The following is a 52400-nucleotide window of genomic DNA, read 5'->3' as shown; positions in this document are numbered from 1 at the left end:
TAAAATCTAATACTTTAAAACACCCTACAGCTGTATAATGAAAAAGGCTGTATCGTGGCAGTAAGGGCCTGGCTTATCGCTAATGCGAGTTCACCTCACCCTCTGACGGTACAGCTTTTTGATTGCCGGATAATCCTCTGGCTTATTTGTCATGGCTATATGTTAAATACCTGTTTCGGTTTGTCAAAAATACAAGCTGTCTACTGAAAGTTTATAACTGTCTTATGGAATTCCATATCTGTCATAATTGGTATATCAATTGTCTAATTTGATTCCACCAATTCCATAAATCTGTCTACAAAAAGTCCTTGATTTTTGAACCGGTTTAGAAGTAAGAAATAAACAACCAACAGATAGAAATGAAAACAAATAAATTTGGTGTTTCCATAACCCGGGAAGTAATATTATAAGCTCAGAAAGAGAAAAGAAACAGCCAAACGGCTAACAAATATCACAACAAAGAAAGAGGTAAATATTATGAGATTTAATGATGTTCAGGATACACGCAAAACAGAAGTTAAGAGAGTACAGAGAAACGAAGCAGTTCGCAAAATGTATGATGAATGCCTTGAGAAGCTTTCAGCTTTTTATAACAAAGAGAAGATGGCAGTAGCTTTTGGAGCAACATTCACACTTTGATCTTTAAAAGAAATGGATGCAATGAATCCCCGGAGTGTTGATTTTGGTCAGTACTCCGGGGAGTTTTAAGTTATAATATTGGTAACAATTTAATCGAACTAAGAAGTAATCTGATTTTGAAATATAAATACATTATTTGCTGAAAATGGGTATGAATATTGCGGAGAGAATAATAGAACCAAGTACATATTTGTCGGATGACCGAAAACGGTTCAGCAATGCTGCATTAAAAGCGATGATTGTGCCGCTTCTTATTGAGCAGCTTCTTCAGATGGTGGTAGGACTTGCAGATACAATGATGGTTAGTTACGCCGGAGAAGCCGTAGTTGCAGGTGTAGGACTTGATACTATGGTCTACACCATATTCATATATTTGTTTACTGCTATTTCCGCAGGAGGATCGGTAGTTGTATCTCAATACATTGGGAGCAAAGAGAAGGATAATGCTGATCTTTCAGCTTCGCAGATATTTTTTATAGGCGGGGTGCTTTCGATTGTATGCATGGTGATGATGCTTGTTTTCGGATCAGCACTTCTGCAGGCTATGTATCCCAAGGCAGAGGCGGATACGATGGCGGCCTGCAAGACATACATGTGGATAGTGGCCTGGTCTTTTCCGGCAAATGCTATCTATAATTCGGGGACAGCTGTTTTTCGTGCCATGGGGCAGACCAGAGTACCCATGTGGGTCTCATTTATTGCAAACTTGGTTAATGTGGTCGGGAATGCAATAGGAATATTTGTACTGAAGGCAGGCGCTGCCGGAGTAGCATGGCCGACAACAATCTCATGGTATGTGGCTGCGGTTATTATGACCGTGCTGTGCCTTGAGACAAGGACATCTGATGATATTCTTAAAAGACTTAATGTGCTCGGTGCCAAAAGAATCAGTATTAATATAAAGGATTCTCTTCGCCTAAATGCAGCTATGGCAAGGCGCATATTAGGTGTGGCAATTCCGAATTCCATTGAAAATACACTTTTTCAGGCGGCAAAGGTTGTTCTGGGTATGCTTACCGCAACTTTTGGGACATCGCAGATAGCTGCAAATACCACAGGACAGACATTCTGGTCACTGGCTGCATGCATGGGCATGTCAATGGGAACAGTTTTCATCACAGTTGTCGGACAGTGTGTGGGCGCCGGCGACTATGAGGCGGCTGAGTGGAATATAAGAAAGCTTACGAGATTATCGCTTGTGTTGGCAATCATTTGGAATGTGATGGTAATGGCACTGACGCCGGTTTTGCGTACTTTGTATAATCTTTCGGATGAGACAAAGCGGCTGATTTTGATAATAGTTGCGATACACAATCTGTTTTCTGCGCTGGTTCAGCCTTTTTCAGGCCCACTTTCATCGGGGCTTCGAGCTGCGGGTGATGTAAAATTCACGATGTGGGCATCGATATTTGCCACAGTTATCTGCAGGACAGTCCTGTCATTTATCCTTGCTCTGTGGATGGGCATGGGTGTAATAGGAATAGCTCTGGCAATGGTGCTTGACTGGTGCATTAAGGCAGCTCTTGATATCTGGCGATTCAAGACCGGAAAATGGATGAATAAAAAGATAATATAGTTGAAGTTGGAAAATAATATGGATGCAAAGAGGATAGAAAAACTAAAAGAAACTTATGTCCTGAAAGCACATTCTGAGGGAAGCTTATGAAAAAATGGTGGGTTACTTTTTGTGTGATGTTCCTTTTGCTGTTTACAGCCTGCAGCGAAAGAAGCCAGGTCATGGATGGCGATGGGATGATACAAACATTTCAGTATACTCAGATATCGCAGGACGTGGCGAAAGAGATGATGGAAAAAGATGATGGCCATGTTATCGTCGATGTCCGCAGGGAGGATGAGTATGCAGAGGGGCATATTCCGGGCGCGATTTTAATTCCGAATGAAAGCATTGATGTGGATCCGCCTGAGGAACTTCCTGACCCCAATCAGATAATACTCGTCTATTGCAGGAGCGGAAGGCGCAGTAAGGAAGCGTCGCAGAAGCTTGCGGATATGGGATATTCAAATGTTTATGAATTCGGAGGGATCATCGACTGGACCGGGGATATTGAAATAAATAACAATAACGAAACAGAAAACGGAGGAGAGGAAATGGGAGCAGCAAAACTTTTGTACCAGGGACATGCGAGCATGAGGATCACCACAACTGAGGGAAAGGTGATTTATGTGGATCCATTTGCAGGGGAGGGCTATGATGTGCCTGCAGATCTGATACTCATGACACATGGACATTATGATCACACGCAAACGGATACGATAACCACAAAGAATCCTGATTGTGAGACTATCTCGTGGGAGGAAGCATTAAGCGGAGGGCAGCATCAGAGTTTTGACCTCGGATATGTAAAGGTTGAAGCTGTGGAGGCAGGCTACAACAAGAATCATGATGCAAAGCAATGTGTGGGATTTATCCTTACTTTTTCCAATGGTGTGACGCTGTATCTTTCAGGAGATACCTCTACGACGCCGCAGATGCAGAAACTTGCACAGAGAAATCTCGATTACGCATTTTTCTGCTGCGACGGAGTTTACAACATGGATGTGCAGGAAGCGATAGAGTGTGCCAAAACTGTAGGCGCAAAGCACAACATACCCTATCACATGATTCCTGCGGATAAAACGAACTGCTTTGATCAGGCGGTGGCTGAAAGTTTCGACGTACCGGGGAGGATAATACTCAAGCCGGGCGAAGAACTGGTTCTGGAATGACATAATGGGGAGGTTTTCATGGTTGGAGGATATAAGGTAATAACGCTTTGCGGAAGTACACGTTTCAAGAATGAATTCATGGAAGCTCAGAAGAGGCTCACTCTGCAGGGATGTATTGTTATAAGCGTTGGGCTGTTCGGGCATTCCGGAGACCAGGAAGTCTGGGAAAATATGGATGAAGGAACGCTCACCAAGACTAAGGAAATGCTCGATGATATGCATAAACGCAAGATCGACATGGCGGACGGAATATATGTGATCAATGTGGGTAATTACATCGGGGACAGCACAAGGTCTGAGATTGAGTATGCATTGGCGCATGGGAAAACGGTGGAATACCTGGAAGGATAAATTGATGGATAAATGGCAGCAGTTGGACAGAGAATATGTTGTGAGGAACAGATGGGTTACATTGGCAAAAGATAAGGTTCTTCTGCCAAATGGATCGACCATGGATGATTTCTATGTATTTGAGAAGAAAAATGTATCACTTATAGTTGCACTTGATGAAGAAAATAATGTTTTGATCAAGAAAGAATACAGATATCCTGTAGACGAGTTCTTATATGAATTACCGGGTGGAGTAATAGAGGAAGGCAATAATGCGTTAGAAACTGCAAAAAGAGAACTACTTGAAGAAACAGGATATACTTCGGATGAATGGATTAAACTAATTTCCGGGTATGACTATCCTACCAAAGATACAAATGTTGTTAATATCTTTTTGGCGAAGAATGTAAGGAAGTGTTCCGGACAGAAGCTCGAAATATCCGAGGATATCGAGTTTGAATTCATTCCACTGAAAAAGGCAATCGATATGTGTGTTTCAAATGAAATAAAGGTAAACGGGACAATTTCCGGTCTGATGCTTACAGAAAAATTGTTGCAAGTGACGGATATAAAGTGATTTTATCGGTAAAAAGGGGGACATAATGAAAAAAGCTTTTCATGTTGCATATGGTGCATGTATTGCAGCTGCATGCATGCTTTTTAGTGGAGTCAGCGTTAAAGCTGTCGGGGGTGTTGCAATTGATTCCGGCAATTTTCCTGATGACGGATTTAGGAAAATTGTTAGCGAAAAATGCGACAAGGACAAGGATGGCGAGTTATCAGCTTTAGAGATAAGTGAGACGAAAAGCCTTATCGTTGGCGACAATCACGATGACGGTTTTGCTGACATTCAAGCCTATCACTGAAGAGGGCATGGGAGCTGAGATGGTCGATATTAATGGATCAGTTAAAATCGGAGGCTACAACTATCCTGTCACAACTATCGGAAAAGCAGCATTTAAGGGTTATAGTAATCTTAAAGAAATTTATATAGCAGCAGATCTCAAGAAAGTAGATAAAAATGCTTTTACGGGTCTCAATAAGAAAAATAAGGTTACAATTTTCATCAGAACAAAAAATAAAAAGTTCTACAATAGAGTCAGAAAAGTACTTAAGAAGGCTGTGCCCAAGAATGTGGTAATTAAGATGTATAAATATTGATTGCTTAGTATGCACTGGTAAATAATCTGGCAAAGATATAATCGGGGAGAGGTATGAAAAATGAAACATGAAATACAAACAAGATTTACAATTAATTGGCTATATGTCATCGCGCTGATTTTATTAGTGCAGTTTGCGCCATTTTCAGCGGTGAAGGCTTCTGCTTATTCAAAAACTGCTGATGGATTTGAATACAAAACATATCCTGAGGGCTATGTACAAATTTGCGGCTATGAAGGTAACGAGCAAACGGTAGTCATTCCCGAAACAATAAACGGGCTTCCTGTTACAGGAATCGAAGGCAGTGCATTTCAATCATGCAGAAATATAAAAAGCGTGACCGGAAACAGCATAACAAACATATCCGAGAGAGCTTTTATGTTTTGCAGAGATCTTGAATCTGTAAGTTTTCCTAAAACCACAATTATCGGAGAATGGATTTTCTACGCCTGCACTTCACTGAAAAATGTAAACATTCCTATGATTACCTATCTTCCGTTCAATGCTTTTAAAGAATGCAGTGCACTTGAAGAAGTGAGTTTCCCCAAAGTTACCGGTACAGGAAAATGTGTTTTTCAGGATTGTCCGATGCTGAAAAGTGTATCTCTTCCGGCGGCTACCAAGATAAGCTGCTATGTTTTTTCCGGGTGTACCAGCCTTACCGCGGTTTCTTTTCCTAAGGTAACTGAATTTGGAGTTAATGTATGCGAGGATTGTACTGCGTTGGAGTCAGCTGATTTTCCGAGTGCCAAGGAAGTAGGCAGCGATTTGTTTTTAAACTGTGTAAGCCTGAAATCTGTCAATTTTCCTAACGCTGAATATGCATGGGGAGAGTGCTTCAAGGGCTGTGGAAGTCTTGAGAAAGTGAGTCTCCCTAAAGCGAGAACGATTGGAAAAAACGGCTTTTCAGAATGCACGTCGCTGACATTGGTTAGCGCTCCGAAAGCAGAGAGTATAGAGGACGAGGCATTTTCAAATTGCACAAGTTTAAAGACCATAAGCCTTCCCGGCGCAACTACTCTCTGGGGCAACACATTTACCGGCTGTACTTCCTTAACTTCTGCATATTTCCCGAAGGTTATGTATTTGGGAGGAAAAGATTTTTTAAATTGTACTTCATTATCAAAACTGGTTATCGGAGGAATGGTATCAACTTGTGGTGATTACGCCTTTGGTTTCAAACAAAATGCCTCCGGAAAATATGAACTGATAAAGGGATTAACTTTATATACAATTATTGATAACAGAAATCTGGCATACGGATTTGCGGTCAGAAATGGAATAAATGTAGCATCCGTCAATACTACAATAGGCAGGGTTGAGGTTTCGGAAAAATCGTATACCTACACGGGAAAGCTTATAAAGCCTGAAGTTGTTGTAACAGATAAAAGCGGGAAACTCCTGGATAGTTCTGAATATAAAGTGAATTACCAGAGTAATAAGGCGGTCGGAACTGCTTTAGTTACAGTAACAGGTCAAGGCTTTTGCAGCGGATCGGCTTCAACAACTTTCAAAATCCTTCCCGGCAAGACGGATATTACTTTGGCAAAGAGTAAACATAAAAAGCAACTCACATTGAAATGGAATAAGAATACTGCCGGGAACAGCTATGAGATTCAGCTTTCCACTAATAAGAAATTCAAAAAGAAAAAGACGAAAAAGGTCATAATAAGCAAGAAGAATGTCACTAAAGCCAATATAAAAGGTCTGAAGGCCGGTAAAAATTACTATGTCAGAATCAGAAGCTTCAAGAAGATTTCGGGAAAAGAGTATTCAGGCGCCTGGTCGGATGTTAAAGTAGTTAATGTCATGCGGTAAGTGATTGATAATAGATTTAGGATTTTTTTAGATAGCTAAGGAGAGAAAATGCGTAAGGCACGTACTGAAAAAGAAAATGCAATCAGGGAGAAAATGCTCGCTGAGCTTTATGACAACGAATACAACAAGTTTATAGGATTTGAGGTGATGGAGCTTAGCCCCACATATAGCAAGTCTAGGGTCAAATGTGATACAAGACTTCACAACACATACGGCAGTATCCATGGCGGAGCACTTCTTTCTTTTGTTGATGTAATGGCCGGTGCGACGGCAAGCATGAGCGGATATTATGTTACGACAGTATCTGCAAATTTAAATTTCCTGTTGCCTGCGGTCAACACGGAATACATCTACTGTGAGTGCATGAAACTTAAAACCGGTAAACATATCCTGGTATTTGACATCAGGGTTACTGATGATGCGGGGAATCTTTTGGACAGCGGAGAGTTTTCCTTCTTCGCAAGTAAGGTCCCGGTACTCGGAGATAATTTGAAGTTCTAGAAGGGGCTACATAAAATAAAAAGGAGAATCCTGTTTAGGGATTCTCCGGTAGTGACTATATATTTATATTACCAAACGAAAGTAACTGCGTTAGCTACGTCTTCAGTAATTGTATTATCTTTTACAAGCTTTCCAAGCCATTTCTCAAGATTGTCAACCTTGTGATTTGTCTGGATAAAGTGGATCTTCTTGCCTTCTACATCTGTTGAAAGAAATAATTCGTACATATACATAAGAGAAACCTCCGTTTATTCTTCTTATTTTTTCTTTCATTCTCATTGGCCATTTGAATGTTCTTTCTCGCTTACACATGATATATCGATTGGCCTTTCGAATTTCTTTAGAGCAATTTACAATGTTTATTTTTATTTTTTTTGAGGGGGAATTGTGAAAAAAAGTTACATTTTGGCTGATTAGATTTACCTCATTTTGGAATAGAATGATGAGATTAAAGAGGAAATCACGGAGATACATCAATATAAGAAGGTGTCTTATGTCTAAATGTGCGAAATGTGGAAGAGAATTGAGTGGCAATGAGAGGTTTTGCCCTGACTGCGGAAACTCGCCGAGGTTGGCAAGATGATTGCAGGCATAGCAAAGTACAATATAGCGAGCACGCTGTTCAAGTAATGGATTGCATAAATTAAGTTGACAGATACCCCACCAGGGTATATATTGGAGAAAAACCAGTATACCCTAGTGGGGTATTTGTGCATCATGAAAAACCATCATTTATGGAGGAAATATATGTCAGAGAACGAAAACAAGATGGAAGAAATAGAAGAAATGGAAGGCAGTTGTCCGCACTGCTCAGGCAAGCATAAGGACAGAGACGATAAGGAAAAGAGAGATCTTATGAACAGGCTCAAAAGGATAGAAGGGCAGGTTCGCGGCGTTGAAGGGATGCTGGAGAACGACGCATATTGCACGGATATCCTGGTGCAGGTGTCTGCGATTACAAGTGCGCTCAACAGTTTTAATAAGGTTCTTTTAGCAAATCATATGAAGACCTGCGTGACTGAAAACATTCGTGAAGGTAACGATGAGATTATTGACGAGCTGGTGGTTACACTGCAAAAGCTCATGAAGTAAGTAGGTGAAAAATGGAACAATATAATGTAACCGGAATGAGCTGCGCCGCATGCCAGGCGAGAGTTGAGAAGGCTGTAAATGCCCTGGACGGGGTTGAGAGCTGTGCTGTAAGTCTTCTTACAAACTCGATGGGCGTTGAAGGCAGCGCATCTCCGGAAGAAATAATTAAGGCAGTAGAGGCAGCAGGCTATGGTGCAAGTGTTAAAAGTGCTGCAAAATCCGGTGCTACCGCCAATAACTACGAGGATTCCTTGAAGGATACAGAGACGCCTGTACTTAAGAAGAGACTTATCGCTTCGCTGATTTTACTGGTACCGCTCATGTATGTTTCGATGGGACATATGCTGTGGAACTGGCCGCTTCCGCCGTTTCTTGACGGCAACCATGTGGCGATGGGATTGTATGAGCTGCTGATAGCGGGCTTTATCATGGTGATTAATCAGAAGTTTTTCATCAGCGGTTTTAAGGGGCTTATTCACAGGTCGCCGAACATGGATACCCTGGTGGCCCTTGGAGCGACAGCTTCTTTTGCATACAGTGTCTACGCACTTTTCGCCATGACGGGTGCGGTGAAGGCCGGGAACACGGAGCTGGTAATGCACTACATGGATCAGTTCTATTTTGAATCAGCGGCTACGATCCTGACACTAATCACGGTAGGAAAAACTCTTGAGGCGAGGTCAAAGGGTAAGACCACAGACGCGTTGAAAGCCCTTATGAAGCTTGCGCCCAAGACGGCAGTTATCCTTGATGGCGACCAAGAGAGAACCGTTTCGATCGATGAGGTGAAGGTCGGAGACAGGTTCGTCGTAAGGCCAGGAGACAGCATACCCGTGGACGGTATTGTGAAAGAGGGCGAGAGCGCTGTTAACGAGTCCGCACTCACGGGAGAAAGCGTTCCCGTGGAGAAGCAGGCAGGAGATACTGTTTCAGCTGCAACCATCAATACTTCGGGGTATATGGTGTGCGAGGCCACAAAGGTCGGCGAGGATACCACGCTTGCGGGAATAATACGAATGGTCAGTGACGCTGCCGCAACCAAGGCGCCGATTGCCAAGATTGCCGACAGAGTTTCAGGCGTATTTGTACCCGTGGTTATCGGTATTGCGTTTATAACATTTATCTTGTGGCTGCTCGTCGGGCAGACCTTCGGCTATGCGATTGCGAGAGCCGTATCGGTGCTGGTAATCAGCTGTCCGTGCGCTTTGGGACTTGCAACTCCCGTGGCGATAATGGTCGGAAACGGTGTTGGTGCCAGAAACGGAATTTTGTTCAAGACGGCAGCAGTGCAGGAACTTACCGGAAAAACACAGATAGTAGCGCTTGATAAGACAGGTACGATTACTACAGGAATTATGCGGGTTACCGATGTAATTCCGGCAGACGGTTTTGATGAAAAAGAGTTGATGACAGTCGCTTATGCGCTGGAATCCAAGAGTGAGCATCCTATTTCAAAGGCAATCATTGATTACGCAAAAGAGAAGGCGGTGGAGCTCAGGGAGACAACGGAGTTTGAGGCGCTCTCAGGAAATGGACTGAAGGCGAAGCTTGACGGAGTGGCAGTTGCGGGAGGAAATGCAAGATTTATCACAGATATCCCGGAAAGCGCCGCTGCACACATGAATGAACTTGCCGGCCAGGGTAAAACGCCGGTTCTTTTCACAAAGGATAACAAGCTCGCCGGAATAATTGCTGTAGCTGACACTATAAAGGAAGATACACCGCAGGCCGTCAGCGAGCTCAAGAAAATGGGCATACATGTGGTGATGCTGACGGGTGACAACGAGATCACGGCAAGAGCAATTGCGGATCAGGCAGGTGTGGATGAGGTTGTTGCCGGAGTTTTGCCGGACGGGAAAGAGTCTGTTATCAAAAAGCTCATGGAGCACGGTAAGGTTGCTATGGTGGGTGATGGAATAAACGACGCACCGGCCCTAACCCGCGCTGACGTTGGAATTGCCATCGGGGCAGGAACGGACATCGCCATAGATGCAGCTGATGTTGTACTTATGAAAAGCAGTATCCGCGACGTTGCAGCAGCCATCAGAATTTCGAGAGCAACTATCAGGAATATCCACGAGAACTTGTTCTGGGCATTTTTCTATAATGTGATCGGAATCCCTCTTGCTGCGGGATGCTATGTGGCAGCCTTCGGATGGACGCTCAATCCGATGTTCGGGGCAGCAGCAATGGGACTTTCAAGCTTCTGCGTGGTATCGAATGCGCTTAGACTTAACTGGATAAAGGTTCATGACGGCTCGAGGGACAAGTCCGTGAAAAATGCTGTTGATTATAGAATTATTCAATCAGAAGAAGTTCGGGTTGATAATGATACAAAGGAAAATGATACAAAAGAAAAGGAGAATAAAGAGATGAAGATTAAGGTTAACGGAATGATGTGTCAGCACTGTGAGGCTCACGTAAAGAAGGCGCTTGAGGCAATTGACGGAATAGAATCAGCGGTAGCTTCCCACGAGGAGAATCTGGTAACCATTACAAATTCCAAGGACGTGGATGAGGCTGCTATTAAGGCTGCTGTTACGGAAGCCGGATATGAGTATGTTGGAATCATGTAATTGAGCGTAGATAGAGGCTTAGTGACATTTACTCATATAAAACGTGTAAATAGTTGTAATTATATTTCAAAGGTGTAAACACTTGTATAGAGGTAAAAGCTGCATTTCTGCAGCTGAATTTTAGAGGGGTAGCTGCCGGATTGTTTTAAATCCGGCAGCTTGTGTTATGAAGAAAAGTTTCTAAAAGGGGTTTGCCAAGAGGTTTTGTGTTCCTCTTGATGTTCTTTATGATAATAGAGAATACTAAAATGAAACTAAAATTTTGTGGGCAAAGTGTGAAGATTCGGTGAATTCTGAGCCTGCGATAAACCATGCTCTTGAAGCGGTTTTTGCTCCTGCATCTGGGCGATGTACTCGATGGTGTAGTCGATTTCTTTTGCCAGGAACATAAGCCCTGCGAGGCCCACCACATCGTAGTTTTCGTAGGCGAGCTTCACCTTCTCCTCGATTTTCATAGTCACTGCCTGTCTGGGATATCCCTGGAGAGCCGCTACAGCAGGCCTGAAATAGGCCTCATCCACATCTCCTAGGCAGTCGAAAAGGAAATCTATTCCCGCAGCATTTGCGGGATATTCAATTTTTTCAAGAAGTTCTACGCAGTTGCACGCGCTGAATTCGTTTAGATAGTTCTGAAAATTCAGGAATCGCGAAAGCGAAGTTCTGCCGCCGCGCACATTCTCAGCAAGTTTCAAGATATCATTGTCAGAGAGAACCCGTTCGAAAATCGCGAAAGTTATGTCTCGCTCGTCAGACGCTCTGCAATTGTTCCCATTTTTATCAGATGTAAAATACTCATTATCCTCGTTGGCGAGGTCCTTCTCCCACAGATAGCGGACCCTTCCGAAGTCCTCTCTGTCGATGTAGAGACCAAAGGTATGGCGCGCCTTGTAGTAGCTGTCCTCTGCGTTTTTCGGAAGTGACTTATAGTATATGCCCCTGTCTTTGAAAAATGCATCAAGATCCCTTCGAATCTGAGGCATCTTCGCCTTAAAAGGGAGTTTGATTGCCGCGCCGTCTATCGCCAGAAGCTCATTTTTCTTCGCGTTATAGCCGCAGATCAGGTCCGCCGGCAGATATCCCCCAAGGATGCATATCCACTTGTTATCGTCGCTGACGCATACGTTTTTCAGCGTCTCACCATCTTTGGTCACATAGTCTGAAAAAGTGGATTTTTCAATGATCATCGAGACCTTCTCGTTGTCCAGTTCCTTTCCGAAGTGAGGAAATTTGTCATACTTTTCCTTTTGCTGTCCGGCTCTTTCCCCGGATAGAAGTGAGGGGAACATGTTTTTTAAAGATGAATATATGATGTAAAATGCTACTATCGAAAACACTGCCAGTGAAACAATGCCCTCAAAGATTTTATGGTTTGAGACCAGATTAACTCCGTCAACCATAGCTGAGGCAAGCGATATGCCCATGAATATAATCCAGATGATGAGTATTGTTGCATTCCAGTCATCGGATGAATTGTTTCTCATTTTATAACTACTCCCAAATTCTTTCCCTGATATTACTTAATTACAAGCGTGTTAATAAAATAGCTTGTCAAAAATGCCTGCTAATAAAATTAGCTTTTCTTTAAATGCCTGCTGGAAATCAATGATTTCCCGGGAAGATATTATAACACTAAATTGGTGATAGGATTAGGTGATTTTTAGCTCTAGATGATAAATGTACTATAAATTGGACAGTAAAAATGATAGAATGGATTTGTACCTTCCCTAGAATGCATTTGTTACCTAGGATGGTTTTAAAATATCATGTATTTAGAACACAGGAGGTGCTTTATGGATCCAATTTTTGCTCTGGCCGAATTCTTTAAAATACCGTTAACAATACTTGGGTGTAGTTGGTGGGCGGTATATCTGGCGCTTAAGAAAGTTTTGTTGGGGTTTATTGCCCTGCATCTATGGATGTTCAGCCTTGAACTTCGTAAGCCGTATCCAAGGATTCCGTATGCTCAGGAAGAACTTCAGGAGATATTATTTGGCGAGGATTATTAGGGGATATAATTTCACGAAAATTTCATACTTGTTCGGGACAGAATGAGATATCTTGTATATAGAGGGATCTTGTATGTTGAGGCACTTAGTATATAGAGGTTAGGCCGTTTCCGCAGAATTCGGGAGGACGGGAAATGAAGAGCTTTTTCCAGAAAAACAGAATATGGCTGTTTGCTGTGGTGGTACTGGTTATTTTCATGTGTTCAGTATCAGTTATTGGCATGTGCAAAAATGCGAATAGCGAGGCTGCGACAGATGAAGCTATTGTTATTCCTGCGTACAGCGGGACCGAGACCATCATACTAAATAATAATGTTCCTTCATTCGCTTCGTCGGAGATTACAAGCATATCTTATGAGAGATACGGCGAATTGGATGAGCTGGGAAGGTGTACTCCCGCCATGGCGTGTATTGGTGAGGACCTTATGCCGACCAAGGAGAGGGAGTCCATTGCCGAAGTCAAACCCACAGGCTGGAAGCAGAATAAATACCCCGGACTTGTGGATACTGATCCTCCGTTTCTGTATAACAGATGCCATATGATCGCATATCAGCTGACCGGAGAAAATGCCAATGTGCAGAATCTGATAACCGGCACCAGGTGCATGAACGAGGCCATGATTCCCTATGAAAATGAGGTTGGGGATTATGTTCGCAGCACCGGGTATCATGTGATGTACAGGGTTACTCCGATATTTTCGGGAGACAATCTCCTGTGTGACGGTGTCCGGATAGAGGCGCTTTCTGTAGAGGATAAGGGGAGAGGCGTAAGCTTTAACGTGTACTGCTACAATGTACAGCCCGGAGTGGTCATTGATTACAAGGATGGCAGCAATAAAATTGAAGAAGACGACAACTTCACAAGCCTGGAGGATTTCACAAAAGGAGTGCCAGATGGTGGTACGAAGGGTATCGGTGATGATACTACAAAGGGAATTCCTGATTATGGCGAAAAAGAAGTTACAGATAATACTTCAAAAATGATACCTGATGATATTTCTTATTCTTATGTCGGCAACAGGAATTCTCACGTGTTTCACAGACCGGAATGTGACAGTGTAAACGATATGAAGGAGAAAAATAAGGTATATCTGGAAGGGACAAGAGATGATGCCATAGACCAGGGCTTTAGGCCTTGCCAGAGGTGTAATCCCTAAGAACATGCAAATGAAATCTCTGGTAATTACAGACTGGTCCCCGAGCAATAAATTATGATTGATAAATCAGTGTAAAACAGATTCAAATCCGTGTGGATGCGAATCTGTTTTTTTATGTCTGATACATTAAATACATAAATAATACCAATTATAAATGGGGACTATTCATAGGAGGGTGTGTCATGACAGATTTTATTGCTTTTTGCGGACTGGATTGTGAACAGTGTGAAGCTCGTATTGCTACAGTTAATGATGACAATTCACTAAGAGAAAAGGTAGCAAAGGAATGGACCGAGTTAAATGGAGTGGATATCACTCCCGAGATGATAAACTGCGTTGGCTGCAGACTTACAGGAGTTAAGACACCTTTTTGCCAGTCACTTTGTGAGATCAGACAATGCGCATTGGGCAGGAAGATGGAGACCTGTGGTTCTTGCTCAGATATGAAGGCTTGTTCCAAAGTTGGGATGATCATCAACAACAACCCTGAGGCTAAACAGAGACTAATGGAGGCGTAAAGAAGGAAAAAATAAAAACCTCCAAAATGTGAAGATATTTCTCACCATGTCTCGTTTTTATAAATGAAAACAGTGTGATATATGTGTGATATTGGTACTGGTAAGATAACAGCATAAGATGAAACGAGAGGTGATGGATATGAAAAATACAATGTTTAAAAGAATCGCAATGGTACTTGCAGTTGTAGCACTTGTATCAGGAAGCGCTTTTAATAGAGAGAATATCAAGGTTGAGGCAGAGGAAGCAAATGTGCAGATGATGGAGATCAGTTGCCCTCACTGCCACGAGACCATCACAGTTGATGTAATGAAGGATGATGCCCCGTGTGGTCACTGCCACGAGAATATTCACATTGACGGTTGATAAACCGATAAAGGGTATAGAGAATTCACGATTGGAGGGAGAAGGTTATGCGTAATATTTTTGAAAGTATAATGGAAGAATTCGGTATCATAAATACAGCATCTTATCACAGACCCTTCGGTAGCCTGAATGCGTCGGACTACAGCAGAATCGAGGCGGAGCTTATAAGATTTGCTGATAACGTAGCTATTACCACTTGATCCCTTATTTGGGAAAAGTGTGAAATGAATGTTAAAAAGGGGGCTGTTGCACTTGATTTAATCATCTAAAGCAACAGCTCCTTTTCTTTGAGGCAAAACCTGTCAATTATTTTGCTTTCAGTTTGTAGTGGAACTCAGTATTATTTCCAAAGCACTCCCAGAACTTAATATAGTAAGTGCCTTTTTTCACTTTAATTGTTGTGGATCTTTTGCCGTCACTTACAGACCAGTTGGCGAGAACCTTCTTGCCCTTGCTATTGTATACATATATACGAACATCGGAACTACTATCGCCCAGAGCATAAGCTGTAATTTTCAACCTTTTCTTCTTGCCGGATATTACGACCTTACGGCAATTCTCTGTAGACTTATGGTTATTTGTTGCGGTATTGTAGGTGCAATCCACTAAGTATTCTGTATTTTCCTTATTGAATGCAAGGCCTTTCTTTGTTGTGAAAATCTTGTTGGGAGTGAAGGTTACGCTGTACTTTATAGTACTATTGTGGTGAAAAACGTCCCAAAACTTCAGGTAATGTGCACCGGCTGTAACATTGGCAGCTATAGTGAATCTGCCCTTGTCTGTTGAGTGGTTCTGAATTTCTGATCCGCCGTAACTATCATAGAGAAAAATTCTAACATCTTCATTTGAACTACCGGTGATTGTAATACGTCCGGCAGATTCAGCATTGATGGTTCTGCAGTTTTCTTCATCCGGTAAATTGTTATATGCAGAGTTATAATTCCAAGTACCCGCGTTGTTAGTTTCCGTGTACTCTGTACCGAAAGATATTATAGTGTTTGCTGCTTTAACATCAATCGGCTGTGCGAGTGTGATGCTCATTATCCCCGCAAGCACCAAATCCATGACTTTTTTCATACATTTCATTATAAATACCCTCCTTTAAATGCAATCGTGTGAAATTCTAGCAGAAAATATCGATAAAAGCAAATCGCGTTTCCTAAAAATCTCGCCTAGACATTTATGTTTTCGATGGATTCTCCCTTTCAGTATTCTATGATAGATTACAATTGTAAACAATCTAATTGCAATAAATATTAAATGTGGTATAATCATCCGTGACAATGTTGATAATCTCAGATGAGGTAATGCGATGATCACTCTCTATCACGCGGGTTATGTGACAATAGAAAAACCGGATGTCCATTTTGGCAGAAAAAATGCCGACTTTGGGCAGGGCTTCTATACTACCGATGATCCTGAATTTGCATGCAGATGGGTCAGGGAGAAGTCCGGTTCAGACATAATCATCAATCGTTATGAGCTTGATGAAAGCGTGCTGAAGATTAAAACTCTTGAAAGAAACAGCGAGTGGTTTGAGTATATTTTTGCCAACAGAAGAGTAAAGCCGGATGTCTTTGCGGACTACGATCTGATCATCGGGCCTATAGCAAATGATACGATCTATGAAACTTTCGGCATCATCACCAGTGGATTCTTGTCCGAAGAAGAGGCGATGAAGCTTCTGATGGTGGGCGATTTTTCAAGGCAGATAGTCCTTAAGAGCGAGAAGGCAGTCGAGCATTTGAGATTTGTATCTTCTGAGATTTTGGGAAAAGAGAAAATTGAAATCAGTCGGAAGAAATACCTTGAGGATAACGAAAAATTCCAGGCGGAGTTCGCGAAAGCGATGAAGGAATTTGAGTAAGCGTAGATTTTTTGAAATCAGGAAGAAGCTTTTAGGAAATAGTTTGAAATATTAATGAATGGGAGGCATTAGAAAAATGAGCAACTTTTTAGAACTTGCAAAGACAAGAAGAAGCGTAAGAACTTTTGATGGAAATATGCCGAGCGCGCAGGTCCTGGATGAACTGAAGACGTTTGCTGAAAATATCGAGAACCCTTATGGAGCAAAGATTAGATTTGTATTCCTGAACGCAGAGGAAAACAAGCTTTCAAGCCCGGTGCTTTCCGGTGAGAAGGTCTATGTGAGCGCGGTGACAAGTAATCAGGAGCATGTTGAGGAAGCTTATGGGTACAGTTTTGAAAAGCTCTTGATGAAGGCTCATGAGCTGGGGCTCGGAACTGTATGGATTGGCGGAACCATGCCAAGAGAAAAGTTTGAAGCGGCGTCCGGTCTTGGAGAGGGTGAGCTCATGCCTTGCATAAGTCCGCTCGGCACCACAGCAAAGCGGATGTCTGTAAAAGAGACACTCATGAGAAAAGGTGTGAAGGCTGATTTCCGCCACAAATTTGAGGAGCTGTTCTTTGTGGGAGATTTTGGCACACCCATGAGCGAGGAGTATGCAAAAGAGCATGGCTTATACGAGGCTCTCGAGGCGGTAAGGATTGCACCTTCAGCTGTAAACAAGCAGCCCTGGCGAGTTGTAATTGCCGGAGACAAGGCACATTTTTATGAAAAGCATGACAAGGGCTTCACGACTCCCGACTATGATCTTCAGAAGATAGATGTCGGAATTGCTATATACCACTTCGAAAGCCAGCTCATCTCTGAGGGCAAGGCACCTGAACTAATTGTACAGGCTCCGGCAATCACTGCACCTGATCAGATGGACTATGTGGCAACCTATAAGATATGATTTACGATCGTACGATTTACCTGACATAAAGAAATTGTTAAAAATGACAGATATTTGATATAAAAACACTCATGCATATCGTACACTCTGTTTCAAGATGCTGAAATCAATTGTTTCCGGGTTGAAAGGAGTACGAAGGAAATGAGTAAGAAAATCAGGCTTAGTCCAGATCAGGTTAAGGACTTTGTAAGAGCAGCTTCAAAATGCGACTTTGACGTAGATATTTCCTACAATCATCTGACTGTAGACGCTAAGTCTCTACTTGGAGTTTTTGGAATGAATTTCAGATATCCGCTTAAGGTTAGCTATAGAGGATATAATCAGGATTTTGAGAATTATCTTGCAGAGCATGTGGTGGCATAAAAGTTGCGCAAGTTGCGCAAATTTATGCTGCCTTTTTTGTGATTATTCAACAAAATTTTCAGAAGGATTATTGTGACTTAATCCGATAGAAATACCAACTCTTTGAATGCTATACTAACAGTACATTGATTGCGCAATCGGTTGCGCAACTTTTGCGCAAAAAAGGGTATTGCAAAAAGGGAGGTATAAAGTGAGAAAGGATAGTTTAAAGCGAAAGGTGACAAGGGGGATAAGCGTCACCGTCATGGCACTGGTGGCATTGGCACAGATCGGAACATCTGCATGTGCTGCAGAAGAGAATGAAATTACAGGAGAAGAAACTCCGGTCGATGCAGAAATTTTCGTTGAAAAGGTGCCCGGATGTGATGAGGATTTTATCACCGGTGTCGATGTTAGTTCTTATATCGCACTGAAAAATGGTGGTATAAAGTTTTACAATTATGAAGGGGAGGAACTTGATGACCAGGGATATTTTAATTTCCTTAGTTCTTGCGGAGTTAATTTTGTGCGTCTGCGCGTATGGAATGATCCTTGCGATGAGAATGGAAACGGCTATGGAGGAGGGAACTGCGACCTTGAAAAAGCTAAACGAATTGGACAGTGGGTCACAGATGCGGGAATGAGAGTTCTCATAGATTTCCACTATTCTGATTTTTGGGCTGATCCCGGAAAGCAGACTGCACCCAAGGCGTGGGCAGATCTGGGGACAGATGAAAAGGCAGCAGCACTTAAGGATTATACAAAAACAAGTCTTAACACACTTCTTGAAGCCGGTGTCGACGTAGGCATGGTACAGGTTGGAAATGAGACTAATAACGGAATTGCCGGAGAGAGCGGGAACGCCGGTATGGTGAAAATGTTTGCCGCAGGAGCTGAAGGTGTCAGGGAGATATCGGAAGAAACAGGAAAGGACATACTCGTAGCAATCCATTTCACTAACCCTGAGAGCGGCAGATATTCAGGATATGCAAAAATGCTTGAGGATGGCGGTGTTGACTATGATGTATTTGCATCTTCCTACTATCCTTACTGGCATGGAACTCTTGATAATTTGAACATCGAACTTAGCAAAGTTGCTGAAAAATATGGAAAGAAAGTTATGGTCGCAGAGACCTCCTATGTATATACACTTGAGGACGGAGATGGCTGTGAAAATACAGAATCACAGGGCGACTATGATGGGGGAAAAGAGCCCTTCAATTTTGATGTATCACCTCAGGGACAGGCTGACTCGGTAAGGGCGGTAGTTAATGCAGTTGCGTCAGCGACTGGTGGTATTGGCGTATTTTACTGGGAACCCGCATGGCTTCCGGTTAACCAGGATAAAAAGGATGAACTTGGCGAGGATGAATTCCTTGCTGCAAATAAGGAGAACTGGGAAACCTACGGAACAGGCTGGGCATCAGACAATGCAGCCGGCTATGACAAGGATGTGAATAGATGCGGCGGCGGTGGCGGAGCTGTTGTTGAAAATGAGGCATGGTTTGACTTTACAGGACATCCTCTGGCATCCGCAAAAATGTATAGCTATATGCGAACCGGTGCGAAGGCTGAACTTAAGATAACAGAAATCAGTGCAGATAAGATCACTGCAGAATATGGAGAAGAGATAAAACTGCCTGAAACAGTTACGGTAAAATACAACGACAATACTTCAAAAGAAGTGACGGTTGTATGGAACAGCGAAGAATTGGACGCTGCGAAGAATGCCGGCGCCGGTGAGTACACAATCACAGGAACGGCGGAGGTTGACGGTGAACAGGTGGAAACAACCTGCAAACTGGAAATAAAGGCTAAAAACTACCTTGTTAATCCGGGCTTTGAAGAAGGAAATACGGGATGGGAATTAACACCCAGCGTAGAGACAAATGAAATTGCCATAAAACAGGATACTTCAAATACCCACTCGGGTGAGTGGTGCATGAAGTTCTGGTACGGAACCGCTTTCGATTTCGATATTAAGCAGACAGTTACTCTTGATAAAGGTATATATAGCCTTGCCGTATTTTTAGAAGGCGGGGATGCCGGTGAGAGTGATGAATTCAAGCTTTATGCAATCCTTGACGGTGAGGAAATATCAGAAGCTACTACGCTAAATGGTTGGCAGGAGTTTACTAATCCTACGATAAGCAATATTGTGATCAAGGAGGATAGTACAGAGCTGACAATTGGCGCATATACTAAAGCCTCTGCAAAGTGTTGGGGAGCATGGGATGATTTTGCATTGACAAGGATAGGCAATATCCAGGAAAATAGTGAGGAAGAACCCAAGGAAAATTCAGCTACCACAGAGACTACTGAAAGCAAAGATAAAACTGAAAACAATAGTAAATCCGAAAATGCACCAACTGAAGAAAATAAGACTTCAGGCACAACCGGAATCCAGGAGAATAAAACTCCCACAGTGGATACACCCGCAGAGGAGACTGAGGTAAAGGTTACTAAGGTTAAGCTTAACAAAAAGAAGAAGACTCTGAAGGTTGGCAATAAGTATCAGCTCAAGGCAACAGTCAAGCCTACTGATGCAACAAATAAAAATGTGACCTGGAAGAGCAGCAACAAAAAGGTCGCTAGAGTTAGCAGGAGCGGAAAAGTTACTGCCGTATCTAAAGGAAAGGCTACCATAACAGTAGTGACCAAGGACGGAAAATTTAAAGCAAAGTGCAAAATAACGGTTAAGTAAAAAACATGGCAATAACAAAGACAATGACGGAGGGAGCTCCCTGGAAACACATCCTTAAGTTCTCCCTTCCGGTTCTTGCAGGATCACTTTTGCAACATCTTTTCATCCATACTGCGTGCAGTGGGGGACAGTGCAGCGACGTGCAGGATTGCTTTGATTAATATAGTGCTTTCCATGTACATCCCACTGTTTGGAGTATTCCAGGGAACCGGCCACAGCGGAATCCCGACCATTGTTGCAACCTGTGCACTGGGCATCAGAGTTGTAGTTGTATATCTGTTCCGCTACAGCGATATTTTCGGACATACTATCATCTGGTGGAACGGAATTTTTGGCTTTGGCCTCGGATTCATGATAACATGGAGTTACTACCTGAGCGGTAAGTGGAAGAGCACGAGATTTTCGCGCTAGAGTGAATAATTGTAAGAGGCTATTATGGACAGAAAGAACCAATTAAAATATATATTACAGATGCAGATGGCACAGATGCTTTATGGAAGAAACGGTGTGGATGCCCTTGTGAAAACCTGCAGCGCCTTGGCAGTAATTCTGATGTTTATAAACATTTTTTTTAATAACACAGTAATTTACTTCATGTGGGTGGGACTTGCAGCCTACGCTATTTTCAGAATCATATCAAAGAATATACCTAAGAGGCATGCTGAAAATCGGAAATTTCTTGAAGTCACATCACTGCCGAGAAAACGTGTGAACTTCATGAAAATGCAATGGAGGGACCGTTCCACGAGCAGATATTATATCTGTACAAAGTGCAATCAGCAGATAAGAGTACCGCGCGGAAAGGGCAGAATTGAGATTAGATGCCCCAGGTGCTCAAACAAATTCATCAAAAAGACTTGATGGAGAATTAAATATATGCAAGCAGCCCATAGACCTTTCCCGGCGGGAAGGTCTATTTTTTTTATCCTTTTTTTATAGAATGATAATGGTTTTGTACAGTATTTGTTGCAATACTTTAACTATGAGTAATGTGGAGATTTTATGGCCTGAACGGGCTTAATGCATATTCCTGACAACAGGGGGTCAGAGGTGAAAAGAGGGCTGATAATAACAATAAATCTTTTAATAATGGGATTTATTCTGTTCTTTATCATCAGGTATGCGAACGCTAAGGCAGAAGAGAGCAACAAGAATGAGATTATTGCCTTTGAAAAGATGACCGTGACTACAAATCAGATCATCACCAATTACCTTGAGGATGAACAGCATCTTTGTGATGTCTGGGCGAATTATATCAATCGCTCAGCGGAAGATGGCGCCCCGATGACAGCAGAGGATGCTGTATCCTATATCAGGAAGGCTAAGAGTTCTTCGGAGATAGAGGGGCACCTTATCTTTCTTGACAGTCCCGGACGGGAAGGTCTCTCTACAACGCCCACAGTGTCTGATCCAAGTGACTATTCGGTTACTTACAAGAATATAAATATCTTTGACAACATAGAAAGTGAGAGCGATTCAAACGGCACTGTCAGTCTGACAAGAGCCTACACAAACCCCATGAACGGAGTGCAGTCCATTGCATTTTTAAATAATGTTACTGTTCTTGAAGAAGAGGGAGGTGCGCCAAAGGAAGGTCTTTTGATGCGCGTTGTTCCTTTGAGTCGCCTTGAGCAAAAGCTTGTTTTCCTAAAGGGTGAGTACGAGAATGTTGAGATAAGTCTCGTCGACAAGAAAGGTAATTACGTCGTTCATGGAAAGTCCTTTAAGAACAGCAATTTCTTTGAGTACTACAAGTCATATAATGCGGCCACGGCAGAGGAATATGAGCATGTGACCAAAGAGATAGCCAGTGGCACAGGAACCATGACTATCAAGAACTTTAAGAAAGAGGACTGCATTTTATCTTATACGCCTCTTAAGACTATGAAGACATGGGTTCTGCTGGCGTATATTCCGGCGAAAGATCTTGAGGCAAACCGTTCGATAGACTGGCTGCTTCTTGGCATAGCATCCCTTGGATTTTTAGTTCTTTTAATATTCAATTCGATTGTCATGATGATCTACAACCGCGAGCTGTCAGAGGCTGCGAAGCAGGCGAATCAGGCAAATGAGGCCAAATCCAACTTCCTATCCACCATGTCCCATGACATCCGTACGCCGATGAATGCGATACTTGGCTTGAACGAGATGGTTCTAAGGGATTCCAAAGATGACAATATCAGAATGTATGCGGAGAGCATCAGAACTGCGGGAAGTACGCTCCTTGGCATCATCAACGATATTCTTGATTTTTCCAAAATTGAAGCGGGAAAAATGGAAATAATCAATGTTGATTACAGCTTTGTTTCGCTTCTAAATGACCTTATAAACATGGTTCAAAAGAAGGCAGAAGACAAAGGGCTCTTCTTTAAGCTGGACGTAGACAAAGATATTCCTATGGTCCTTAACGGAGACGAGATCAGGATCAAACAGGTCATCATCAACATTCTCTCAAATGCAGTTAAATACACCAAGGAGGGAGGCATAACCTTCTCCGTAAAGGCGAACAAGCTTCAGGACAAGCCGAATGCGGTCATGCTCAGAGTAAGTGTAGCTGACACCGGCATAGGCATAAAACCCGAAGATCTTGATAAACTGTTTGTCGCTTTCCAGCGTATTGAGGAAAAACGGAACAGGAACATCGAAGGAACAGGCCTTGGAATGACTATCGTTCAGAGATTCCTCGATATGATGGGCAGTCGACTTGAGGTTCAGAGCGAATATGGTAAGGGCTCGGTTTTTTCCTTTGAACTTGAGCAGAAGGTCGTAAAATGGGATCCAATCGGCGATTACGAGGAGGCCTTCAGACGTTCATCAAGTATGCTTAATAAGTATCATGAAAAGTTCACGTCACCGGATGCGAGAGTACTTGTGGTAGATGATACTGCTGTTAATCTCACGGTGTTTGTAAACCTGCTTAAGAGGACCGGGATCCAGATAGATACTGCGGAAAGCGGTGATGAATGCATATCGCTTTTTAGAAGTAAGAGTTATGACGTAATTTTCCTGGATCACATGATGCCGGATAAAGACGGTATAGAGACACTCATGGAGATGAAGGAAATAACCGATACACCTAATATGGGGGTTCCTGTAATCTGCCTTACTGCCAACGCGATATCCGGTATGCGCGAGATGTACACAAATGCCGGATTCGATGACTATCTCACGAAACCTATTGATGCCGAGCGGCTGGAGATGATGCTGCTGCAGTATCTTCCGGAGGATAAAGTGACTATCGCATCTGAAAATGGCGATGCTGACGAGAATGAGCTTCCGGATTTTCTGTATGGAATAAAGGGGCTCGACGCAGATGCTGGTATGGATTACTGCGGCGATGCCGAGGATTATCTTATGGCTCTTGAAACGTTCCTTGGCAGTGCGGATAAGAAGGCCGAAGAAATTGAGAAATTCTGGGCTGAGCGAGATATCAAAAACACAACTGTAAAGGTTCACGGGCTTAAGAGTTCCTTCCGGGCGATAGGTGCGCTGAAGCTCTCCGAATTTGCCGCGGAGCTTGAGAAGGCCGGAAACGACGGCGATACAGACAGACTGGATAAAGATCTTGGCGAACTGATTTCCGGATACAGGGAGCTGGTGAAAGAGCTGGAACCTTTAAATGATCTGTAGGATGTGAATAACTATTGACTGACCTAAGGAATCTTCCGCAAGTGGAGTGCTCTTAGGTCCGGAAGAGAGGTAATTCTTATGAAAAAAACTTTGAGAATGGTAGTTTCTTTGGGCATGGTCATTATGCTTCTTTTACAGGGCTGTGGCAGCCCAAAGAAAGGGGACGCGCCTTTTGCTCCGAAGTACGACAAGGATACTGAGTTCTCATTAACCGTTGCGGGCAGTTACGGTAACTTTGAGTCGCTTGAAGCAGAATTTGAGCGCTTCTACGAATACTATCCGAACGCCAATCTTCAGTATGTAACGATGGATGATTATAAAAATGTCATCCCCAGCGCTCTCGTAAGCAGTGAGCCGCCGGATATTTTCACTACAAACGGCTCGATGATCGGTGACGAAAAGTATGATGCCATGTTTGAAGCTTGCGAGGTTTTCTCCGACTCTTCCGTGGGTATCGATTATTCATGCATCAGGGATTCTCTGATAAGAACAACGGATTCGGGCGATGTTGTTATGCTTCCGATTTTCACTACATCCTATGGAATGCTTGTCAACATGGATATCTTTGAAAAAGAAGGGCTGAAGGTTCCGAATAATTTTAAGGAGCTTATGGATGTCTGTGCCAAGCTTAAAGCTGCAGGCTATGAATCTCCCGTGATGGGACCTGACGTGTTCAGCGGATCGGGACTGTTTAACTGTTTTGCCTATCCGATGTTTGCATATGATGTAATGAAGAACAGTGATAAAGTCGACGCTCTTAATAATTTGGAGTCGGCATCGGGAGAGATGATGAGGCCTGCTCTTGAGAGGCTTTCTGAATTTGTTAACTCTGACTGCATAGATATTGCAAAATGTCAGGAGGAGATAACCGACGAATATGAAGCGGTTATCATGCGATTTTTCGAGGGCGATGTACCTATGATGCTTGCCACAGGTGATGTGGTTTCGGGAACGGGCAAGAGAGAGAGCAAATCCGATGCCTTTACCGCAAATCCTTTTAAGTACAGATTCTATACCGCGGCTGCAGGTGACGATGGCGGTTATTTCATCAATTCCATCAGCATTTGCTTTTCAGTTAACAAAAACAGCAGGAATCTCGACATGGCCAACGAATTCATGAGATTCCTGATCAGCAAGAAAGAGCTCAGTAACATGGCAGCGTCCAAGCGCCTGATCACACCTATAGATGATTTTTCGACTGATGAACTTTATTCGTCACTTGCGGATATACCTACAGACAGGAGCTTCAGCGACAAGGAGACCGGCCTTATGGATCCTGCGGTCAGACAATTCAGGGCTGCGATATATGCAGTCGGCAACGGAACCATGACAGTGGATGAGGCTGTTGCTGCGTACGGAAATATTCCGGAGGAATGAAGGAGGAAATAGAAAAAGTATCTAAAACACAGATGAGCGTTCAATAACAAAGAGAAGTTGCTAGTAAGTTTCGTAACTCCGTGTTTATTTATCAAATTGGAAAATTATAGCGTGCCATATTGCGTTTCTGAATATACATAATATCGACCGGTTTTAATATCATATTCTTATCAGATAAGTGTAAAACGATACAGAATAAGTGAATCGTATCGGCTTTACAGTTTGTTGTGATAAAAGTGTGATATAAGGATTGGTAATATATCACCATAAGAAACAGAAAGCAGGGGTGGTAGCTATGAAGAAGGTATTTGTAAAAAGAATCGCAATGGTAGTTGCAGTAATGACAATCGTTTTAGGTTTTGGTTTTGCTACAAACATGAAGGTAGCTGAGGCTAAGTCACAGATGATGGAAATAACATGTCCTCACTGCCATGAAAACACAACAGTAGATGTTATGCTGGATGATGTTACATGCAGCCACTGCCATGAAAATATCCATATTGATGGTTGATAAAATACAAACAAGAAGAGCAATTCTTCTTTAAAACTCCTAATTCTATATAACCAAAGATGCCCTGATCAGAGATGGTCAGGGTATTCTTTTGGGGAAAGATTCGTGTATAATGGAGTTCAGTAATGTTTTCAGAAGGAAGTGAAGGAACAGAAATGAAGGACGAAATCATACTTGATGAAAAGAAGCTGGCGCTGCTTGATCTGATCGACAAGGCAGGAAAAGGAAGCATAGAGGCAGCAGAGCAGGTAGCTGAAGCATATTTTAAGGGAACCTATGAGGGAAAGCCGAACCTCGCAAAAGCTAAGAAGTGGGCTTCTTATGCCGCAAAGCATGGGAGTGAGAAGGCTGCAGCGATACTGAAGGAAATATCAGAATAAGAAAGAGGGTATAGATTATGAATGAAAAGAAGCTTTACAAGAGTCATGATAAAAAGTTGTTCGGTGTATGCGGCGGCATAGCTGATTATTTTGGTATTGATCCCACATGGGTTCGAATCGGTATGGGGCTCGCGGTATTCTTTACGGGAATCGGAATCCCTGCGTATATCATAGCAGCACTGGTTATGGATGATGACCCCAAGTATATCGAGGATAAGTCCTATAACGATAGGTCCTATGACGATAGCAGGGTAGTCGATAGTACTGCCACATTTGTGGATGATGAGCCTGCCGGTTATCAGCAGGCCCAGCAGTATGAGAGTGATGAACCGATTGGATTTAATCCTTATGATGGAGATAGATGATTTATTATAGGTACATATCGTCAATTCCAATTAGCTTACAATCTGTGGCATGTTCTTTCACATACTTTGAGAAGCCTCCAAGTGAAAAAATACATAATATAGGATTGGTAGCAGGAAGATATTTTACTTTATCCATAAGATTTTCATAATCACTTTTTTCAAATGGGGTTTTTTTGAATTTACATTCGCCTATAAGTTTTATGTTCTTTCCATCTTTTCCAAGCAGATCTATCTCGATCTGCTTTTGCTTTCTGTCCTCATCAAGAACAGAATCCTGATAGTCTGTAATCTCAGTGAGAAGTGGTAGAGCATCCTGTCCGGCATGCATCAGTAGGTATTCCTTTGCCATTTTCTCAAAGATTTTTTCCATGAAATCATGCAAATGATCTTTAACGTTTGCCCTATAATATGCTTCGCCGTTATCAGCGTTGATAAGACTGGTAGCTCTGTTTACATAACGGAACCAAAATTCAAGCATACTGTCATTCAGAACATAATAGGGTTTCTTTGATATTCTCTTCTCAAGTATTTCTGCATTCGTCAGAACTTTCAGCGGATAGGTCACATCATCAGACCCGACACAGGAAGCAATTTCACTATTCTTTGTATGACCGGTGGCAACAGCGGAAATAATGGAATTGTATATCGCCGGACTCTGTCTGTCGCTTGTCACAACAGTCTTTATCTGCTCTTCTGAAAAATAGCCACCAATAGAATAGAACTGTTCAATGATATTGTCCTCAAGGCTCTCAGAGGTATTGAACTGCTCAATGTATTTTGCCACACCGTTAGAGAGGCCATAGCAGATGGCTTTTTCCTCATTTGAATATCCATCAAGGAACTCGGCAGTCTCAAGATAGTTGAAAGGCTTAAGTTTAAGTTCAAGATCACTTCTTCCATGAAGAGGTGCAGACTCAGCAAGAACTTCATCCTTCATAAAACTTACGAGAGAGCCGCAGAGTATGAAGAACATCTTGCCGTTTTTCCATTTTGTATCAATCTCTTTTTGAAGCACAGATTGGATATAGGGACACGGTTTTCCAGATATGGATATTTATCAATAAAAAAGATGATTCGCTCATTTTCAGCTCTCTTTCCGACAAAATCAAAGAGCTTTTCAAAACTGTTGAAGCTGATATCTCCAAGCATATCAGGAGCAAGCGCAGTAAGTACCGATTCCGTCATCAATGACAACAATTCAGTTTCACCGCGTTCTACGGATGTAAAGGATATGCTCTTACAATCATGTTCGCTTATGAACTTGTTTATGAGTTTGGTCTTTCCAATCCTTCGTCTTCCATAGAGGACAGTCATAACGAATCCGTCCTGCTTATATTTTTTATCAAGTATCGTAAGTTCTGTAGTTCTTCCCCTGAAAATGTCCTTCATGACAGTCCTCTCTTTTACCAAAGTGGATTTCACCGAAAAGGATTTCGGCGAAATGGATTTCGGTTAATTATTATTGTCTATATACTGACGTAAAAAAGCAAGAATAGTTATAAAATGACAGGACTATGTCCGGAAATTTATATGTACATTGTTTATACAAATTTAAGATTGATGCCTAACGGAATATAGTAAAATTTAGGAAACAACTTTAAGGTGCGAGGGGGAATAGGCTCATGAAGTATAGTATTGACACATACAGGCTTTACTCAAGTGAAAAGATTTTTTCATTTTGTATAAGAGTAAGGGTGACAATGAAAGATGAAGTAGATATTGATGTACTTAGAAAGTCCGTCAATACAGCTATGCAGCGCTATCAATACTTTGCAAAAGAAGTGGCTCTCGGAGAGGATGGCGGATACGATCTTATCCCAAATAAAAGAGATGTTGTGGTGCTTGAGACACCGGAAAAGCTTCCGGATCTTTGCAGCGAAGAAGTGAACAGGCATCTCCTTTATTTGGACTGCAAGGGAAGGGATATCTTTTTTAACATAAGCCATTCTATGTGCGGCGGAAAAGGCATGATGCCTTGGATCCAGACTACCCTGTATCAATATGTTGCCGATAAATACAGCATTATTCCCGATGCGCCGGGCATTAGAAAACCTGACAGTGAGCTTCTTCCCGGAGAAACAGATGAACCGACCATAGATATGCTTCTTGATGAAAAGCCCATATATACATACAAGAGTAAAAATCCTGTTGTAATGCTGCTGGACTACTTAAATGGTATGTTCAATCCTTTTATGCGGGATCCAATTTACTATCAGTTTACGTTTGAACAGAGTGATATTATGGCTTTTGCCAAGCACAATGATTCAAGTGTCGCGGCTTTTTTCCTCATGACCTTAGCCATGGCGCTTAACAAAGTTCTTCCGGACAAATATAAGATTATTGGGGGCGAGACAGCTCACTTTCCGGGTGCTGACATTGGGCTTCCAAGCAGTTATCATGATCTGCTAAGCCATGTACATATAGATTATGACAGGAAATATTTTGACTATGACATTGATAAGCTTGGAACCTACACCCGCAGCCAGATAATTCTTCAGACTGATCCAACCGTAAGTAACTACCAACTTCGTAAGCGTTTTGACTTTTTAGAGGAAATAGATAAGATATCCGGTCAGAAGAACAAGATAGCTGCTTATGCACAAAAAGACCCCTCCAAGGGCAAGGAGGCTCAGCACGGAACCTTTATATCGAACTATACAGGCTGGGCTGACTTTGGAGAAGTTGCGGATTATATAGAGTCATATTTCGCGATGGTGGACGGACATCTTCTACTGGAGGCATTGTCCATGTCAGATAAGATTTTCCTATCATTTATGCAACTGATCAGAGATACAAAATATGTGAACGCTTTCTGTGAAGTCATGGACGACCTGGGTATTTCTTACAAAATGGAAGGACCTTTTCCCAATATCAGACCGAAACACCGGCTGCCTCGCCAGTAAAAATGCATCATGTATAGTGTGTGATAATTGTGTGATATTTCAAGGAGTATGATGATATCAGAACAAAGGACAAGGGCAGCCGAGGTAGCGACGCTTTATCGAGGCAGGCCCGATGTCAAAAGGACGAAGCAGCCAGCGAAGGTAGCGATGCTTTACCGGAGCGAAGGCCAAGGTCCTGCGGTTCAGTTTGAGGGGAGAGATATCCAGGGCGGCGCACGCTTCACCCGATGGTATCACAATAAAAAAATCATCTACAGCAGCGGCGAATTTTTCACCTAAGCCAAGGGATGCGACACTGAAAAAAGCCGGCGGAATGACGCCGGCTTTTTTCAGTGGTATGAGATATAATTATCTGAAATTTAAGATGAATTTTATAAATATATAAAGTATGGAGTTTATAATTATTATGGGGCTTGTTTTAGCCCTTTTTATGTTTTGGAGACTAAAAATTCGGAGGTGCAAGATGGCATTTTTGAATGAAGTTGGAAAAGCTATTGGTAAAGCATCGCAGGGAATTAGTGATGCTGCTCAAACGATAGGTGAAACTGCTAAAGAAACTCGCGAAAATATTGCTCGTGAACGACAGGAGAAAGAGAGAGAAAAGGAAAATCAAAAGTTTGCGGAACAAGAAAAAGCAGCAGAAATAGCTAGAAAATGTCCTCATTGCGGAGAAGTGCTAAAGGCATTTCAAACAATATGTCCTGCATGTGGATTAACTACTGTGGGATATGGGGATGTTTATGCAACAAGCTCAATTGGTAAGCTTATTACTATGATTTCTGCTGTTTTAGGAATAGCTATTGTGGCGCTTCCTGCAGGAATCATAATTGCAGGTTATCAAGATGAATTGGAAGAGCAAAAAAGGTTAAGCGGGAATAAAAACAAATAGTATGATGGATATTTATAAGGGGGATTATCGATGAAAGTTGGTCTTCGTACTCCATCAATTAAAAAGTCTTTTAAGGCTAGGACAACCGGAAAGTATAAGCGCAAGCTCAAAAGATTGGCAAACCCATTCTATGGTAAGAAAGGGATGGGATGGATAAAAAATCCATCAAGAGCATTTAAAAATAAGATATATCATAAGACTACTTTTTCTGCGAAGAGTGCTATTAAAGGTACATCCAACATATTCGGCGCTATCCTATATTATTGTATAGTAATTCCTGTTAAATGGACGGCTATTATTATGTTCTACATGATGAAATATTTGTTTCTATTGATGGTATGGATTTGCGTTGCCCTTTTTAATTGTATTGTTTGGTTAGTTGAAACGATTATTAATATGAGGAGAGAAGATCCTCCTGTAGATGACATCGCTAAAATAAACTATGGAGTAAGAAACGAGGGTATGGCAGATAAAACGGTTCCCTTTAGAGAAAACAATAACCTACCAAGGTGAATATTTCAGCCGTAGATGTTGAGAAGGCAACTAAGGACGAGGATTTTTATCTGCAGATGCTTGAGGAATATAAAAATAGATAATAAGAAACAAGGCTGACATTTCCGTCTCTGAAACCGTTTTTGTGAGGTACAGGTGCTGGAGATGAATGAGGTTCTACCTCTTGAGTGAGAAGGAGGACAATTATTTATGACAATTGCAATGGCAAATGATCATGCAGGTGCGCAGATGAAGGAAGAAATCAAAAAGTACCTGATTTCTGAAGGGTATGAAGTGAAAGACTTCGGAACGTATGATGATGAATCATGCGATCTTTCTGATTTCGTTTATCCGGCGGCATTGGCTGTAGCAAAGGGGGAGTGTGACAGAGGAATCTTTTGTGATGGAGTTGGGTATGGAAGTGCCCTTATCGCAAATAAGATAAACGGTTGCTATGCTGCTGTATGTCAGGATCCGTTATGTGCTACTCTTGCCAGGCAACATACAGATTCAAATATCCTTTGTCTCGGAGCCAAAATAATTGGTGGGCTCATGGCTATGGAAGTTGTGAAAACGTGGCTTACGACCGAACCTTTGATGGAAGAAAAATATCGAAGAAGAGTTCAAAAGGTTTGTGATATAAACGATAAGCATTGCGTACCGGTTAAATAGGAATATATAGAAAGTGTTTGGGCATTGAGTGAGACGGTAAGATATGGGAATCATTGATGGATTACTAAATAAAATAAGGCCTAAAGGTACTCCGGCAGAGTCTTCAGATGATTATTATGAATACTGCCCCCACTGTTATGCAACGCTCTCTCTCCAGAAAGGCTACGATCCTTCTCTGAAATACTGGGTTTGCAAAGGCTGCGGGGAGATGTTGATAAATCCTGATATAGAATCGGATATAGTATGGATCTGTGATGAGTGCGGTGCAGTTATGAATGAGCAGGAGGGATTTAGCGAAGAGACTCCCGAATGGAAATGCACGGAGTGTGGATTCGTTAACAAAATAGATCCCAGCGAGATATATCTTACCGAAGATGAATTTCAAGCAGAGGCAAGGAGTCCGTATCGAGGATTGTCTGATGAGGATATTCTTGAATTGTCGCTATACCAGGAGCAGGAATATATAGGTGGTAAGGAGAATGTCATTCTTGTAAAACATCGGGAAACCGGGGAGCTTTTTATAAAAAAACTCCTCACAATTTACAATAAGAGCATATATGCTTATCTTATGGATCACCCGGTATCAAACATGCCTCGGGTTATCAAAATGTATGAGAGCAGCAACTGTCTCGTGGTGATTGAAGAATATATCAAGGGAAAGACGGTTGAGGCAATTTTGGAAAGTGGTCCCATATCTGAGAAAAAGGCAGTGCATATCACTGGAGAAGTATGTCGGATTCTGGATGTTCTCCATAATTTATCGACGCCGATTATCCACAGGGATGTAAAGCCGTCCAACATAATTATTGATGATAATGAGAATGTGTATCTTCTGGATATGAATGTTGCTAAGTGGTTTGACCCGGATAAAGCGGATGATACGAGATACATGGGAACGCAGTATTATGCTGCTCCCGAGCAGGTTGGTTATGGACTATCTGCATCCTCTGCAAAGTCAGATATCTATGCGGTCGGGATGTTACTTAATGTAATGATAACTGGGAAGTTTCCTAAGGAAGAGAAGGCAGCAGGTGCTGTATGGAATGTTATTGAGCGGTGCATAAGTCTGGATGCGGAAAACAGATATACAGCCAAGGAGCTTATTGCTGAACTTAAAAAATTGAAGGATAGAAAAAGTGCAGAAGAAGCCTACAGATGAACTAAATGATATTCTTGAAAATATGAGGCCGGATCAGCTTGATTCCTATCTGAAGGATAACAGCAAGTACATGGCTGATAATAAGAAAGCATTTTACTATTATATGAAGGATATTCTGGATGAGAAGAATATCAAGTTGAAGGATGTCTATTCTTTTGCCGGAGTGTCTGAATCATATGGCAGTAAGATAGTCACGATGGAAAAGCATACAAAGGACAGAGACCTGATAATAAGGCTTTGCCTGGCGGGACATTTTAACTGGGATGAGACCAATAGGGCTTTAAAACTGTATGGAATGACAGAATTATATGCCAAGGATCCAAGGGACGCGTGCATTATTGTAGCCATAAACAATAGAATATTTGATCAGTATGAAGTAGATGATCTGCTGACAAAACAAGGGTTGAAGAAAATTACAGCAGATGAACAATAGTACAATTTGATTGATTTCCCCACCATTTCGGTGGGGATTTTTTGTGCCCGGAATTGATAAATTAAAAGTAGAAGTACAGAAAATGCTTACGCAGCGTAAACAAAAAGTAATTTGATAAGGACAATCCCAGTACTTACCATAAAAATAGGAGATATGACGGCATGGGGGATAAGGTGAATTTAGGACAGTTTATTTCATCACGAAGAAAATATATGAGGCTTACACAGGAAGAATTAGCAGACAAGATAGGAGTTTCCAAGTCTGCTGTAGCTAAATGGGAGACAAACGGAGGACTTCCAGATAGAGATAATCTTCATCGTTTGGCCGAAATCATGAATGTTTCAGTAGACGATTTGCACAGGATAATTGAACATGCAGGGACCAGAGAGGCGGATTTGAATATAAATATCACACCGGAAGTAATAGCTATTCTTGAGTCATATGGCTATAAAGTCATACGGCCTGATGAGGAAAGAGGTGAATGATAATGGGAATACAATTTTTATCTGTAAAGTGCCCGGAATGTGGGGCAAATCTTTCAATAGAGAATGGCAGGGAATCAGCATTCTGTTCGTATTGCGGGGCCAAAGTCATTGTCAATAACGAGAATGAGCATATTTATCGAAATATAGACGAGGCCAGAATCAAGGAGGCTGAAACGGATAGGTTGATAAAACTAAAGCAGCTTGAAATGGAGGAGAAGGAAAGTGTTTCCAGGAAGGTGCTCATAATTGTATGGCTTATAGCAACAGCGATATTGCTCCTGCTTGGAATCATAGGAATGTCCATTAATAATTCTGGAATGGGGTTATGCATTATCCTTGCCATGAACGTTGGAGGATGGGGAGCACTATTCCTATTCGCAAATAAAAAGAATAATAGGAGAATTATAGCCGGTGCTAATGAGGCTGTCATTTCTAGTGCGATGGCGGACAATTCTAATAAAAACTATAGCAGCATAGCTATATTGTTCAGAGGAGCAGGCTTTTCAAATGTAACAGTGGTGCCATTACATGATCTTAATGTATTTAATCAAATGAAAAATGGTCAGGTGGAGTCGGTTACGATCGATGGTAATAGTGAGTTTGAGGAAGGGGATGTTTTTTCTAAAAATGCGAATGTGTTGATCACCTATCACTGCAGATAGGAGAAAGGAGCATGATATGGCATTTTGTCCAAACTGTGGTAAAGAGGTCAAGGATGGCGAGAAGTTCTGCACCAATTGCGGTGCGGCATTGGGAAATAATGGTCCCGGTTTAAATCAACAACCTGTTCCTACTTACAACTCAACACCCCAAATTTCTTATGTGAACAATAATCCCGTACAAAAGAAAAAAGGTAAGAAGGGATGGATAGTAGCAGTTGTACTGATTATTCTGATCGTAGCAATTGCAGGAGGATCGAAGCGTAAAACCTCTCAGGAAAACAAAAATATAGAAAAAGCATCAACAATTGTCGACAGCAATGACAACAAGGCGGTATCCAAGGAAGAGAAGACAGTCGAGCAGCAGAAATCATCCGATAGTAAAGCTTCAGAGGAGAAAGAACAGAAGCAGGAGGAACTGAAGGAAGAGGAAGTGGCGGAAGAGGAAGTGGCGGAAGAGGTAGCAAAGGAAGAAGCGAGTGTAGAAGAACCACAAGAAGAACCCGTAAAAGAGGAAGCGGAGTCGGATGCCGTGGATCCTAACCTAAAGGCTTTTTTGGATTCTTATGAGAGCTTTATGGATGATTATGTGGCCTTTATGAAAAAGTATCAGTCAGGAACCGGGGATGCATTAAGTATGCTGACTGAGTATACCGACATGTTGACCAAGTACCAGGATTTCTCTGATAAGATAAATGCTTATGACACTAACAAAATGTCAGATGCAGATTACAAGTATTATATGGAAGTGACTACAAGGGTGCTGAGTAAAATGTCGTCACTGTATTAAAAATGGCCTGACATCATTATTTGCATGTTCATTTGATGATGGGGATTGCGAGGTTATGACATGATAGATGCGAACCAGGCTTATGCATTATTTAAAAGCGTAGTTGATTTTCCCTTAACTTGTATGGTTAAGAATGGATTAAGTGATGATGCCTGGAGCAGGACATGGGTTAAGGCTTAATGACTCTCATCTCCGCAACTCAAGCCTGGAGGAACCTTTTACGACCAAGTACAGGGAGCAATACAACCAACTGCTCCTCATTCTCACGTGGTTATCATAAATAATTATAAATAAAATACGCATAACAAAAGAATGGCCTATCCGTGTCATCATTACGGTTAGGCCATTCTCTATACATAAGGGAGATAATAATTTCTCTATTGTTGTACGAGTTATAGTACACGTCAGGGAGTATTCTGAGTGTATTGCTGAGGGGGATAGAAAGTAATGTAAGGAGATATATGGAATGGCCGAAAAAGACATGAGTGAAAAAACGCTGGAGGAGCTGAATGATGTATTTGCGGATATAGTGAATACGTTGTTGTTTGATGGGGATGGTGTAATCACAGAAGATGCTCTTTCAGAATCAAATCCGTACAGTAATTATACTGCTAATGGTAAAATACGGGAGCAGGAGCGGGATGTAGTAAAGTATTGGAATAATAATATGCTGCATATAGCAAAAGTGGGATTTGAAAACGAAACCACAGAGGATGCGGATATGCCGCTTAGAGTACTAAGCTATGATGGTGCAGCATATAGGAGCCAGTTCTCACCGCAAAATAATGATTCCAGATTCGCGGTTACCACTATTGTGTTATACTTTGGGTATAAGAAGAGATGGACGGCAGCAAAAAGTATATATGAGAGGGTAGAGGTACCGGATAGGCTAAGGCCTTTCGTACCTGATTATCCTATAAATCTGTTTGAAATAGCATATCTGACTGATGAGCAGGTTTCAAAGTTTAAGAGTGATTTTTGGTTTGTTGCGGACTATTTTGTCCAGATGAGGAAGACGGATAAATATATTCCTCCGACGGACAAAATAACGCATGTATCAGAGTTGCTGGGACTTATGTCAGCATTGACCGATGACAGGAGATTTGTAGAAGTGGCAGAGGATGTTAAGAAAAAGGAGAAACAGAATATGTGTACAGTATTAGATGAAATTGTTGCAAAGGGAAAAGCAGAAGGAATAGCAGAGGCAAGAGAAGAAATACAAGATGTTTATAGTTGGCTTTTTAGTATGGGAAGAGGGGCAGATGTTGAGAAGGCAACTAAGGACGAGGATTATTATCAGAAGATGCTTGAGGAGTATAAAAATAGATAATAAGAAACAGGGCTGGCGTTTTATCGCCAGCCTTTTATAGTTAGTGTAACAGTATTTATTGTCCTTGTTATAACTGCTTTGCTATAATCAATTCCCAGGGGGAGAGGAAAACAAGGATGGAAAAAGTTTAAATGAAGAACAGACTATTTGGGAAAAAGACACTTGGATGTATAGCAATTGTAGGGGCACTGATGACTGCTATGACGGGGTGCACATCCAAAGCAACTGATGGGGATGTTGCCGGTAAAGAAGTGGACAATGAAATGATTCAAGATATTTTGGATGGACAAAAGTATTATGTGCCTTTTGGCTATAAGGGTGAGGAAAGGACCTCTGAAGCGGATAACAGTATACATTATACAGAGAAGACTGCGAAGGATGCGGCTTCGGATAATCCATCAGCTTCGAGTTTATATAACTATCTTATTAATTCGGAGATATTAAATGGATAGAAATAATCTATACAACCCCGGCGAAGAAATTGTGGAAACCGACAGGCTTATAATGAGACGATTAAGGCCTGAGGATTATCTTGCAATGGCTGCATGGGATATGGATGAAAGAGTATTTAAATATTTGATGGGTTCTGTATGTAAGGCTCCTGAGGATCCGCTTGTTTGGCTTCCGAAGAAGGATCCTACATCCAAAATCAATATCCTTATGCTGGTTATCGATAAAGAGGATGGGCATGCAGTTGGTATATATGCATTAAATCACGATGTCGATAGAGATGTTTGGACATTATCATACGTTAATCGATTTGATGATTGGGGAAAGGGATATACTACAGAAGGAATGAAGGCACTCATGGATCACGCGGTTAATGCTTACGGAGCACATTCCTTTGAAGGAGAATGCGCAAAAGAAAACGTGGGCAGTGCAAAAGTTTTAAAAAGACTTGGATTCGCATATGACCATAGCTCTTCATATTCCAAGAATGATGGAAGCGCTACGTTTGAATCTGATGTATATATTTTTAATTTGACTATGGATATAGAAGAAATAAAGGATTAGTATGAGCAATAATAAGTATTCGTATATCTTTGTATGCTACGGTAATGCTGACAGAGATATACTCACAAAACAAATTCAAATGTATAAGCAAAGATTTCATTCAAAGGTTATCCTGATTATCTCGTCAGAAGCTGATGCAGAGTGGGCAGCTGCCCGCAGAGAAATTTTTGAATATGAACTCCGATTGGCCAAAGAGGATGCTATTTCAGGTGCAGTTCTCCGATACTGCGAAGAGCATCAGCTACCGGAAAAAGACACTCTTCTTATTGCCGAAATCCACGATGGTGCTAAACTGACAGTTCGCGGAATTGAGATAAAGGATCCCGGCAGCATGGCAGAGTCTTATAAGAAGGCTATCGAAATGCTCAGGAATATGATAAAGCCAAGGATTTAATTTACTCTTCCAAAAATTTTCCCATCATTACGAAATTTTTGGTCTCATAATAGGACAGTTTTGAATAGAAATGTTTGTGCTTTTCATCGTTCACACTGTTTAGTTCTATGATAGAAGCGCCATTTTTATGGACTTCCTGTTCCAGGATTTTTAGGAAGTCTGTACCATATCCTTTTCCCTGAAAGCCCTTAAATATAACAATCTCATCAAGAAAGTAGCCTCTTATATCATCGAATTCCTTGAAGTAGCCCATTAAATATCCGGTGATGCAGTTATTGTCATCAATCTGAACCATGCACATTGAGTCTTCCATCGTAAGTACTTGGTGGATTCTTTTGTATGCCTTTTCATATGTCCAACAGCAATCTTCTACAGTGTTATAGTATTCAATGTTCTTTTCTACTACATACGCCAAATCCTGTTCTGTCATTCGTCTGTAATTCATGATTTACCTGCCTGATATGTATTTATCTTTTGAATCTACAAGGTTTATCTTATCACAATAATCTCTGTATTACTGTGCGAGTTTTAGGACACGTCTTGGATTAAACTGAGTATATTCCTAAGGTGAATAAAAAGTAATGCAAGGAGAAATATGGAATGGCCGAAAAAGAACATTCAGAAATTCAGGATCTGTACAGTTGGCTTTTTAGCTTAGGAAGAGGCGCAGATGTTGAGAAGGCAACTAAGGACGAGGCTTTTTATCTGAAGATGCTTGAGGAATACAAAAATAGATAAATTGGAGCTCTACCGTTAATATAGCGGTAGAGCTTATTTTTGTTTATAATGTAGTGGCTGATTGCAAGCAATTTGTTTTGAGGAGCAGTGAAAAAATGAGGTTCGAGGCAATTAGTAATAAATCAAAAGGTATAATTTGCATTTTGTTTGCGGCGTTGGGATTTTCACTGATGACTTTCTTTGTGAGAATATCAGGAGATGTTCCGACTATGGAAAAGGCATTTTTCAGAAATGCTGTTGCCATTGTAGTATCGCTGTTTTTGCTTATTAGGTCAGGGGAAAAAATCAGGATAAAGAAAAACTGTGCAGGAGATATTTTCTTCAGATGTCTGTTTGGTACAAGTGGTCTGATAGCAAATTTTTATGCAATTGATAAGCTGAACATTGCAGATGCAAATATGCTTAATAAGTTATCTCCGTTTTTCGCAATTTTGATTTCGATTCCAATACTTAGGGAGAAACCGAAAAAGGTAGATATTTTGGCAGTCATAATTGCATTTCTTGGTGCGATGTTAATAGTTAGGCCATCCGGTAGCAATATGCAGCTTGTGCCTGCGCTGGTAGGTTTGTATGGAGGCTTCGGTGCGGGAACGGCATATGTTTTTGTTCGGAGATTAGGAAAAAAGGGGGAGCGAACACCAATAATTGTATTCTGCTTTTCTCTGTTCTCAACTCTTGTGACGATTCCCTTTATTGCGATGGATTTTGTCATGCTAAAACCGTGGCAGCTATTATGTCTGATTATGGCCGGGCTATCAGCGACGGTGGGGCAGTTTGGCATAACATCTGCATATAAGTTTGCCCCGGCAAAGGAAATTTCAGTATTTGATTATACACAGGTAATATTTGCAGCAATTCTTGGAGTACTGTTTCTCGGAGAACTGCCAACACTATTATCATTCTTGGGATATGCAGTTATTATCGGCGTGGCGATATTTAGATGGAAATATAATCTCAGAAGTGAAGATGGAGGGTATGATGGCCATTGAACTTTTTTTCACTTTTTTAAGAATAGGGCTTTTTACTTTTGGTGGTGGCTATGCCATGATCTCACTTATACAGGATATCTGTGTGGAGAAGAAAAAGTGGATCAGCCATGATGAGATGATGGATATTACAGTCATCGCTGAATCAACGCCCGGTCCGATAGCGATAAACTGTGCTACTTATGTAGGATATAAGAAGCAGGGGATGATAGGAGCTATAGCCGCTACAATCGGAGTAATCCTTCCGTCCTTTATTATTATTTATTTGATTTCGCTCTATCTTGACAGCTTTCTTGAAATAGCATGGATTGCCAGCGCATTTAAAGGAATAAAGATAGCTGTAGGAATACTGATATTGGATGCGGCCCTTAAGATGATAAGGAAAATGCCAAAGAAACCATTTCAGATTTTTGTGTTAATTGCGGCGTTTTTAATTATGATGTCCGTAAACCTTTTTTCAGTAAAGATATCATCAATAACGTTAATGCTTGCTGCAGGTATTTGCAGTCTTATGGCTTTCTGTGTAAGTAAATATATGAACAGGGAGGGACGAAGCTTATGATATATATTGATCTTCTCCTTGGATTTCTGAAAGTGGGGCTGTTTTCTTTTGGCGGAGCGTATGCAGCGATACCGCTTATAAGGGATGTGGTTCTGCATTATGGATGGATTGATGATGAGCAGCTTGCCTATATGATTGCTGTAAGTGAAAGCACTCCCGGACCTATTATGGTTAACATGGCTACATATGTAGGCAGCATGACAGCCGGAATTCCCGGGGCTTTGATCGCGACTTTCTCAGTAGTTCTTCCTGCGTTTGTAATCATCATACTTATAATGATCATGTTCAAGAGGTTGTTAAAAAATCCCTATGCTCAGGCTGTGCTAAGAGGATTGAAGCCTTGTATTATGGGAATAATTCTGGCAATGGGGATCAGCATGATCGCTCAGAACGTTATTGTTAAGGGAACGTCTTTTTCTCCGGATTTAAAAGCGGCCGTGATATGCTCTGCTCTGGCTGCTGTCTACTTTGGCTCAAGAAAAATTAGAAAGTCCGGGATATCTCCGATAGTACTGATTTGCATTGCCGCAGTGATGGGTGTGATTGTGTATTAAGTATTTCAACTTCTTTGTCTATACTGTATGAGAATAATTATGTTAAGAAGGTTGCATTATGTTTAAGTTTTTTGATAAGTTCGGAAATATCCTTTTTCGTACGCTGCAATCACTTGCTACGCTAATAGTGCTTCTTGGTGGCACAGCAATGGGTTTTTTCGTGGCTATATTTTTGTGTATGGGAATTGAAGAATTAACCGGCTCAAAGCTCCTGACAGATATTGCACTTTGGATTCTTTTACCCATATGTTCAATTGCACCAACTTATTTAATTTATTACAAAGGCAGGCTCCCTCGTAAAAAAAGAACTTCAAATAATGATCGTCTTTATCCGCGTTCATATAATGCATATAGTGTGGAAAAATATGGAGAGTTCCCGCATTTCGGAAAGGTTCTTGGAACTCCAAAGGTGAAAGATATTGTAAAAAATGATTCTTTTCACCAATATGTTTTCAAGGATGGAAAAAAGGCATCTCATATTTTCGCTAGCAGCACCGACAAGTGGGTGCGTATCCTTGGCGGATATCTTCCTATAGATCTGATCTGCGGATATAGCAAAAACAATAATAAACTTTATACTATCGATGGTGTAACCATTAAACTTCCGATGGCTGCAAGGCTTCCATTCGTTTATAGGGAATTGGAGAAGTTCTTTAAAGAAAGAGGAGCGTACCATGAAGATATGCCTGACGGAGCAGAAAAAGAGTATAGAAATTCTCTTTATTTAGGAGGGAATTTTACACACAGCTTATCCGAGCTTAATTGGGCACACCTTAGATATTTGTGGGAAAAGAACATATTAAACAATAGCAGCAACTACGCAGATAAGATTGCGACACCAAACTATGTACCGGTTCTTGATGATGGAAGCATCAACAAGGAGATTTTTGAAAGAGTTCTTTCCAAGAAGGAGATTAACAGGACCTATGAACTTTTAAAACGTGGGCAGGTTGCTATATCAGAGTATCTTGATTTTAAGAGTTATAAAAATGAGTTTAGCGTTTGTAATGGAATAGAACTTCTCAGGGCTTTGGGCCATCCCAAAAATCTGGAAGGTATAGACTTTTTGTTTGATTGCCTTTGCGACGTGGATGAGGCATCTTTCCTAATGGCTGTGGATCTCCTAAAGACATATCCTAGGGCTGACCGTGAAAATAAGATTGAAGAAAATGCGAAACTTGCCTTCGAAACCGGCGATGTTCTAAAGCTTGCCGGTGTGCTGTATCTGTCAAAACAATTGGACTATGATTGTAAATATATAAAGCAGATCCGGGAAGAACAGGCAGAAAACGCTTCAGTGGAAGAAGCAACGAAGAAGGCTGACGATGCTGTAAAGAAGTTCGAACTTGACGAACAGGCGCTCTTTGGCAGCGGTGAAGTGCAGGAGTTTAATCCAACAGGAGTTGCATACCAGGAACAGGAATAACTTTTATCCCGGCAAAGGAGATATCCGTATATGACTCTGAAAGAAGCGTACAAGATTCTTGGAGCATCAAAAACTGATGATGACAGTGAGATAAAGGCAAAATACAAAAGGCTGCTGTTTTTATATCACCCGGATTCTGCTCCCGGTAAAGAGAGGAATCCGGAGGATGATGAGAAGATACGGCAGGTCATAGAGGCTTATAGGAAGATCAGGGAATCCGAGGGCAAAACCTTTATTGAAAAATATGAGTTTTCCTGGGACGCTTTTGAGAACAGCAAGGCGTTCTCTGAGCGCAATATTTATGTACAGTTCAGGATATACGATGAGGCGCTGCCGCTGTCCAAGATGGCAAGGGGCAGGTTTATATGGGATCCGGATATGGAGGAGTTTTCGCTTTTTTCAAAAAGCGTTCTGGAATCCTGCAAGGAGATTATGACGGATTATCAGGTTGCGCCTGATCCGGATAGGGTTAAAAATATTTTTCATCTTATGATGCAGGAATACGTGCTTCCGGCGGATGCTGCGAGGAAAATCGGCAATAAGCTTCGCGATGATGGCGAAAAGGAAGTTTTTCAGTTCACCGGTTTTATTAGTGACGAAGCTTCTAATAGCAGAGCGGCCGCGATCAACACTGATACACCGCTTAATATTAATCTAAGGGAAGACAGGGCTGTGGCGGAGGAGATGGTTTCGGGAAGGATTCTTGGGAATGTCTCTTTTGATGAGGATGCGTTATACTATGTTATACTGCCGTTGCTTGAGGATCCGGAGATAGAAGTGAGCGCTGCGATAACCGGGATTGATAAGATTAGGTGCGGCAAGACGCGGATTCATGTTGCGATCGCGCTGGCTATTCCGCGGGGGCTTACTGATAAGCCGGTCGTCAATGGCGAACTGATCAAAGGGTTACTGAAGTAATAGATGGAAGAAGATTTTAATAACACGGAAAAAGTAGGAGGGAGGATGTATGAAAAGACTTATTGTTTATTATTCACTTGAAGGAAACACGGAATATATTGCAGAGAAGCTCGCAGAGAACATTGGAGCAGAGACTTTGAAACTCATTCCTAAAAAGAGCTATCACACGAGCGGATTCGCCAAGTTTTTCTGGGGAGGAAAATCTGCTGTTATGGCTGAGAAGCCGGAACTTGAACCTTATGAAGTCGCAGATGATTATGAAGAGATTATCATCGGATTTCCTGTATGGGCAGGCAACATCACACCTCCTATTAGGACGTTTGTCAGTGAAAACGGGCAACTCCTTAAGGGTAAAAGAATCTCTGCCTTCGCATGTCAGAGCGGCGCCGGCGCTGAAAAGGCTTTTTCAAAGCTGAAGGGTATATTGGGGATAGAAGAGTTTTTTGCAACTGCTATTTTCATAGACCCCAAGGATAAGCCCAGCGAAGCGAATACGCTTACGCTTGATGTATTCACAAAGAAGCTAAATTAAGTATAATAAACCAAACACATTGAACGAGACAGAAACGGAGGAGACAGGATGAAAAATATAGTTCAGAAAAGATGTGAGTTACTGGTTGAAAACAGGAATCTTATTCAAGAGGGATTTATGCTTGAGAACAGTCTGTTGAAGGCTGTTGCCGCAGCGGCTTTTGCTGAAAAGGAAAAGACGGTGGACGTGGATTATCTGAAGGAGTGCAGAAGCCTTTTGAGGGATAAACAGGGTGCGCTATCAAGTTTCCGCGGGAATAATGAGCTTATCGTATCAACAAAAATGGCTCTTGGCAGCGATCCCGAGAAATACATTGATGAGGTGATCGAAGTATATAAAAAGTTCCAGAAGGGGAAATGTTTTGGATCAACATTCAGGGTACTTGCCGCTATGTCGATCTGTGATGCAGGCAAGTTCTCAGAGGCAGATGCCATTATTGAAAAAACAAATAACCTTTTGGAGGGCATGAGGAAAAAGCATCCTTTCATTGCTACTGATGAAGATACAAGTTTTGCAGTGCTTCTCGCCATGACAGAAAAGAGCGTGGAAGAAATTCTTACGGAACTTGAGGAGGCTTTCGGATATATAAAGAAGAGCTTCTCTTTTCATGATAATGCCGCATATTCACTTACTCAGGTGCTCACGATTTTTGATGGCAGCTACGAGGATAAGAGGGACAAGGTCCTTGAAATTTATAATGCCTTTAAGGCAGCAGGTTTAAAGTATGGAAAAGAATATGAGCTTGCATCCCTGGGAACTTTGATCAACATAAACTTAAGTACCGGTGAACTGGTATCTGAGGTGGCGGAAGCTGCGAAATTCTTTGACGGCAAAAAGGGTTTTGGCATGCTCGATATGAACAAGCAGACGAAGCTTATGCTTGGTGCCATGGTGGTGTCCGGTGCATATTCTGAGAAGAGCACTGTTACAGATGCTTCGGTAACAAGCGGCGCGATTTCAATGATAATCGCAGAACAGACAGCAATGCTTGTTGCGATAATGATCGCATCGTCATCAGCAGCAGCGTCATCTTCTTCAAACTAAACGGAGCAGAGAAATGAGTTCAATTTTAATTAAGGATACAACAAGGGAAGAAAGGGAGCGGATCGTTGCCGAGTCTATCGGCAACGTGAATGGCTCCTGCGATGGCTGCAGCGCCGGGCTCATAGAGATGTACCAGCCATATATAGACGGAGTAAAAGAAATCCGTGAGATAAACATGGAATTCAGGGCACATTATGAGTCAGGCGTTGATGGGCCGGAAAAAGCGGATTGTGGATATAAAATGTGATTATGCTTTATCAGTAAGGCTAAGAATATAAAAATCAAATAAGTATTATTATATGTGATTTCCGGATACAACAAGGTATCCGGGAATTTTATTTTCCCTGCAACATTTTCCCATCCCCGTCTGTATATAAAGCAGAAGATCAAAAATGAAATTGCTGGATTTACAGCGGGAGGAAAAAAGTTATGAAGGAATACAGATTTTTCAAATTCAAAAGATATATTGCAGCTATGCTGTTTTTGGTTATGGCGTTTGGGTTTGCTGCATCGGCGGGAGCAGATTTCTCGATTACGGCTAAGGCTGCTTCAAAAAAGAAGCATATCAGCGCGAGTATAGATAGTAATGTAAAGGTACTTTTCATAGGTGATTCGAGAACCGTAGATATGTTCAGTGCCAAGAGGCATGAGATTAAAGGTGAGGTGCACAACAACATCACCGTATATGCCAAAGACGGTGCGGGCTACGGGTATATGAGGAAGACTTTAAAGAAGGTGAATCTGAGCGATTACGATTTGGTCGTATCCTGGATGGGCGCGAATGATCGCGGTAATTTCAAGAAGTACTCTTCATATTACAAAAAGCTGAACAAGAAAAAGGGTGTGAATCTTGTTCTGTGTACGATTGGCTACTCGGATGATCGAAAGCTCGGAGATATCGGCGATATCCTTTATTACAACAACGGCATTATGCAAAGCTACAATAAAGAGCTGACAAGATGGGCAAAAAAGAATCATGTGCAAACTATCGATTTGTATTCTTATACCAAGAATCACATCAGAGCAAGGAACAATAACGGTGTTCATTACGTTCCCAATCCGACGGTTGACCTGTGGAATTACACAGTTAAGCAGATCAGCAAGAAGGTTGAAAACAGATAATTTTATATTGAAAAACAGCTATCCCATTAGCATTCCCGTTGATATAATCTAAGGGTATGTTAATGGGATTTCTTTTTATTGAATGGAAAATTTTTCCTTAAAATATGACTGCGGAAGAGAAGAGCTTATGAATGAAAAGATGAGTTTATGGTATGAACAGCCCGCAACTAAGTGGGAAGAAGCCCTCCCTGTGGGAAATGGAAGAATGGGGGCGATGATTAGAGGCGGCGCAGAGCAGGAGATAATTCACCTGAACGAGGACAGTATCTGGAGCGGCGGCCCTGCAAACAGAATCAACAAGGATGCTTTGAAGTATCTGGGAGAAATCAGGAAGCTTATCAGAGAGGGCAGGATTCCAGAAGCGGAGAAGTTATCTCTTATGGCGCTTTCAGGTACGCCCAATTCGGAGCGTTCCTATGAGCCCGCGGGCGAGGTCATAATTAATTTTGAGAAGAGTTCTGATTATAAAAATTTCAGGCGAGAGCTTGATCTTGAAACCGGCATCGCATCGGTTTCCTACGAGAGTGGCGCATCAGTTTTTGGTGAGAACGGCGCTAAGTTTACCAGGCAGTTCATAGCGTCTTTCCCTGATAAGATCATGTGCTATCATCTTGAAGCCGATGAGGGTAAGCTCAGTTTTACCTGCAGGCTCGACAGGTGTAACCACAGGCTGGACAGAGTCTGGGGAAACGGGGATGAGATAGGATTCGAGGTGGTTACAGGCACTGGAATCCCTTTTGCTGTGCGGCTTAAGGCCAGAGTGACCGGCGGATCCGTGGATACCATAGGTGAGCATCTTGTTGTAAAAGACGCTGCCGAGGCGGATCTGCTTATAGATATTCAAACCGGATTCTATAACGAGGACTGGCTCTCTGCCGGGGAGAAGAACTTAGAGCTTGTTAGTGGGAAGAGCTGGGATGAACTTAGGGCTGCTCATGTTGCGGATTACAGGGAGAATTTCCTTGGGCTTTCCCTGGAGCTTGGCTCGGAAAAGGCGAAGGATAAGCGCTCAAAGCCAACTGATAAAAGAATTGCCGGACTTCGAACCGGCAAGAAGGATCCCGATTTGTTTGCGCTGTATTTCCAGTACGGTAGGTATTTGCTTTTTTCATCAAGCAGGGGAGACTGCCTTCCTGCGAATCTGCAGGGGATATGGAACGCGAGCCTTACTCCGCCCTGGGACAGCAAATTCACGATCAATATCAATACAGAAATGAATTACTGGCTCGCTGAGAGCGGAAATCTGTCGGAGTGCCATTTGCCGTATTTTGGGCTCCTTAGGAGAGTTTGTGAGAACGGCAGGAAAACTGCGAGAGAAATGTATGACTGCAGCGGCTCGGTTGCGCACCATAATACCGATATTTTTGCAGATACGGCGCCGCAGGATCACTATATCCCGGCAAGTTTCTGGGTTATGGGACTCGCGTGGCTTTCAACTCATATCTGGGAGCATTATGTTTTCACGGGGGATAAGGAGTTCCTTGGTGAAAACCTGGACATCATGGCAGAGTGTGTGAGGTTCTTCGATGACTTTTTGATTGAAAATGAGAAGGGCGAGCTTGTGACGTCGCCATCGGTTTCACCTGAAAATGTCTATATTATGAAGGATGGAACGAGAGGGTGCCTCTGCGAAGGCGCGACCATGGATATTGAGATTCTGATGGAGCTTCTTGGGAATTTTCTGAAGTCCTGTGAGGTGCTGGGGGTAGATTCTGAGAAGGAAGGTTTTGGTGACGCGGCTGATTCTAAGACGGCTGGTAATGGTGAAGCGGCTGATTCTGGAGCACTCGATAGCTGTGAAGCTATAGATTTTAGTGGGGGTGCTGATAGGGCGAGGGTTATCCTTAAGAAGCTGCCTCCGATCAAGATCGGAAAGCACGGACAGATCCAGGAGTGGATGGAGGATTACGACGAGCAGGAGCCCGGACACAGGCATATCTCGCATCTCTATGGGGTATATCCCGGAACCACGATTTCCTATGAGAAGACGCCCGAACTTATGAAGGCTGCGAGAGTTACTCTTGAGAGAAGGCTTGCGAATGGCGGTGGTCACACCGGCTGGTCGAGAGCATGGATTATAGGTTTGTGGACGCACTTCCTGGAGGGAGAGAAGGTATACCAGAATCTGGAGGCCCTTCTTAGTAGGAGCACTTTTGATAATATGATGGACAATCATCCGTTGGGAGCGGGAGCTGTGTTCCAGATAGACGGTAATCTTGGCGCGTCAGCTGCGATGCTGGAGATGCTTGTGCAGTCAGGTGATGGCTATGTGAAGTCAGGCGATGACTATGTGAGGTCAGGTAATGGCTATGTGAAACTTCTCCCTGCGCTGCCCAAGGCATTCTCTGAGGGAAGTGTCAGCGGAGTCTGCTTAAGGGGCGGTCTCATGCTATCAATGACCTGGAAAAACATGAAGGTCACTTCATGGGATATAACGAGGCGCGACGGCGCACCTTTCCCTGAAGGTGAGATCGTGGTATTAGTTAATGGAGCCGAGGAGAGAGTGAGGGTTTGAAGTATTTGGTAGTGGGCATAGGCGATGGGATTGGTAACAGGCATAGATGCTGGGAGTGATGATTACGGTGATGATTAGCTTGGCCTACGAATTCATCTACGTGCGCTTTCGATTTTTCTGTGAAAAATGAATAATGGAAGAAAACACAGATGGCATTTAAGGTTGAATCTGTGCTTTTGAGAATAGTAGTAAGAACACAGATGAAGTACGAGGTATTCATCTGTGAAAATCGTAAAGTTGTTGAAAACACAGATGCCTAGCCAGACCGAATCTGTGTTTATGAAAAGAAATAGAAAAACACAGATGGAGAGTTTTGTATTTATCTGTGGAAATTGAATAATTGTCCAAAACACAGATGCCCAACCGGATTGTGTCTGTGTTTTTGAAGAAGATAGGAAAAACACAGACGGAAGGTATAATATCCATCTGTGTAAATTGAATAATTTCTCAAAACACAGATGCTCAGCCAAAATGAATCTGTGTTTTTTAAAGAAGATTAGAAAACACAGATCCATGGATAAAATCAGGGCGAAAATGCGGACATATATTGTGTGATAATTGTGTGATATTTCCCGGAGTAGAATGTGATCAGAACATAAGACAGGAGCAGCAAAGGCAGCGAGGTTTTACCGGAGCGAAGGTTCATGTCCTGCGGTTCTATTTGAGGGGGAGATATCAAGAGATATCAAATATAAAGCAAGCTCTTTACCACAATGGCGGGTAAAGAGCTTGTTTTTGTTCATTATTTCTTTGATTTTGATTTTTTTGATTTAGTTTCTTTGTAGATTGAAGCACCTGGAGCGCCTGCTTTTTTTAACAGCTTTTTGTACTTGCTTTTTGTCTTTGCAGGAACTTTGAATGTTGGAATAAGAGAAATCTTCTTGAATGCATTTTTTCCAACTGCATTTAATTCGGAAGATGATATTTTTATCGAACTCAAGGCTGAACATTTATAAAAGGCATTCTTACCTATAGATGTGATGTTTTTACCAAGAGAGATACTCTTTATCTTATTATTCGATTTAAATGCATTTTCTTCAACAGCTGTTACTCTGTATTCGAGACCTGCTTTTGTTATGGTATCGGGTATAGTATAGCTTTTCTTTTTAGTTACATATCCAACAACATGAGCTTCAGAATCATTTATGATATGATATTTAACCCCGTCTGCTATATGTTCCTTCGGATATTCTTCTGCATGAACTTTCTTAAACACCGTAATGTTACAGGTAGAGCATATTTCTCGCTCCTCAGTTGTTACAGAAATAGTAGCTGTACCGGCGTTATGGGCTGTAAGTAAACCGTTAGTATCTACTGATACTACATAATCACTGGAAGAATGCCAGTTTACATTTTTGTTACTTGCGTTAGCCGGTTTTACTGAAGCTGTTAACTGGAATGTATCGCCTTCTGCAAGTGAAACGCGTGTATGAGAGAGATCTACTCCGGTTACGCTGGTTATTGTATTTGTACTCTTAATAAACCAGATTTTGATTGTGGTTTTATCCGTAAAGATATCATCATAACTTCCAAAATATCTTGAGGTTGCTAAAGAACTGTCTCGGAGCTTTACTTCCTGGAACGTTGATTTTCCGGGGTCAACACAGTAAAATTCACCATTTGAATACTTTGTAAGTAATACTGCATGCTGGACATTACCATTATTTGTGCGCCATCCATAAAGTACTATTCCTTCGGGATGGCTCTTCAAATAGTCAATCAGCTCATCTTTGCTTGGGCTTTTTTTACTGGCAGTGGAAAAAGAAATATTATCAACCCTGTAGGTGAAAGTGTTCTTTAAATCACCTGCATGTACGCCTTGCTGTTCTACGCCCTGAGCATTGACGGATTCCTTAGTGATATTTTTGTATGAATTATTCTTGGCAAGGTACAGATAGTGCTTATACATCATAGTCGCAGAGGTCATTACACAATGCGTGTTACCATTGCCCTGAAATACAAAACACTCCTGCGGAAATGATGATGAATTACCTTCCTCCGGTAAATCGCTTTCCCATTCGCAAATATATCCGAAATTATCAAGACCAAAAAAACTCTCTGATCCGAATGTTCCTTCCGCACACAAATCATTCCATGTGAAAGGAGCATCAACGCTACTATTGGGATTCCTGTTTTTGTATATCATCAGGTAATCTTCACCGTAATGGTTGTCAGGCTGACGGGCACCCCAGTTTGTATAACTGAAGCTTTCACCGGTAATCCACTCCCATCTGTCGGAATTATTTTCGGATCTTTTGCCACCTAGCCAGTAGCTGTTTCGCGTGCCCTTCTGTTCAATAAGAGATTGAACAAAATCCTGCTCTTCCTTTGAATTGATGGTAAGAAGATGGCCGCCCTCTTTTTCACAGGCTTCTTTGGCTTCATCCCACTTTTTTCCCACATTGTAAAGAGCGTATTGATGATTACCAAAAGTTATGGCGTTTTCCGGTATGTTGGCAATAACATAGGTACTTGCCGAAGCAGGAAATGTGCTTGCTGATACTGTAACTATCAAGGATAGAACAGCGGTCAAAAATTTTGATTTTTTCATGAAGACTTTACCCCCGAACATTTGGCTATAAGTAGGCGTTTGCGAAACGCCAAAAGCCGCATAAATACGGCATTTTTCTAGCAATAAAAATGAATAACCCCTCACCGGATATGGTACAATAGAATTGACAAGAAACCACTGACCAACACCAAGAAAGGAGTTATTCTGATATATATGATACCATACAAACAGCTTTCTTTGGCTGATATCTTTGCAGATTGCCAAGATAAACTTGAAAATGACAAACCTGCTTTCCTGTCTCTATTAGAAACACATATCGACCTTGATGAAATTATTCCGATTTCTTTTAGAAATCACTTCTATGCATCAACGGGCAGAGCCCGTAAATACCCTCTAAAAGCAATGCTTTGGGCATTGATAATTCAGCGCATCTTCACTATTCCAACAGATCAGCTTCTCTTAACGTTTCTCGCTTACTCAAAACCGCTTCGTGAATTTTGTGGTTTCACAAAAGTTCCAGACGCTTCCAAGATTACCCGCTTTAAACAGGATTTCCTTGATGATCTACAGCTTGTTTTTGACAAGCTTGTTGATGTTACTGAACCCATCTGCCAAGAGATTGATTCTACCAAAGCAGACATGTCCATCTTTGATTCATCTGGCATTGAAGCTTATGTTATAGAAAACAATCCCAAATACGCCAATCGGGTTATTAAACAGCTCCGGGCTTATGCTAAAGCCATGGGATTTGATAAATCCTATGATCCATATAAAGCTGCATACAGTTCCATGCCTTCGCATGCTTCCGCAAATCCAGAAATCAAGCAGTTATACATAAATGGCCATTTCTGTTATGTCTTCAAGTTTGGTATTGTTACAAATGGCCTTGGGGTTGTCCGTCACATATCCTTCTATAACAAGGATTTTATGTCTTCACATCCGGATATAGTCGTTGAAAAGAAATCCTCTTCTCCTGATGAAGATAAATGCGTTCATGATGCAAAACTACTCATCCCAACGCTTAAAGATTTCTTTGAAAAACACCCACTCATTAATCCCAAAACATTTCTTGGCGATGCTGCATTTGATTCTGCACTCCTGTATCGCCAGCTACTCACAGGTGATACATTTGGCGATGGCAAACACTTCTCAAAGGCATATATACCGCTTAACGCCAGATCCGGCATAAAATATCCGGATTGTAAAGTTAATGCTGATGGCATCCCATGCTGTCCTAACGATGATTCACTCCCTATGAAATATGAGAGTTCTTCCAAAAGGAAGAATGGTCTTGTGCGCTACAAATTTGTATGT

General features: G+C 41.8%; 62 protein-coding genes. 55 read left to right on the top strand and 7 right to left on the bottom strand.

Annotated features, from left to right (window positions below; all coding sequences use genetic code 11):
• The first annotated feature begins 477 nt into the window (after window positions 1–477).
• The 9 genes from G596_RS25025 to G596_RS0116005 all read left to right on the top strand — a co-directional run bounded on the left by G596_RS25025 (window position 478) and on the right by G596_RS0116005 (window position 7176).
• Window positions 478–639 (top strand): hypothetical protein, encoded by a 162-nt coding sequence (locus G596_RS25025; protein WP_022762845.1) that lies wholly within the window; start codon window positions 478–480, stop codon window positions 637–639.
• A 151-nt stretch (window positions 640–790) separates the two neighbouring features.
• Complete coding sequence (locus G596_RS0116040) at window positions 791–2215, top strand: MATE family efflux transporter (RefSeq protein WP_022762844.1); 1425 nt, start codon at window positions 791–793, stop codon at window positions 2213–2215.
• 86 nt (window positions 2216–2301) lie between these two features.
• On the top strand, window positions 2302–3366 hold the full coding sequence (locus G596_RS25625) for a rhodanese-like domain-containing protein (protein WP_242829204.1): 1065 nt from the start codon (window positions 2302–2304) through the stop codon (window positions 3364–3366).
• Between the two features lie 18 nt (window positions 3367–3384).
• Entirely contained in the window at window positions 3385–3717 is a 333-nt protein-coding gene (locus tag G596_RS0116030) for a hypothetical protein (RefSeq protein WP_022762843.1), read from the top strand.
• On the top strand, window positions 3686–4273 hold the full coding sequence (locus G596_RS0116025; RefSeq protein WP_022762842.1) for an NUDIX hydrolase: 588 nt from the start codon (window positions 3686–3688) through the stop codon (window positions 4271–4273). The genes G596_RS0116030 and G596_RS0116025 overlap by 32 nt, the downstream gene beginning before the upstream one ends.
• Window positions 4274–4298: 25 nt before the next feature.
• Window positions 4299–4562 (top strand): hypothetical protein, encoded by a 264-nt coding sequence (locus G596_RS0116020; protein ID WP_022762841.1) that lies wholly within the window; start codon window positions 4299–4301, stop codon window positions 4560–4562.
• Window positions 4537–4857 (top strand): leucine-rich repeat protein, encoded by a 321-nt coding sequence (locus tag G596_RS0116015; RefSeq protein ID WP_196805242.1) that lies wholly within the window; start codon window positions 4537–4539, stop codon window positions 4855–4857. Before G596_RS0116020 ends, G596_RS0116015 begins: the two co-directional genes overlap by 26 nt.
• Window positions 4858–4917: 60 nt before the next feature.
• Window positions 4918–6675: a leucine-rich repeat domain-containing protein gene (locus tag G596_RS0116010; RefSeq protein WP_022762839.1), complete on the top strand. Its 1758-nt coding sequence runs from the start codon at window positions 4918–4920 to the stop codon at window positions 6673–6675.
• A gap of 48 nt (window positions 6676–6723) precedes the next feature.
• A complete protein-coding gene (locus G596_RS0116005) occupies window positions 6724–7176 on the top strand; it encodes a PaaI family thioesterase (RefSeq protein ID WP_022762838.1) in 453 nt (150 codons plus the stop codon).
• A gap of 68 nt (window positions 7177–7244) precedes the next feature.
• On the opposite strand, the gene G596_RS25020 is transcribed toward G596_RS0116005, so the two are convergent.
• Window positions 7245–7409, bottom strand: a complete 165-nt coding sequence (locus G596_RS25020) for a hypothetical protein (protein WP_022762837.1) — start codon at window positions 7407–7409, stop codon at window positions 7245–7247.
• Between the two features lie 206 nt (window positions 7410–7615).
• Between G596_RS25020 and G596_RS26110 the strand changes: the two genes are divergently transcribed.
• The 3 genes from G596_RS26110 (at window position 7616) to G596_RS0115990 (ending at window position 10844) form a co-directional block, all read left to right on the top strand.
• On the top strand, window positions 7616–7759 hold the full coding sequence (locus G596_RS26110) for a zinc-ribbon domain-containing protein (RefSeq protein WP_155829324.1): 144 nt from the start codon (window positions 7616–7618) through the stop codon (window positions 7757–7759).
• Window positions 7760–7923: 164 nt separating this feature from the next.
• Window positions 7924–8268, top strand: coding sequence for a metal-sensing transcriptional repressor (locus G596_RS0115995; protein WP_022762836.1), 345 nt, complete (start codon window positions 7924–7926; stop codon window positions 8266–8268).
• Between the two features lie 11 nt (window positions 8269–8279).
• A complete protein-coding gene (locus G596_RS0115990) occupies window positions 8280–10844 on the top strand; it encodes a heavy metal translocating P-type ATPase (RefSeq protein ID WP_022762835.1) in 2565 nt (854 codons plus the stop codon).
• Between the two features lie 254 nt (window positions 10845–11098).
• Here G596_RS0115990 and G596_RS0115985 read toward each other — a convergent pair whose 3' ends face one another.
• Window positions 11099–12325 carry a hypothetical protein gene (locus G596_RS0115985; protein WP_022762834.1) on the bottom strand — a complete coding sequence of 409 codons (1227 nt, stop codon included), beginning with the start codon at window positions 12323–12325 and terminating at the stop codon, window positions 11099–11101.
• A gap of 309 nt (window positions 12326–12634) precedes the next feature.
• Between G596_RS0115985 and G596_RS0115980 the strand changes: the two genes are divergently transcribed.
• The 5 genes from G596_RS0115980 to G596_RS25010 all read left to right on the top strand — a co-directional run bounded on the left by G596_RS0115980 (window position 12635) and on the right by G596_RS25010 (window position 15089).
• Window positions 12635–12850 (top strand): hypothetical protein, encoded by a 216-nt coding sequence (locus G596_RS0115980; protein ID WP_022762833.1) that lies wholly within the window; start codon window positions 12635–12637, stop codon window positions 12848–12850.
• A 134-nt stretch (window positions 12851–12984) separates the two neighbouring features.
• Entirely contained in the window at window positions 12985–14007 is a 1023-nt protein-coding gene (locus G596_RS0115975; RefSeq protein WP_022762832.1) for a DNA/RNA non-specific endonuclease, read from the top strand.
• A gap of 182 nt (window positions 14008–14189) precedes the next feature.
• Entirely contained in the window at window positions 14190–14525 is a 336-nt protein-coding gene (locus G596_RS0115970; RefSeq protein ID WP_022762831.1) for a DUF3795 domain-containing protein, read from the top strand.
• Between the two features lie 139 nt (window positions 14526–14664).
• Window positions 14665–14889, top strand: coding sequence for a hypothetical protein (locus G596_RS0115965; RefSeq protein ID WP_022762830.1), 225 nt, complete (start codon window positions 14665–14667; stop codon window positions 14887–14889).
• 47 nt (window positions 14890–14936) lie between these two features.
• Entirely contained in the window at window positions 14937–15089 is a 153-nt protein-coding gene (locus tag G596_RS25010) for a hypothetical protein (RefSeq protein ID WP_022762829.1), read from the top strand.
• A 106-nt stretch (window positions 15090–15195) separates the two neighbouring features.
• Here the strand turns inward: G596_RS25010 and G596_RS0115955 are convergent, their stop codons facing one another.
• A complete protein-coding gene (locus tag G596_RS0115955) occupies window positions 15196–15975 on the bottom strand; it encodes a hypothetical protein (RefSeq protein WP_022762828.1) in 780 nt (259 codons plus the stop codon).
• A gap of 226 nt (window positions 15976–16201) precedes the next feature.
• Here G596_RS0115955 and G596_RS0115950 point away from each other — a divergent pair, with 226 nt between their 5' ends.
• The 12 genes from G596_RS0115950 (at window position 16202) to G596_RS25895 (ending at window position 26957) form a co-directional block, all read left to right on the top strand.
• Window positions 16202–16756, top strand: coding sequence for a DUF3990 domain-containing protein (locus G596_RS0115950; protein WP_022762827.1), 555 nt, complete (start codon window positions 16202–16204; stop codon window positions 16754–16756).
• A 76-nt stretch (window positions 16757–16832) separates the two neighbouring features.
• Window positions 16833–17648 carry a nitroreductase family protein gene (locus G596_RS0115945; protein WP_022762826.1) on the top strand — a complete coding sequence of 272 codons (816 nt, stop codon included), beginning with the start codon at window positions 16833–16835 and terminating at the stop codon, window positions 17646–17648.
• Window positions 17649–17789: 141 nt separating this feature from the next.
• Window positions 17790–18011: an HPr family phosphocarrier protein gene (locus tag G596_RS0115940; protein ID WP_022762825.1), complete on the top strand. Its 222-nt coding sequence runs from the start codon at window positions 17790–17792 to the stop codon at window positions 18009–18011.
• A gap of 190 nt (window positions 18012–18201) precedes the next feature.
• Window positions 18202–20694 carry a glycosyl hydrolase 53 family protein gene (locus G596_RS25620; RefSeq protein ID WP_155829322.1) on the top strand — a complete coding sequence of 831 codons (2493 nt, stop codon included), beginning with the start codon at window positions 18202–18204 and terminating at the stop codon, window positions 20692–20694.
• 5 nt (window positions 20695–20699) lie between these two features.
• Entirely contained in the window at window positions 20700–20855 is a 156-nt protein-coding gene (locus G596_RS25005) for a hypothetical protein (RefSeq protein ID WP_022762824.1), read from the top strand.
• Window positions 20848–21105 (top strand): hypothetical protein, encoded by a 258-nt coding sequence (locus tag G596_RS0115925; protein ID WP_022762823.1) that lies wholly within the window; start codon window positions 20848–20850, stop codon window positions 21103–21105. The genes G596_RS25005 and G596_RS0115925 overlap by 8 nt, the downstream gene beginning before the upstream one ends.
• Before the next feature lie 24 nt (window positions 21106–21129).
• Window positions 21130–21555, top strand: a complete 426-nt coding sequence (locus G596_RS0115920; RefSeq protein ID WP_022762822.1) for a hypothetical protein — start codon at window positions 21130–21132, stop codon at window positions 21553–21555.
• 189 nt (window positions 21556–21744) lie between these two features.
• Entirely contained in the window at window positions 21745–24324 is a 2580-nt protein-coding gene (locus G596_RS24040; RefSeq protein ID WP_049944871.1) for an ATP-binding protein, read from the top strand.
• A gap of 78 nt (window positions 24325–24402) precedes the next feature.
• Window positions 24403–25701, top strand: a complete 1299-nt coding sequence (locus G596_RS0115910; protein WP_022762820.1) for an ABC transporter substrate-binding protein — start codon at window positions 24403–24405, stop codon at window positions 25699–25701.
• 295 nt (window positions 25702–25996) lie between these two features.
• The gene (locus G596_RS0115905; protein ID WP_022762819.1) at window positions 25997–26212 is read left to right on the top strand and encodes a DUF2614 family zinc ribbon-containing protein; all 216 of its coding nucleotides are present in this window, start codon (window positions 25997–25999) and stop codon (window positions 26210–26212) included.
• A 125-nt stretch (window positions 26213–26337) separates the two neighbouring features.
• Window positions 26338–26592: a hypothetical protein gene (locus G596_RS0115900; RefSeq protein WP_022762818.1), complete on the top strand. Its 255-nt coding sequence runs from the start codon at window positions 26338–26340 to the stop codon at window positions 26590–26592.
• Window positions 26593–26609: 17 nt separating this feature from the next.
• Window positions 26610–26957 carry a PspC domain-containing protein gene (locus tag G596_RS25895; RefSeq protein WP_022762817.1) on the top strand — a complete coding sequence of 116 codons (348 nt, stop codon included), beginning with the start codon at window positions 26610–26612 and terminating at the stop codon, window positions 26955–26957.
• 4 nt (window positions 26958–26961) lie between these two features.
• On the opposite strand, the gene G596_RS0115890 is transcribed toward G596_RS25895, so the two are convergent.
• Together G596_RS0115890 and G596_RS0115885 are read right to left on the bottom strand one after the other, a co-directional pair.
• On the bottom strand, window positions 26962–27972 hold the full coding sequence (locus G596_RS0115890) for an ATP-binding protein (RefSeq protein ID WP_155829318.1): 1011 nt from the start codon (window positions 27970–27972) through the stop codon (window positions 26962–26964).
• Window positions 27900–28346: an ATP-binding protein gene (locus G596_RS0115885; RefSeq protein ID WP_022762815.1), complete on the bottom strand. Its 447-nt coding sequence runs from the start codon at window positions 28344–28346 to the stop codon at window positions 27900–27902. Before G596_RS0115885 ends, G596_RS0115890 begins: the two co-directional genes overlap by 73 nt.
• A gap of 233 nt (window positions 28347–28579) precedes the next feature.
• Between G596_RS0115885 and G596_RS0115880 the strand changes: the two genes are divergently transcribed.
• From G596_RS0115880 to G596_RS0115805, 14 genes are all read left to right on the top strand, one after another.
• Window positions 28580–29860: a hypothetical protein gene (locus G596_RS0115880; protein WP_022762814.1), complete on the top strand. Its 1281-nt coding sequence runs from the start codon at window positions 28580–28582 to the stop codon at window positions 29858–29860.
• Window positions 29861–30047: 187 nt separating this feature from the next.
• Complete coding sequence (locus G596_RS25000) at window positions 30048–30245, top strand: hypothetical protein (RefSeq protein WP_155829316.1); 198 nt, start codon at window positions 30048–30050, stop codon at window positions 30243–30245.
• Window positions 30246–30323: 78 nt separating this feature from the next.
• Window positions 30324–30749: an ion channel gene (locus tag G596_RS0115870; protein ID WP_022762812.1), complete on the top strand. Its 426-nt coding sequence runs from the start codon at window positions 30324–30326 to the stop codon at window positions 30747–30749.
• A gap of 30 nt (window positions 30750–30779) precedes the next feature.
• Window positions 30780–31262 carry a hypothetical protein gene (locus G596_RS25890; RefSeq protein ID WP_022762811.1) on the top strand — a complete coding sequence of 161 codons (483 nt, stop codon included), beginning with the start codon at window positions 30780–30782 and terminating at the stop codon, window positions 31260–31262.
• Window positions 31263–31451: 189 nt separating this feature from the next.
• Window positions 31452–31913, top strand: a complete 462-nt coding sequence (locus tag G596_RS0115855) for an RpiB/LacA/LacB family sugar-phosphate isomerase (protein WP_022762810.1) — start codon at window positions 31452–31454, stop codon at window positions 31911–31913.
• Between the two features lie 43 nt (window positions 31914–31956).
• Complete coding sequence (locus G596_RS24030; RefSeq protein ID WP_022762809.1) at window positions 31957–33072, top strand: protein kinase domain-containing protein; 1116 nt, start codon at window positions 31957–31959, stop codon at window positions 33070–33072.
• Entirely contained in the window at window positions 33050–33505 is a 456-nt protein-coding gene (locus G596_RS22515; RefSeq protein WP_022762808.1) for a hypothetical protein, read from the top strand. The genes G596_RS24030 and G596_RS22515 overlap by 23 nt, the downstream gene beginning before the upstream one ends.
• A gap of 161 nt (window positions 33506–33666) precedes the next feature.
• Window positions 33667–33990 (top strand): helix-turn-helix domain-containing protein, encoded by a 324-nt coding sequence (locus G596_RS24025; RefSeq protein ID WP_022762807.1) that lies wholly within the window; start codon window positions 33667–33669, stop codon window positions 33988–33990.
• A gap of 2 nt (window positions 33991–33992) precedes the next feature.
• Window positions 33993–34652: a zinc ribbon domain-containing protein gene (locus G596_RS0115835; RefSeq protein WP_155829314.1), complete on the top strand. Its 660-nt coding sequence runs from the start codon at window positions 33993–33995 to the stop codon at window positions 34650–34652.
• Window positions 34653–34668: 16 nt separating this feature from the next.
• Window positions 34669–35439 (top strand): zinc ribbon domain-containing protein, encoded by a 771-nt coding sequence (locus G596_RS0115830; protein WP_022762805.1) that lies wholly within the window; start codon window positions 34669–34671, stop codon window positions 35437–35439.
• A gap of 466 nt (window positions 35440–35905) precedes the next feature.
• Entirely contained in the window at window positions 35906–36769 is an 864-nt protein-coding gene (locus tag G596_RS0115820; protein WP_022762803.1) for an Rpn family recombination-promoting nuclease/putative transposase, read from the top strand.
• A gap of 131 nt (window positions 36770–36900) precedes the next feature.
• On the top strand, window positions 36901–37221 hold the full coding sequence (locus G596_RS0115815) for a hypothetical protein (RefSeq protein WP_022762802.1): 321 nt from the start codon (window positions 36901–36903) through the stop codon (window positions 37219–37221).
• On the top strand, window positions 37214–37783 hold the full coding sequence (locus G596_RS24020; protein ID WP_022762801.1) for a GNAT family N-acetyltransferase: 570 nt from the start codon (window positions 37214–37216) through the stop codon (window positions 37781–37783). Before G596_RS0115815 ends, G596_RS24020 begins: the two co-directional genes overlap by 8 nt.
• A 1-nt stretch (window position 37784) precedes the next feature.
• A complete protein-coding gene (locus G596_RS0115805; protein WP_022762800.1) occupies window positions 37785–38177 on the top strand; it encodes a hypothetical protein in 393 nt (130 codons plus the stop codon).
• Window position 38178: 1 nt separating this feature from the next.
• Here G596_RS0115805 and G596_RS0115800 read toward each other — a convergent pair whose 3' ends face one another.
• On the bottom strand, window positions 38179–38622 hold the full coding sequence (locus G596_RS0115800) for a GNAT family N-acetyltransferase (protein ID WP_022762799.1): 444 nt from the start codon (window positions 38620–38622) through the stop codon (window positions 38179–38181).
• A 155-nt stretch (window positions 38623–38777) separates the two neighbouring features.
• Here G596_RS0115800 and G596_RS24995 point away from each other — a divergent pair, with 155 nt between their 5' ends.
• The 11 genes from G596_RS24995 to G596_RS22500 all read left to right on the top strand — a co-directional run bounded on the left by G596_RS24995 (window position 38778) and on the right by G596_RS22500 (window position 48574).
• Window positions 38778–38915, top strand: a complete 138-nt coding sequence (locus G596_RS24995; protein WP_022762798.1) for a hypothetical protein — start codon at window positions 38778–38780, stop codon at window positions 38913–38915.
• Window positions 38916–39010: 95 nt separating this feature from the next.
• Window positions 39011–39904, top strand: coding sequence for a DMT family transporter (locus G596_RS0115790; protein WP_022762797.1), 894 nt, complete (start codon window positions 39011–39013; stop codon window positions 39902–39904).
• Complete coding sequence (locus G596_RS0115785) at window positions 39894–40463, top strand: chromate transporter (RefSeq protein WP_022762796.1); 570 nt, start codon at window positions 39894–39896, stop codon at window positions 40461–40463. Before G596_RS0115790 ends, G596_RS0115785 begins: the two co-directional genes overlap by 11 nt.
• Complete coding sequence (locus tag G596_RS0115780) at window positions 40460–41017, top strand: chromate transporter (protein ID WP_022762795.1); 558 nt, start codon at window positions 40460–40462, stop codon at window positions 41015–41017. Before G596_RS0115785 ends, G596_RS0115780 begins: the two co-directional genes overlap by 4 nt.
• A 58-nt stretch (window positions 41018–41075) precedes the next feature.
• Complete coding sequence (locus tag G596_RS0115775; RefSeq protein ID WP_022762794.1) at window positions 41076–42443, top strand: hypothetical protein; 1368 nt, start codon at window positions 41076–41078, stop codon at window positions 42441–42443.
• Window positions 42444–42473: 30 nt separating this feature from the next.
• Window positions 42474–43361 (top strand): J domain-containing protein, encoded by an 888-nt coding sequence (locus tag G596_RS0115770; RefSeq protein WP_022762793.1) that lies wholly within the window; start codon window positions 42474–42476, stop codon window positions 43359–43361.
• 49 nt (window positions 43362–43410) lie between these two features.
• Window positions 43411–43893, top strand: a complete 483-nt coding sequence (locus G596_RS0115765; protein WP_022762792.1) for a flavodoxin family protein — start codon at window positions 43411–43413, stop codon at window positions 43891–43893.
• Window positions 43894–43941: 48 nt separating this feature from the next.
• Complete coding sequence (locus G596_RS0115760; protein ID WP_022762791.1) at window positions 43942–44937, top strand: DUF4003 family protein; 996 nt, start codon at window positions 43942–43944, stop codon at window positions 44935–44937.
• A 13-nt stretch (window positions 44938–44950) separates the two neighbouring features.
• Window positions 44951–45184, top strand: a complete 234-nt coding sequence (locus G596_RS0115755) for a hypothetical protein (RefSeq protein WP_022762790.1) — start codon at window positions 44951–44953, stop codon at window positions 45182–45184.
• A gap of 182 nt (window positions 45185–45366) precedes the next feature.
• A complete protein-coding gene (locus tag G596_RS0115745; protein WP_022762788.1) occupies window positions 45367–46059 on the top strand; it encodes an SGNH/GDSL hydrolase family protein in 693 nt (230 codons plus the stop codon).
• A 127-nt stretch (window positions 46060–46186) separates the two neighbouring features.
• The gene (locus tag G596_RS22500; RefSeq protein ID WP_196805241.1) at window positions 46187–48574 is read left to right on the top strand and encodes a glycoside hydrolase family 95 protein; all 2388 of its coding nucleotides are present in this window, start codon (window positions 46187–46189) and stop codon (window positions 48572–48574) included.
• 742 nt (window positions 48575–49316) lie between these two features.
• On the opposite strand, the gene G596_RS24015 is transcribed toward G596_RS22500, so the two are convergent.
• The gene (locus G596_RS24015; protein ID WP_022762785.1) at window positions 49317–51125 is read right to left on the bottom strand and encodes an Ig-like domain-containing protein; all 1809 of its coding nucleotides are present in this window, start codon (window positions 51123–51125) and stop codon (window positions 49317–49319) included.
• Window positions 51126–51299: 174 nt separating this feature from the next.
• Here G596_RS24015 and G596_RS0115725 point away from each other — a divergent pair.
• Window positions 51300–52400: ISNCY family transposase (locus tag G596_RS0115725; RefSeq protein WP_022762784.1), on the top strand; the 1101-nt coding region annotated here is incomplete at its 3' end.

This window comes from Butyrivibrio sp. AD3002, from assembly GCF_000420905.1.
Classification (GTDB): Bacteria; Bacillota; Clostridia; order Lachnospirales; family Lachnospiraceae; genus Butyrivibrio.
Note: the sequence above shows the minus strand (reverse complement) of the source record. Positions and strands in the feature narration are given on the sequence as shown.

Excerpts from the sequence above, each read along its gene's own strand:
- G596_RS25025 (WP_022762845.1), top strand. The coding sequence starts at position 478 with ATGAGATTTAATGATGTTCAGGATACACGCAAAACAGAAGTTAAGAGA.
- G596_RS0116040 (WP_022762844.1), top strand. The coding sequence starts at position 791 with ATGAATATTGCGGAGAGAATAATAGAACCAAGTACATATTTGTCGGAT.
- G596_RS25625 (WP_242829204.1), top strand. The coding sequence starts at position 2,302 with ATGAAAAAATGGTGGGTTACTTTTTGTGTGATGTTCCTTTTGCTGTTT.
- G596_RS0116030 (WP_022762843.1), top strand. The coding sequence starts at position 3,385 with ATGGTTGGAGGATATAAGGTAATAACGCTTTGCGGAAGTACACGTTTC.
- G596_RS0116025 (WP_022762842.1), top strand. The coding sequence starts at position 3,686 with ATGGGAAAACGGTGGAATACCTGGAAGGATAAATTGATGGATAAATGG.
- G596_RS0116020 (WP_022762841.1), top strand. The coding sequence starts at position 4,299 with ATGAAAAAAGCTTTTCATGTTGCATATGGTGCATGTATTGCAGCTGCA.
- G596_RS0116010 (WP_022762839.1), top strand. The coding sequence starts at position 4,918 with ATGAAACATGAAATACAAACAAGATTTACAATTAATTGGCTATATGTC.
- G596_RS0116005 (WP_022762838.1), top strand. The coding sequence starts at position 6,724 with ATGCGTAAGGCACGTACTGAAAAAGAAAATGCAATCAGGGAGAAAATG.
- G596_RS25020 (WP_022762837.1), bottom strand. The coding sequence starts at position 7,409 with ATGTATATGTACGAATTATTTCTTTCAACAGATGTAGAAGGCAAGAAG.
- G596_RS26110 (WP_155829324.1), top strand. The coding sequence starts at position 7,616 with ATGATGAGATTAAAGAGGAAATCACGGAGATACATCAATATAAGAAGG.
- G596_RS0115995 (WP_022762836.1), top strand. The coding sequence starts at position 7,924 with ATGTCAGAGAACGAAAACAAGATGGAAGAAATAGAAGAAATGGAAGGC.
- G596_RS0115990 (WP_022762835.1), top strand. The coding sequence starts at position 8,280 with ATGGAACAATATAATGTAACCGGAATGAGCTGCGCCGCATGCCAGGCG.
- G596_RS0115985 (WP_022762834.1), bottom strand. The coding sequence starts at position 12,325 with ATGAGAAACAATTCATCCGATGACTGGAATGCAACAATACTCATCATC.
- G596_RS0115980 (WP_022762833.1), top strand. The coding sequence starts at position 12,635 with ATGGATCCAATTTTTGCTCTGGCCGAATTCTTTAAAATACCGTTAACA.
- G596_RS0115975 (WP_022762832.1), top strand. The coding sequence starts at position 12,985 with ATGAAGAGCTTTTTCCAGAAAAACAGAATATGGCTGTTTGCTGTGGTG.
- G596_RS0115970 (WP_022762831.1), top strand. The coding sequence starts at position 14,190 with ATGACAGATTTTATTGCTTTTTGCGGACTGGATTGTGAACAGTGTGAA.
- G596_RS0115965 (WP_022762830.1), top strand. The coding sequence starts at position 14,665 with ATGAAAAATACAATGTTTAAAAGAATCGCAATGGTACTTGCAGTTGTA.
- G596_RS25010 (WP_022762829.1), top strand. The coding sequence starts at position 14,937 with ATGCGTAATATTTTTGAAAGTATAATGGAAGAATTCGGTATCATAAAT.
- G596_RS0115955 (WP_022762828.1), bottom strand. The coding sequence starts at position 15,975 with ATGAAATGTATGAAAAAAGTCATGGATTTGGTGCTTGCGGGGATAATG.
- G596_RS0115950 (WP_022762827.1), top strand. The coding sequence starts at position 16,202 with ATGATCACTCTCTATCACGCGGGTTATGTGACAATAGAAAAACCGGAT.
- G596_RS0115945 (WP_022762826.1), top strand. The coding sequence starts at position 16,833 with ATGAGCAACTTTTTAGAACTTGCAAAGACAAGAAGAAGCGTAAGAACT.
- G596_RS0115940 (WP_022762825.1), top strand. The coding sequence starts at position 17,790 with ATGAGTAAGAAAATCAGGCTTAGTCCAGATCAGGTTAAGGACTTTGTA.
- G596_RS25005 (WP_022762824.1), top strand. The coding sequence starts at position 20,700 with ATGGCAATAACAAAGACAATGACGGAGGGAGCTCCCTGGAAACACATC.
- G596_RS0115920 (WP_022762822.1), top strand. The coding sequence starts at position 21,130 with ATGGACAGAAAGAACCAATTAAAATATATATTACAGATGCAGATGGCA.
- G596_RS0115910 (WP_022762820.1), top strand. The coding sequence starts at position 24,403 with ATGAAAAAAACTTTGAGAATGGTAGTTTCTTTGGGCATGGTCATTATG.
- G596_RS0115905 (WP_022762819.1), top strand. The coding sequence starts at position 25,997 with ATGAAGAAGGTATTTGTAAAAAGAATCGCAATGGTAGTTGCAGTAATG.
- G596_RS0115900 (WP_022762818.1), top strand. The coding sequence starts at position 26,338 with ATGTTTTCAGAAGGAAGTGAAGGAACAGAAATGAAGGACGAAATCATA.
- G596_RS25895 (WP_022762817.1), top strand. The coding sequence starts at position 26,610 with ATGAATGAAAAGAAGCTTTACAAGAGTCATGATAAAAAGTTGTTCGGT.
- G596_RS0115885 (WP_022762815.1), bottom strand. The coding sequence starts at position 28,346 with ATGAAGGACATTTTCAGGGGAAGAACTACAGAACTTACGATACTTGAT.
- G596_RS0115880 (WP_022762814.1), top strand. The coding sequence starts at position 28,580 with ATGAAGTATAGTATTGACACATACAGGCTTTACTCAAGTGAAAAGATT.
- G596_RS0115870 (WP_022762812.1), top strand. The coding sequence starts at position 30,324 with ATGGCATTTTTGAATGAAGTTGGAAAAGCTATTGGTAAAGCATCGCAG.
- G596_RS25890 (WP_022762811.1), top strand. The coding sequence starts at position 30,780 with ATGAAAGTTGGTCTTCGTACTCCATCAATTAAAAAGTCTTTTAAGGCT.
- G596_RS0115855 (WP_022762810.1), top strand. The coding sequence starts at position 31,452 with ATGACAATTGCAATGGCAAATGATCATGCAGGTGCGCAGATGAAGGAA.
- G596_RS24030 (WP_022762809.1), top strand. The coding sequence starts at position 31,957 with ATGGGAATCATTGATGGATTACTAAATAAAATAAGGCCTAAAGGTACT.
- G596_RS24025 (WP_022762807.1), top strand. The coding sequence starts at position 33,667 with ATGGGGGATAAGGTGAATTTAGGACAGTTTATTTCATCACGAAGAAAA.
- G596_RS0115835 (WP_155829314.1), top strand. The coding sequence starts at position 33,993 with ATGGGAATACAATTTTTATCTGTAAAGTGCCCGGAATGTGGGGCAAAT.
- G596_RS0115830 (WP_022762805.1), top strand. The coding sequence starts at position 34,669 with ATGGCATTTTGTCCAAACTGTGGTAAAGAGGTCAAGGATGGCGAGAAG.
- G596_RS0115820 (WP_022762803.1), top strand. The coding sequence starts at position 35,906 with ATGGCCGAAAAAGACATGAGTGAAAAAACGCTGGAGGAGCTGAATGAT.
- G596_RS0115815 (WP_022762802.1), top strand. The coding sequence starts at position 36,901 with ATGAAGAACAGACTATTTGGGAAAAAGACACTTGGATGTATAGCAATT.
- G596_RS24020 (WP_022762801.1), top strand. The coding sequence starts at position 37,214 with ATGGATAGAAATAATCTATACAACCCCGGCGAAGAAATTGTGGAAACC.
- G596_RS0115805 (WP_022762800.1), top strand. The coding sequence starts at position 37,785 with ATGAGCAATAATAAGTATTCGTATATCTTTGTATGCTACGGTAATGCT.
- G596_RS0115800 (WP_022762799.1), bottom strand. The coding sequence starts at position 38,622 with ATGAATTACAGACGAATGACAGAACAGGATTTGGCGTATGTAGTAGAA.
- G596_RS24995 (WP_022762798.1), top strand. The coding sequence starts at position 38,778 with ATGGCCGAAAAAGAACATTCAGAAATTCAGGATCTGTACAGTTGGCTT.
- G596_RS0115790 (WP_022762797.1), top strand. The coding sequence starts at position 39,011 with ATGAGGTTCGAGGCAATTAGTAATAAATCAAAAGGTATAATTTGCATT.
- G596_RS0115785 (WP_022762796.1), top strand. The coding sequence starts at position 39,894 with ATGGCCATTGAACTTTTTTTCACTTTTTTAAGAATAGGGCTTTTTACT.
- G596_RS0115780 (WP_022762795.1), top strand. The coding sequence starts at position 40,460 with ATGATATATATTGATCTTCTCCTTGGATTTCTGAAAGTGGGGCTGTTT.
- G596_RS0115775 (WP_022762794.1), top strand. The coding sequence starts at position 41,076 with ATGTTTAAGTTTTTTGATAAGTTCGGAAATATCCTTTTTCGTACGCTG.
- G596_RS0115770 (WP_022762793.1), top strand. The coding sequence starts at position 42,474 with ATGACTCTGAAAGAAGCGTACAAGATTCTTGGAGCATCAAAAACTGAT.
- G596_RS0115765 (WP_022762792.1), top strand. The coding sequence starts at position 43,411 with ATGAAAAGACTTATTGTTTATTATTCACTTGAAGGAAACACGGAATAT.
- G596_RS0115760 (WP_022762791.1), top strand. The coding sequence starts at position 43,942 with ATGAAAAATATAGTTCAGAAAAGATGTGAGTTACTGGTTGAAAACAGG.
- G596_RS0115755 (WP_022762790.1), top strand. The coding sequence starts at position 44,951 with ATGAGTTCAATTTTAATTAAGGATACAACAAGGGAAGAAAGGGAGCGG.
- G596_RS0115745 (WP_022762788.1), top strand. The coding sequence starts at position 45,367 with ATGAAGGAATACAGATTTTTCAAATTCAAAAGATATATTGCAGCTATG.
- G596_RS22500 (WP_196805241.1), top strand. The coding sequence starts at position 46,187 with ATGAATGAAAAGATGAGTTTATGGTATGAACAGCCCGCAACTAAGTGG.
- G596_RS24015 (WP_022762785.1), bottom strand. The coding sequence starts at position 51,125 with ATGAAAAAATCAAAATTTTTGACCGCTGTTCTATCCTTGATAGTTACA.